Here is a 56,367-nt window from a genome sequence, read left to right as displayed (position 1 = left end):
TGGATCGGTTCGATGTAGGTCGCGTCCGCCATCTCCGGGTCGGTCATGATGGTGGCCGGATTGGAATTGACCAGCACGACCCGGTAGCCTTCCTCGCGCAGCGCCTTGCAGGCTTGCACGCCGGAATAGTCGAATTCGCACGCCTGGCCGATGACGATCGGCCCGGCCCCGATGATGAGGACCGACTGGATGTCAGTGCGTCGCGGCATCCCCGTCTTTCCTGTCCATCATGTCGACGAACCGATCGAACAGGTAGTCGACGTCGTGCGGGCCCGGGCTCGCCTCGGGGTGGCCCTGGAAGCAGAACGCCGGCCGGTCGGTGAAGGCGAAGCCTTGCAGGCTGCCATCGAACAGCGATACGTGCGTGACACGGGTGTTCGCGGGCAATGTATCGGACGCAACCTCGAAACCGTGATTCTGGCTCGTGATCAGCACCCGCTTGGTATCGACGTCGAGCACCGGATGGTTGGCGCCGTGATGGCCGAACTTCATCTTGCGCGTGCGCCCTCCGGCAGCCAATCCCATGAGCTGGTGCCCCAGGCAGATGCCGAATACCGGGATGCGCGTATCGAGCAGCTCGCGAATCGCCTCGATGGCGTAGCCGCACGGCTCGGGGTCGCCCGGCCCGCTGGAGAGGAAGACGCCGTCGGGATGAAGCGCCAGCACCTCCCTGGCGCTGGTCTGCGCCGGCACCAGCTTCACCTCGCAGTCGCGCGTGGCGAGCTTGCGCAGGATGTTGCGCTTGACGCCGAAATCGTAGGCCACCACCCGGCGCCTCGGCTGTCTCTGCCGCCCATAGCCCGACCCGAGCTGCCACTCGGTCTCGTCCCAGCAGCCTTGCTCGGAGCAAGTCACCACTTTTGCGAGATCCATGCCGGAGAGTCCCGGGAACGCGCGCGCGGTGGCGAGCGCTTCGGCTTCGTCGATCCGCCCGGCCATGACACAGCCCGCCTGCGCGCCCTGATCGCGCAACAGGCGCGTGAGCTTGCGCGTGTCGATGCCCGCGATGCCGACCACGCCGTATTGGCGCAGGTACTCGTCCAGGGCGAGGTTCTTGCGCCAACTGCTCGGCGCGAGCGCCAACTCGCGGATCACCAGTCCGGCGACCTGCGGGCGGCTCGCCTCCACGTCTTCGACATTGACGCCGGTATTGCCGATGTGCGGGTACGTGAGTGTGACGATCTGGTTGCAGTAGGAGGGATCAGTGAGGATTTCCTGATAACCGCTGATCGCGGTATTGAATACGACTTCGCCGCAGGCGATCCCATCGGCGCCTATGGATACGCCACGGAACACCGTTCCGTCGGCGAGGGCGAGGATGGCAGGTTTCGACACGCGAGCTCCGGAGGCAACAGACATGCGAAGCGGGATGCGCCATCGGCCCATCCCGCTCGAAGTCGGGAAATTATATCCGACGCCCCGCGAGGCGGGCAAACGACGACGCCTACCGAAACAACTACCCGACTACCGAAGGGGCTCAGCGCAGGCCGAGCACGTCCTGCATGTCGAACAGTCCCGACGGCTTCGATTGCAGCCAGCGCGCGGCACGTATGGCACCTTGCGCGTACGTCGCCCGGCTGGAGGCCTTGACGCTCACTTCGACCCGCTCGCCGCCGCCGGCAAAGAGCACCGTGTGGTCGCCGACGATGTCCCCGCCCCGGATCGCGGAGAAGCCGATGGATCTCGGATCGCGCTCTCCGGTGACGCCGTGGCGGCCGTGGACCGCGCACGCCGCGAGATCGCGGCCGAGCGTTGCGGCGATGATCTCACCCATCTTCAACGCTGTTCCCGAGGGGGCATCGACCTTGTGGCGGTGATGCGCTTCGATGATCTCGATGTCGTAGCCGTCGTTGAGCACCTGGGCGGCTTGCGCGATGAGCCGGAACGCGAGGTTGGTCCCCACGCTCATGTTCGGCGCCATGACGATCGCGATGTCGCCGGCACCCTTCGCGATCGAAGCGCCTTCGTCGGCGGAGAACCCGGTCGTGCCGATGACCATCTTCACCCCATGGCTACGGCAAGCGCTCAGGTGCGCCAGCGTGCCTTCGGGCCGGGTGAAATCGATCAGCACGTCGCTACCTGCGATGGCGGCGAGGTCGGCCTTGACCGGAACGCCGCAGGGCGAGCCGATCAGCTCCCCCGCGTCCTTCTCCACGGCCGGATGGCCGCGCGCTTCGAGCGCCGCATGCAAGTCGAGACCCGGTGCGTTCAAGACCGCTTCCAGCAATGCCCGGCCCATCCGTCCGCCGCTGCCCGCGATCGCAACTTTCATCGTGGCGCCCTTACAACCCGATCTTGTCCAGCAAGCGGCCGAAGAAGCCTTTTTCCTCGGCCGTTTCGGTGCCCGGCTTTTGCTCCGAGTCCGATTTCGAGTCGGACTTCTCGTGCGTCTGGCCCGCGAGTTTGCGCTCCGCATTGGCCATCGGGACCACGTCGCCTTCGATGCGCTTCAACGTATCGCCATCGAACAGCAGAACGAGGCGCCGATGCTCGACCACCTGGCCGCCCTTGTTGAGGTAGTAGACATAGTCCCAGCGGTTCTGGTGAAACGCATCGGCGATCGGCGGCGTGCCCATTACGAAGCGCACCTGCTGGCGCGTCATTCCGGGCTTCAATTTCGCTACCATCTCCTGCGTGACCACGTTGCCCTGCTGGATGTCCATCCGATACGGCTTCAGACCAGGCAGCATCGGCACCTTCTGGCAGGCGCCCAGCGTCAGGCAGATACCCGCCGCGACAGCGAGCAAGCGGCAGTAACGCGCAGCCGGCATGGGGTTCGTCTTGATTTGCAAGGGTGCGTAAACTCAATATGATAGCCTGAACCCATCCGGGACGCGGCGATGAACCCCAATCTCAAAAGTAGCGGCCTCAAGGCCACCCTGCCGAGGCTGCGCATCCTCAATCTGTTCGAGAATGCGAGCGTGCGTCACATGAGCGCCGACGATATCTATCGGCTGCTCATGCAGGAAGGGCTCGATATCGGACTGGCCACCGTGTATCGCGTGCTGACGCAGTTCGAGCAGGCCGGGCTGCTCATACGCCACCACTTCGAAAGCGGCAAGGCGGTATTCGAGCTCAACCAGGGCGGTCATCACGATCACCTGGTGTGTCTGCAATGCGGGCGCGTGGAAGAATTCTACGACGCGGAGATCGAGAAGCGTCAGGAGCGCATCGCGCACGAACGCGGTTTCAGCATCCATGAGCACTCGTTGTCGCTGTACGTCGATTGCACCAAGCCGGATTGTCCGCACAAGCCGGGCTCGCACGGCTAGACACTTTCCGGCGGTTTCGGTGGCCGACTCGCGCCTCAGGATGACGCCGCCCACCGGCTCGCTGCGCGCAACATCTCGGTGGCGTGCTCGCGTGTGGCGCGCGTGATCTCGAGCCCGCCCAGCATGCGCGCGAGCTCGTCGACCCGCAGCGACCCGTCCAGTCGCTGCACGCGGCTCGCGACCGCACCTCCGTGCTCGTCCTTGCTGACACGCCAATGGTGCTCGGCGCAGGCTGCGACCTGAGCCAGGTGGGTTACGCACATGACCTGGTGGCGCAGGGCCAGCCGCCGCAACATCCGGCCGACGATTTCGGCCACCCGCCCGCCGATGCCGGCATCGACCTCGTCGAAGATGAGCGTGGGCACCTGCGCGACCTGCATGAGCGCGCTCTGGATCGCGAGGCTCAGCCGCGACAGCTCGCCGCCGGACGCGACCTTCGCCAACGGACCGGGATCGACGCTCGCATGTGCGGCGACGCGAAACTCGATTCGCTCCATGCCGTGCGCCGTGGCTTCGGCCAGCGGCTCGATGGCGGCCTCGAAGCGCCCGCCGCTCAACGCAAGCTCTTGCATCGCGCTCGTCACCTCGCGGCCGAGCTTCGCCGCCGCCTTGCGCCGGGCGGCAGTCAACTTGGCCGCAAGTGGCCGATACGCCGCTTTGGCTTCCGCGATCTCGCGTTCGAGCCGGCTCAGATCGAGATCGTGCTCCAGTTCGGCCAGCCGCGCCTGCGCCGCCTGCAAGGCGCTTGGCAGCGCCTGCGGCGTAAGACGGAACTTGCGGCAGGCATCGTGCACGGCTTGCAGCCGGCTCTCGATCTGGGCGAGCCGCGCCGGATCGATGTCCAGGCGTGAGCGGTAACGCTCCAGCTCGTGCACCGATTCGCCGATCTGGATCTGCGCGCCCTCAATCATCTCGAGCACCGCGGCCAGCTCCGGATCGAGCTCGGCAGCCCGGCTCAAACGGCTTGCAACGGTAGCCATCAGGCGCGTCGCGGCAAGCTCGCCGTCCGCCAGCGTTTCGATCGCAGCCGACGCGGCTTCGATCAGGCTCGCCGCATTGGCTGCGCGCACGTGCTCGGCATTGAGCTCGGCCCACGGCTCCGGCTGAAAGTCCAGACGCTCCAGCTCGGCTGCCTGCCAGCGCAGCTCATCGCGCTCGAGCGCGAGGCGTGCGGCATCGCTGCGGGCGGCCGCGTAACGCGACTCGAGCTCGCTCGAGCGGCGGTAGAGCGCGCCCACTTCCCGGGCGAGATCGACACAGCCCGCGTAGGCATCGATCAATTCCCGCTGGGCTGCGGGGCGCGTAAGCGACTGGTGCGCGTGCTGGCCGTGGATGTCGACCAGCATCTCGCTCAGTTCGCGCAACTGCGCGACGGTGGTCGCGTGGCCGTTGACGAAGGCGCGCGAACGCCCGCCCGTCTCCACGCTCCGGCGCACGAGGCAGATGCCCGGATCGCCCTCCAGCCCCGCCTCGGCAAGCCAGGCGGCGAGCGTTTCGGCGTTTCGCTCGAGCTCGAATTCGGCGCTCACTTCGGCCTGCTTGGCGCCGGCCCGGATCATGCCCGCATCGGCGCGCTCGCCGAGCAGCAACGACAGGGCATCGATAAGGATCGACTTGCCGGCGCCTGTTTCCCCGGTGAGGACCGTGAAGCCGGCGTCGAACTCGAGCACCGAGTGCTCGACGATGACGAAGTCGCGGATGGCGATGCGCTTGAGCATTCGCGCTCAGGCGATACGCCTGTTGTGCCCGCAGCCCGCGGCGCGCGAGCCCAGCGGCACTAGTAGGTCTCGCTCCAATGCAGCTTCTCCCGCAGCATGTGGTAGTAGCTGTAACCGGGCGGATGCAGCAGGCGCGTGAAGTGATCGAAGCGCCGCACCAGCAGGCGATCGTCGTCGCGCAGGGCGAAGTGCGAGTGGTTGTCGAAGTGCGCGAGCGCATCCGGAGCCGAGCGCATCGTGATCTCCACTGTGGCATCGCTCGACACCGCGATCGGACGATTGGACAGCGTGTGCGGGCACACCGGCACGAGCGCCATCACCCGCACCGACGGGTGCAGGATCGGGCCGCCGGAAGACAAAGCGTACGCGGTCGAGCCCGTGGGCGAAGCGACGATGATGCCGTCGGAGCGCAGCGTGTAGACGAACTGGCCGTCGATGCGGACGTCGAACTCGATCATGCCGCCCTTGACGCCCTTGCTCACCACCACGTCGTTGAACGCCAGCACCTGGAAGCGGCGGGCGCCGTCCGAATAGACCTCGGCGGCGAGCAGCATGCGCTCTTCCACCGTGTAGGAACCGTCGAGGATCATGCCGATCGTCTCGCACATGGCATCGAGCGGGATGTCGGTGAGAAAGCCCAGCCGGCCGAGATTCACGCCCACCAGCGCGGTATCGAACGGCGCGAAGGTGCGCGCGATGTTGAGCATGGTGCCGTCGCCGCCGATCACGATCGCGAGCTCTGCCTGGCGGCCCACCTCGTCGAGCGGCAGCACGGCATAGCGTGTCTGCCCGACGTGACCCGCGGTGAGCCGGTCGAGCAACACGCGCACACCGCGCGCATCGAGGTAATTGGCGAGCTTGAGCAGCGGCTCGGCGATATCGGGACTGTTGTATTTGCCGATGAGACCGACGGTGGCGAACGAAGCGCTCATGCGGCCGATTGTAAGGGCAGGCCGCGCATCCTGTCCCGGACTTCAGGCCGTATGCCGCGGTTGCCGTCGCGCAACCCAAACGGTGCATACGGCTGCTGGCGAAACGTTCACCCCTTGGCCGTTCGCCCCTCCATGCGCGCGGCATGCTTGCCGGCGCCAAGACTTCCTTCGAGCCCGACAGCATAGAGGCGCGGCTACCCGGCGTCCATGTCGCAAAGGCAAAAAACGAGCATTGGCTTGCCGGACGAGCGCGAGACGGTAGAATGGTCTCATGCTGAACGACCGCGCGCAGACCTTGCTGAAGACCCTGGTCGAACGCTACATCGCCGAAGGCCAGCCGGTGGGCTCGCGCGCGCTTTCCCGCTACTCCGGACTGGAGTTGAGCCCGGCAAGCATCCGCAACATCATGGCCGACCTGGAGGACATGGGCTTCATCGCGAGCCCGCACACCTCCGCCGGACGCGTGCCGACCGCGCGCGGTTACCGCCTCTTCGTCGACACGCTGCTCAAGGTGCGCCCGCTGGCCGAGCTCGAGATCAGCCACCTCGAAGGCCAGATTCAGCCCGACAGCATCGAGCGCATGATGAGCTCGGCGTCGCAGTTGCTGTCGGATCTGACGCGTTTCGCCGGCGTGGTGCTGGCGCCGAAACGGCGCAGCATCGCCTTTCGCCACATCGAGTTTCTGAATCTCACCGACAAGCGCGTGCTGCTGATCATCGTCACGCCGGAGGGCGACGTTCAGAACCGCATCATTTTCACCGACCGCGCCTATTCACCGAGCGAGCTCACCGAAGCGACCAACTTCGTCAACCAGCATTACGCCGGATTGCAGTTCGAAGAGATCCGGGTTCGTATCCGCGGCGAGCTGCAGGAGCTGCACGCCGACATGTCGCGGCTGATGACGGCCGCACTGGAAGCGGGCAGCCAGGCGGTTTCCGATCCGGTCGACAACGTGGTGATCTCGGGCGAAGGCCATCTTCTGGAGGTCGATGACCTCTCGTCCAATCTCGCGCGCCTGCGCCAGCTGTTCGGCCTGTTCGAGAAGAAGACCGAGTTGCTGAAGCTGCTGGACTTGTCCAGCCGCGCAAACGGGGTGCAGCTTTTCATCGGCAACGAGTCGGGCCTGGTGCCGCTGGACGAGTGCAGCGTCGTGACCGCGCCCTACGAAGTCGACGGCCAGGTGGTCGGCACGGTGGGCGTGATCGGCCCTACCCGGATGGCGTACGAGCGCGTCATTCCGATCGTCGACATCACCGCGAAGCTGCTTTCGAGCGCCCTGTCCAACCGCGTGCGCGCCGAGGATTGAGCGTGGCTCGGGCGCGGCCGCAACAGAGCGTGCGGCTGCGGCCTGGTTGATGGCGCACTACCGACCCGAGCCGCCGTTTCGTCACGGCACGGCATCCAGCCCTGGAATTCTCCTGGTCAACCTGGGAAGCCCGCAAGCGCCGACCGCGCCGGCGCTCCGGCGCTATCTGCGCGAGTTCCTGTCCGACCCACGCGTGGTCGAATTGCCGCGCGTCCTGTGGCTTCCGTTGCTCCATACAACCGTCCTGACGACCCGCCCGCGCAAATCCGCCCGGCGCTACGCCGCGATCTGGAGCGGCGAAGGCTCTCCACTTCTGGTCCATACCGCCCGCCAGGCCGTCATGCTGCGCGGCTATCTGGGTGAGCGCCATCTGGGTGAGCGCCATCTGGGTGAGCGCCATCTGGGTGAGCGCCATCTGGGTGAGCGCCATCTGGGTGAGCGCCATCTGGGTGAGCGCCATCTGGGTGAGCGCCATGGCGGCCGCATCGAAATCGAATGGGCAATGCGCTATGGTTCGCCGTCGCTTGCGCAGGGATTGGATGCACTGCGCGCGCGCGGCTGCGATCGTATTCTGATCCTTCCCCTCTATCCGCAGTACGCGGGCAGCACGACCGGCTCGGTGATGGACGCCGTGCACGCAACGATCGCGAGGGTGCGAAACGTTCCGGCGCTTCGGTTCGTGAAGCACTTTCACGACCATTCCGGCTATATCGCCGCCCTGGCCCAGAGTGTGCGCGACTACTGGATGCAGACGGGGCGGCCCGACCTGCTGGTCATGAGCTTTCACGGCGTCCCGCGCTTCACGCTGGATCGCGGTGATCCTTACCACTGCGAATGCCAGGCGACGGCAAGACTCCTGGCCGAAGCGTTGGCGCTGCCTGGCGAGCGGTATCGGGTGGCATTCCAGTCGCGCTTCGGTCGCGCCCGCTGGCTGCAACCGTACACGGCGGACGTGCTGGCGGAGCTCGGACGCAGCCGAACCGCGCGGGTGGACGTGATCTGTCCCGGGTTCGTGTCCGACTGTCTGGAGACGCTGGAAGAGATCGCCCTGGAAGGCAAGTCGGCCTTCCTGCGTGCCGGCGGGCAGGCCTTTCATTACATCCCGTGCCTGAACGAGCGCGACGACTGGATCAAGGCGCTGACCGACATCGCGGCCGATAACCTGCACGGGTGGCTTGCTCCGGAGGACCCAGCCGCGCTCGCGGCCGGCCGCGCTCGTGCGCTGGCGCTCGGCGCCAAAGGCTGAGCGCGCTTCGGCTTCGGCTCGGCGGCTTGAAATTGCAAACCGGCGGCCCCATGTGGCCGCAGAAGGTCAGCGCATAAGCCAGGCAGGAATATTCTATGAATCAAGATGATGACAAGTTTTCGCAAGGTTACGGCGACGCTGCGGAAGGCGCCGGGACGGCGGCCGACAGCATGCCGGGGTTGGACGAGTTGCTGCGCAAGGCCGAATTGCAGGCGCAGGAGCACCACGACGCGTGGCTGCGCGCCAAGGCCGACGCTGAAAACGTACGCAAACGCGCGCAAATCGACGTTGCAAACGCCCACAAGTTCGGGGTCGAGAGCTTCGCCAATTCGCTCTTGCCCGTAAAGGACAGCCTGGAGGCAGCCCTTGCCGCGCAGAACGACACGGTCGAAAGCTTGCGCGGCGGCGTCGAGCTGACGCTCAAGCAGCTCGACGCCGTCTTCGACAAGTTCACCCTCACCGAGATCAACCCGGTGGGCGAGAAGTTCGATCCGCACCGGCACGAGGCGATGACGATGGTCGAAGCCGACGCCGAGCCGAACACCGTCGTTCAGGTGTTGCAGAAGGGTTACGCGCTGCACGATCGGGTGATACGGCCGGCCTTGGTCTCGGTCGCGGCGCCAAAGCGCAGCCTAGCTTGAAATTGCTCGCCAAACCCCAAATTCATTCACCACTTGCATGGGCATGGTGCGGCCGAGAATGGGCGCAGTTTTCATGCCGGTGACGAAATCATTCGCTGACAGTACAGTTAGGAAACGACCATGGCAAAGACTATAGGCATCGACCTCGGGACCACGAATTCGTGCGTCGCGATCATGGAGAACGGCCAGCCCAAGGTGATCGAGAACTCGGAAGGCGCGCGCACCACGCCTTCGATCGTGGCTTACGCCGAAGACGGCGAAGTGCTGGTGGGCGCGCCCGCCAAGCGCCAGGCCGTCACCAATCCGAAGAACACGCTGTTCGCCGTCAAGCGCCTGATCGGCCGCCGCTTCAAGGATGCCGAGGTGCAAAAGGCGATCAAGCAATCGCCGTTCGCCATCGTCGAGGCGTCCAACGGCGACGCCTGGGTGGAAGCACGCGGCAAGAAAATGTCGCCGCCCGAAGTGTCCGCCCAGGTCCTGATGAAGATGAAGAAAACCGCGGAGGATTACCTCGGCGAGCCGGTCACCGAAGCGGTCATTACCGTTCCGGCCTACTTCAACGACTCGCAGCGCCAGGCGACCAAGGATGCGGGACGCATCGCGGGCCTGGAAGTCAAGCGCATCATCAACGAGCCGACCGCGGCGGCGCTCGCATTCGGGCTGGACAAGAAGACGGGCGATCGCAAGATCGCGGTCTACGACCTGGGCGGCGGCACGTTCGACATCTCGATCATCGAGATCGCCGAAGTCGAGGGCGAGCACCAGTTCGAGGTGCTGTCGACCAACGGCGACACCTTCCTCGGCGGCGAGGACTTCGACCAGCGCCTGATCGAATATCTTTGCGACGAGTTCAGGAAGGAAAGCGGCATCGACCTGCGCAAGGACATCCTGGCGCTGCAGCGGCTCAAGGATTCGGCCGAGAAGGCGAAGATCGAGCTCTCCTCCTCGCAGCAGACCGAAGTGAACCTTCCATACATCACCGCGGACGCAAGCGGGCCGAAGCACCTGGCGGTCAAGATCACGCGCGCCAAATTCGAGAGCCTGGTCGAGGATCTGATCGATCGCACCATCGAACCGTGCCGCACGGCGATCAAGGACGCCGGCATCAAGCTTACCGACATCGAGGACGTGATCCTGGTGGGCGGCCAGAGCCGCATGCCGAAGGTGCAGGACAAGGTGAAGGAGTTCTTCGGCAAGGATGCGCGCAAGGACGTCAATCCGGACGAAGCCGTTGCGGTCGGCGCGGCAATCCAGGCCGGCGTGCTGCAAGGCGACGTGAAGGACGTGCTGCTTCTGGACGTGACCCCCCTCTCGCTCGGCATCGAGACCCTGGGCGGCGTCATGACCAAGCTCATCCAGAAGAACACCACCATTCCGACCAAGGCGAACCAGGTGTTCTCGACCGCGGACGACAACCAGACGGCGGTGACCATCCATGTGCTGCAGGGCGAGCGCGAGATGGCAACTCACAACAAGAGCCTCGGCCAGTTCAACCTGACCGACATTCCGACCGCGCCGCGCGGCATGCCGCAGATCGAAGTCACGTTCGACATCGACGCGAACGGGATCCTGCACGTCTCCGCCAAGGACAAGGCCACCGGCAAGGAGAACAAGATCAAGATCCAGGCGAGCTCGGGCCTGTCGGAGGAAGAGATCAAGCGCATGGTGAAGGACGCCGAAGCGCACGCCGAGGACGACCGCAAGGCGCGCGAGCTGATCGACGCCCGCAACCAGTGCGACAGCATGATCCATTCGGTGAAGAAGTCGCTGACCGAGTACGGCGAGAAGGTGCCGGCCGACGACAAGGCGCGCATCGAGCAAGCGCTGAAGGAAGCCGAAGAGGCGCTCAAGTCCGACGACAAGGCCGCGATCGAGGCGAAGACCGAGGCGCTCGCGCAGGCGGCGCACAAGCTGGCCGAGCAGATGTACAAGGAGAGCCAAGCGCAGCCTCAGCCCGGCGGCGAGCAGGGCCCGGCCGGCGGCGAATCGAAGCCCGATGACAATGTCGTCGATGCGGAGTTCGAGGAAGTGAAAGACAAAAAGTAGATCACGGCGAGGGAGACAGCGAAGAAGCGAATGGATGCAGGGTACGGCGGCCCGAGTCGCCGTACCCTTGTGCCGTTCGCGTGCCGCGTTCTGCTATAAGCAGTCCGGCGCGCTTTCTGCTTCATGTCGCAGCCTAGCCCAGATATTTCACCAGGTCGGCCCGAATGAGAACCAACGCTTTGCGTAATGAAGTGATTGAGCGAGTGGTCGCCAAGTACGATTTGAACGCCGGCCTGCACGGGCGCTGGCGGCCGATTTGCGGCCATTTTGGGCATGTCCGTCTTGCCAATAGGCTGGCAAACGACTACGCCGGGTCCGGCTTTGGCTGCGACGGCCGAGCCCAAACTGGCTCGCAACTCGACTCGCCGTTCGCCGGCGCGAACGTATACGTTCGCGAATTCCCGGCGAACTCCCGTGCCCCGATGAAATATCCGGGCTAGCCCGATCGATTGCCCCAAGAGACGATGGCCAAAAGAGACTACTACGAGATACTGGGCGTCAACCGCGATGCCTCGGACGACGACCTGAAGAAGGCGTATCGCCGCCTGGCGATGAAGTTTCATCCGGACCGCAATCCGGACAATCCGAAGTCCGAGGAGCATTTCAAGGAGGCCAAGGAAGCCTACGAGATCCTGAGCGACGGGCACAAGCGCTCGGCATACGACCAGTATGGCCATGCCGGAGTCGATTCGAGCGTGGGCGCGGGCGCAGGCGGCTTCAACAACTTCGCCGATGCGTTCGGCGACATCTTCGGCGACATCTTCGGCGGCGGGCGTCGCTCCAACGTCTATCGCGGCGCCGATCTTCGTTACAACCTCGAGATCAGCCTCGAGGAGGCCGCGCGCGGCACCGAAACCAAGATTCGCATCCCGGCGCTGGAGGAATGCGAAACCTGCCATGGCACCGGCGCCAAGCCCGGTACGCAGCCGGTGAGCTGCCCGACCTGCGGTGGCGTGGGCCAGGTGCGCATGCAGCAGGGCTTTTTCTCGATACAGCAGACCTGCCCCAAATGCCACGGCAGCGGTCGGGTCGTGCCCACGCCGTGCGGCACCTGTCATGGCGCCGGGCGCGTGAAGAAGCACAAGACCCTTTCGGTCAAGATTCCGAGCGGGGTCGACGAAGGCGACCGCATCCGGCTCTCCGGCGAAGGCGAGGCCGGCACCAACGGCGGTCCGCCGGGCGACCTCTACGTCGTGATGCATATCGCGCAACACGCCGTCTTTACGCGCGACCACAACGACCTGCACTGCGAGATGCCGATCAGCATCACGACCGCCGCGCTAGGCGGCGATATCGAGATTCCGACCCTCGACGGATCGGCCAAGATCCGTATCCCGTCCGAGACGCAGACCGGCAAGATCTTTCGCCTGCGCGGCAAGGGTATCAAGGGCGTGCGCTCGGCCCAGCACGGCGATCTGATGTGCCACGTGGTGGTGGAAACGCCGGTGAACCTGACGGCACGGCAGAAAGAGCTGCTGCAGGAGCTGGAAGAGATCAGCGCCTCGCACGATGGCGAGCACAACCCGCGTGCCCGCTCCTGGATGGATAAAGTGAAGGAGTTTTTTGGGACGTAGCCCCAAAAAAACGCTTCACTTTACGGCGAAGACTTACCTGGAAGCGCAGCACCATGATAATCGGAGGCACCCACCGACCGGCGCATTGACACTCTTCCGCCGAGCCAATACGCTCGATTGCTCCCTGATCACGCACACTGCGGCGGCACGATGATTTCGATTCGCATCGAATCAGCGACCGACGCCCGGAGGAGGAAATCATGCTTGGGCTCAAACACCGGGGCGCCAGCCTGGTCGGTCTATTCATTTTGCTTGCCGCCGCCGGCGCCATCCACGCACAACACTATCCCTCTCGATCGGTACGCATCATCGTGCCGTTTTCGGCGGGCGGGCCGACCGACATCCTCGCACGCCTGCTCGCGCAACGCCTGACGGAGTCCATGGGACAGCAGTTCATCGTCGACAACCGTGCCGGCGGCGGTGGAACCATCGGCGCGCAGGCCGCCGCGCGCTCGGCCCCCGACGGCTACACGCTCTACATCGGCGGCATCACCTCGCTTGCCATGGCGCCGCACACGCACAGCAAGCTGCCCTACGATCCGTTCAAGGATTTCGTGCCGATCACCAAGCTCACCCAGCAGCCGGTGATGCTGATGGTGCATCCGGTGCTGCCCGCGCGCTCGGTGAAGGAGTTCGTCGCGCTGGCGAAAGCGAAGCCGGGTGCGCTCGACTATGCCTCCTCGGGTATCGGCGGCTCGGGGCACCTTGCCGGCGAGCTGTTCAAGTCGGTTGCGGGAATCAACATGGTGCACGTGCCGTACAAGAGCGCAGCACCGGCGCTGACCGACCTCGTTGCCGGCCAGGTCCAGGTCATGTTCGGCACGCTGCTCGCCTCGGTGCCGCACATCAGGAACGAGAAAGTGCGCGGCGTCGCATTGACGGGCCCGCGGCGGGTCGAAGCGCTGCCGCAAGTCCCGACGTTCCTCGAAAGCGGTATCTCGAATTTCGACGCAAGCTCGTGGAATTGCATGATGGCCCCGGCGGGAACCCCGCAGCCGGTCGTCGCACGGCTCAATAGCGAGCTCGTGCGCATCGTCCGCGATCCCGCGGTCCTGCAGCGGCTCAAGGGTGACGGCGTGACCGGAACCGGCAGCACGCCGCAGGAACTCGCCGAGTACCTCGAATCCGAGTCAGCCAAGTGGGGCAAGGTCGCCCGTGATGTCGGGATCAAGGTCAACTGAGGAGGCCGCGCAACGCGCGCAGCTGGCAAGCGTTGTCTTTCGCCCCGACGCAATCGCACTGGTCGGTGCATCCGACGATCCATCCCGGCTGACCTCCCGCCCGCAACGGGTGCTGCGCCGCCACGGCTACAACGGCAGCATCGTCCCGATCCACCCGACGGGGGATCGCATCGCCGGCGAACGCGCCTACCAGTCGCTGGCCGCCGTACCCGAAGCACCCGATCACGCCTTCGTCATGCTGCCGTCCGTGGCGGTACCCCAGGCGATCGAGGATTGCGCCGCGGCCGGCGTGAAGGTCGCGACCATCCTGAGTGCCGGCTTCAGCGAAACCGGTGCACGCGGCCGGCGCCGCCAGGACGCAATCGTCGCCGTGGCCCGAGCCGCGGGGATGCGCCTGATCGGACCGAACTGCCTCGGCCTCATCAACGTCTGCGGCAACTTCGCGCTCTCCGCCAACGCCGTTTTCGAGCACGAGACCCTGCGGCCCGGGGCTTTGAGCGTGATATCGCAAAGCGGCTCGATGCTCGGCGCGATCGTCACGCGGGCGCAGGAGCGCGGACTCGGCTTCTCCAAGCTGATCTCGGTCGGCAATGAATGCGACCTCGCGGTCGGCGAGCTGACGCATCTGCTGGTCGACGACGCCGATACCCGCGCCATCCTGCTTTTCCTGGAGGCGCTGCGCGATGCGGATATCCTGGCAGCAGCCGCCCAGCGGGCATTCCAGGCAGACAAGCCGGTGATCGCGTTCATGCTGGGCCGATCCGCGGCCGGGCGGGAAGCTGCCGCCACGCACACCGGAACCCTGGCGGCCGATGCGCGCGTCGCGAAGGCTTTTTTTCATGCGAACGGCATCCTATGCGTGGACGTGTTCGAGGCACTGTTCGAAACGGCGCAGCTGGTGCTCGGCCATCGGCCGCCCGCCGGCCGCCGCGTCGGCACAGTGACCGTGAGCGGCGGCGCGGCCGCGATGGTGGTGGATCGGCTCGGGCTATCCGGCATCGCACTCGCGCCGCCGCCTGCGCACGTGGTCGAAAATCTCGCTGCCCGGCGTATTCGCACTACGGATGCTCGGGTGATCGATCTGCCGATGGGCCGTGCCGACGGCGGTGCTTATGCCGCCGTTTTGGACGAGCTGATCGCATCGGATCATTGCGATCTGGTGCTCGCCGTGCAGGGATCCAACGCGGCCTACGCGCCGGACTCGGTTCGCGAACGCGTACTGGCGGCAAAGCGGGGTGGGAAACCGCTCGCCGTTTTCGTCGGCCCGCGCGCCGAACGTGCGCTGTTGTTGCTCGAGGAGCACGGCGTGGCGGCCTTTCGTACGCCCGAAGCGTGCGCCAGCGCGATCCAGGCGTATCTCGATTGGCATGCGCCGCAGCCGCGCGCACGGGTGCCCGAAACCCTTGCGCGCGTCCTGCGTGCCGCGATCCGGGCAGCCGGCGGCGGGTGGTTGAACGAGTACGAAGCAGCGAAAGTGCTTGCTGCCGTCGGCATTCCGTTCGCGCCTGCGTGCGTGGTGCAAAGCGGCGCCGACCCGGTCGACCTGCCGTTCCCGGTCGCGGCGAAGCTCTTGTCGCGCGATATCGCCCACAAAACCGATCTGGGCGGCGTGCTGCTCGACATTGCGGATGCGGCCGCATTGGCTCGTTCGGTCGATGCGATCCTGGCCAGCGCGCGCTCGCTCCGTCCGCATGCACGGATCGACGGGGTGCTGGTGCAGGCGATGCAGCGTGGCCTGGGCGAGGCGATCGTCGGCTTTCGCCGCGACCCGCAGGTCGGCCCGATCGTGCTGGTCGGCGCCGGCGGAAGCATGGCCGAATTCTGCGGCGATCCCGCGATTCGCCTGGCGCCCGTCAGCATCGCCACCGCCGCTGCCATGATCGGCGAAGTGCCTGCGCTGGCGCCGCTGCGCGGCCTTCCGATGGCGCCGCTGCGCGGCCTTCGCAACCGGCCGCCCGGCGACCTGAGCGCGTTCGCGCAGACCATTCATCGCCTGTCGCTGCTCGCGTGCGACGCGACGGTATTGGAGGCGGAAATCAATCCGCTGATCGTGGCAGCCGAGGGCGTGGTTGCAGTCGACGCGCTGGTGCGCCTGGCCGATGCATGCACCGGCGAGCTGCGCTGACGAACGACGACTCGAAGCACCGGGCCGGGTCCGAGCCTGCGCGCAGCTCCGCGCTGCTTCCCTCTATGGAGTCGCAGGCATGAATCCTACGTCGATCACGCCTTGTGCCGGGCGACGAAGTCCCAATCGATCTCGACGCCGAAGCCGGGCTTGTCGTTCAGCTCGACGTAGCTCGCCTCGATGCGGGCGCGTTCCCGGTACATGCCCTCCCACACCGGGTTGCGCTTCGGGTTGCCGTTCACCTCGACGCCGAAGGACGCGCCCGGAAACGCAGCGCACAGATGCGCGTGCACCTCCGGCACCTGGTGTGGGGCGATGCGCGCGCCGAACTGCTCGGCCAGGTGCGCAATACGCACCGATTCGGTGAAGCCAGCTGCGCGGGTGGAATCGAACTGCACGTAGCGGAGCGCGCCGCAGGCAAGAAAGTCGCGCACCGTAAAACGGGTCAGCTCGCGCTCGCCGTGCGCGAGCGGTATCGGCGTGGCTTCGGCGAGCCGCTTGAAATCCGCCGGCTGCAGGTACCAGTGCAGCGGCTCCTCCAGCCAATGGATCGAGAACGGCTCCACCCGGCCGGCGAATTCGATGCAGCGCGCCAGATCGTAGGGCGCGTTCATGTCGAGCATGAAGAGCGTATCGCGGCCGATCGCTTCACGGGTGGCGCGAATGCGCTCGACTTCGGTATCCATGGCAAGCCCGCAGCACTTGAGCTTGACGCCCTTGAAGCCGCGCGCGACGAAGCCGGCAAGCTCATCGGCACAGGCGTTCGGCTCGGCGCTCGCCCGGTAGTAACCGCCCGTGGCATAGACGAAGACCGGGCGCTTCTCCCCGCCCAGCAGCTTGTAGACCGGCTGGCCTGCGGCCTTGCCCTTGATGTCCCAGAGCGCGATGTCGATGCCGCCGATCGCCGCCATGATCTGCGGCCGTGCGCTGCGCGGCAACGGCGCGATGACGCCCGGCCGCGCAGGCATCGCTCCGGGCCGGGGCGAAGTCAACGCGAACAGCGCATCCCAAATCTCCGTATGCGCCCGCGGGTCCATGCCGCGCGCCACTTCGCCCAGGCGCTCGACCCACTTGCATACCTCGGCCATGGGGCCGGCGTGGATCTGCCCGACGCCGCAAAGACTCTCGTCCGTGCGCACCTCGACCAGGATGTTGGTCGCGTGATCGTGCGCCTCGTGCGCCGTCCACGATGCTTCGTCCAGCGGGATGGAAATCGGGTGGGTCTTGATCGCGGTGATCTTCATACGCCTTCGAGCCGGAATAGTACGACGATCAGTATATAGCCCACCGCCGCAACCAAAATCCCGCGATACTGGATCAGCCAACAAAGTGAGCTGATACAAGCGGATTTCGGTGCAGGCTCATGTCGCGAACGAAGGCGACGTGATGCCGGAACCAAAAAAAACCCCGCTTTCGCGGGGCAAGGGGGATCGGTCTGCTTGTCGGCTAACGCCGCCGGCGTACCCATCGCAATGCCAGCAGGCCGGCCGCGAGCGTGCCCAGCGTGCCGGGTTCCGGCACTCGTGCCGGGAGATCGTCCTGGACCTCGAGCACGTCGTTGTTGCAGCTCGGCGCCCAGTAGATGTCCAGTTCGCTTGCGCCGACGAAGATGCCGCGATCGATCGACAGCTCGATCACCGAGTGCTGCGTGGTCGGATCGGCGTTGCGCGTATACGCAAAATCCGCCATGCCGACCTGAGTGCCGCCGGCGTTTGCCATCTGCACTTCGGCCTCGGAGGCAATGGGGTCGAGCAACCAGGTCGGGTCTTTCCAGATCGATCCCACCGTGCGCAGGCTGTCGGCGTAACCGATGGTGAAGCCGTTGCCATTCAGGCTGTAGGTGGAGCCCGCCGCGCCGCCGCCTTCGGTGAGGAGCCCGCCCGCGACCCCGCCCGCGCCGCCGCCTACCTCGATGCCATATACGGCTCCGTTGTTGGCAACGATCCGGATGTCCCCGGGACTGAAGCGAGCGAAGCCATTGTCCGGACGCTGGCCGGTGACGACGGCGATGTACAGGCGTGAACTGTCGATCGCGACGCCCATGAATTCGACGTCGTAGTTCTGGCCGCCGAAATGGGGCCCCAGAGCGCCCGAATCGCCGGCCAAATCGTTGTTGTCCTCGAGCGCGGTGTAGAGCTTGATGACGTTCGCCACCGCGGGGCTGGAGAAGTCGCTGCTGTTGCCGTCACCGACTGTGATGCCCCAGTCGGCCACGCTTCCGTCTACGATCGGGCCCGCAAAAGCTGGGCCGCAAAGTGCGAGCGCCGTCAGGCTGCCCGCGATGATGCTGCGCATGTCGTTCTCCGCGGTCCGTTCGAGCGGACCGTTCGTGGTTGCTCCGGGATACGTCGCCCGCTCCAGAAGCAGGCAGATCCATGAGGATCTCTAGGTGTTGCGTCGCAGGCAGACTTCGATGAAGCTGCCCAGCTCGTTGGCGAACTCGATGTAACCGTCATCGACCGCATTGAGCGCGATCCGCTCCCACGGCTCCTGCCGATCGATCGCCCGCGCGGTTGCGCTTTCTTCCGGCAGCATGCGCCGGAACTGTCCGATCACCTGCTCCAAGCTTGCCATCTGCCCCGCCATCATCCCTTTCCTTTCGGATCGCATCGATCTCTGCTGGCCTCTATCGCAAGTCGCGTGCCGCGGCGATAGCGGCCGGCCCGTCCACGTTACGGCTGCGCCCGGCGTGATCTGAATCACACTCGTGCTATTTGCCGCCGTAAATCGTGCCGTAAGACCATGTCGGGATCGGGTCAGCCTCGTGTCGAAGCGGCGACAGATCGGGGCGCGTTTCGGCACCGCGGACGGATCGAGCCGGACGCGTGTTTACACCCCCTGACCCTTCGGGCTAGCATACGTTCGCGGTCGACCTTCGAGCCAAACACAACAATCCGGCCGCGCCACCGGCTGCCCCTTGGCAGCCGAACACGATGGACTGCCCCTGGGCAGTCGAGCACGATGGGCTGCCCCTGGGCAGCCCATCACCGATGCTGCCGCAGGAGGATGCATGGCAATTTCCCTCTCCCTCAATGTCAACGGCAAGCCCGTGTCGACCGAGGTCGAGCCGCGCATGCTGCTGGTGCAGCTGCTGCGCGAGCACCTGCACCTCACGGGCACTCACGTCGGCTGCGACACCGGGCAATGCGGCGCCTGCACCGTGCACCTGAACGGCCGGGCCGTAAAAAGTTGCACACTGCTCGCGCTGCAGGCGCAGGGCGCGGAGGTGACGACGATCGAAGGCGTTGCGCCCGGCGGCGGCGACCTGCATCCCATGCAAGCCGCATTTCGGCAGCACCATGGCCTGCAGTGCGGGTTTTGCACGCCAGGGATGGTAATGAACGCGATCGACCTGGTCCGCTCGCAGCCGAACCTCACGGAAGCCGACGTGCGCAACGGCCTGGACGGCAATCTGTGCCGGTGCACCGGCTATCACAACATCGTGAAGGCGGTATTGAGCGGCGCCAGCGCGATGAAAGGCAAACCATGACCAGCACCATCGGCCAAGCCATCCCGCGCAAGGAAGACTATCGCTTCCTCACCGGAGCGGGGTTGTTCACCGACGACGTGCAGCTGCTCAGCCAGCTGCACGCGTATTTCCTGCGCTCGCCGCACGCGCACGCGCGCATCCGTGCCATCGACGTGGCGGCTGCAAAGACGGCGGCGGGCGTCGCGGCGGTAATCACCGGCGCCGACCTGGACGGCAAGGTAAACGGACTGCCCTGCGGCTGGCTCATCACCGACGTGAACGGCCAGCCGATGAAGGAGCCGCCGCATCCGCCGCTCGCCACGGGCAAGGCACGCTACGTCGGCGATGCGGTCGCGGTCGTGATCGCCGAAACCCTGAACGAGGCCAAGGACGCGGCCGAGAAGATCGTGGTGGACTACGAGGTGCTGCCCGCGGTAGTCGATCCGGCCAAGGCACGCTCGGCCGGTGCGCCGCCGGTCCACGACGAGGCGCCCGACAACACCTGCTTCGTTTGGTCGATCGGCGACAAGCAGGCGGTCGACGCCGCGTTCGCCCAGGCAGCGCACGTCACCCGGCTCGAGCTCGTGAACAATCGCCTGATACCGAATGCCATAGAGCCGCGGGCCGCGGTCGCCGCCTACAACCGGGGCGAGGACAGCTACACGCTGCACGTGACCTCGCAGAATCCGCACGTCGAGCGCCTGCTGATGAGCGCTTTCGTGCTCAACTTGCCCGAGCACAAGCTGCGCGTCATCTCGCCCGATGTCGGCGGCGGCTTCGGCTCGAAGATCTTCCTCTACCCGGAAGAGACGGTGCTCACCTGGGCCTCGCGCCAGGTCGAGCGGCCGATCAAGTGGACCGCGGAGCGCAGCGAAGCCTTCCTCGCCGACGCCCACGGCCGCGATCACGTCACCCAGGCCGAGCTCGCGCTCGATCGCGAGGGCAAGTTCCTGGCCATGCGCGTGCATACCACGGCCGCGATGGGCGCTTACCTCTCGACTTTCGCCCCCTGCATCCCGACCATTCTTTACGCCACCCTGCTCTCCGGCCAGTACGCCACGCCGCAGATCTATTGCGAGGTGGCCGCGGTTTTCACCAACACCGCGCCGGTCGATGCCTATCGCGGCGCGGGCAGGCCGGAAGCGACCTACGTGGTGGAACGGCTGGTCGAGACCGCGGCGCGCGAAATGAAGATCGCGCCGGCGGAGCTGCGGCGGCGCAATTTCATCACGAGCTTTCCGCACCAGACGCCGGTCGCGTTGTGCTACGACACCGGCAACTACGAGGCGACGCTGGCCGAGGCGATGCGGATCGCCGACGCGGCCGGATTCGAGGAGCGGCGCAAGGAAGCCCAGACGCGCGGCAAGCTGCGCGGCCTCGGCTACTCGGCCTACATCGAGGCTTGCGGGCTCGCGCCGTCCAATGTCGCGGGCTCGCTGGGCGCGCGCGCGGGCCTGTTCGAAGCCGGCGAAGTGCGCGTGCACCCGACCGGGAAAGTGACCGTGTTCACCGGCTCGCACAGCCATGGCCAGGGGCACGAGACGACGTTCGCGCAAGTGGTCGCGGATCGGCTCGGCATCGAGCTGGGCGACGTCGATATCGTGCATGGCGATACCGGCCGCATCGCCTTCGGCATGGGAACGTATGGCTCGCGCTCGATCGCGGTGGGCGGCACGGCCATCGTGCGCGCGGCTGACAAAGTGATCGCCAAGGCCAAGAAGATCGCCGCGCACCTGCTGGAGGCCGCCGACACCGACATCGAGTTCGTCGACGGCAAATTCACCATCGCGGGCACGGACCGCAGCGTGCCGTTCGCGCAGGTCGCACTCACCGCCTACGTCCCGCACAACTACCCGCTGGACAAGCTCGAACCAGGGCTCGACGAAACCGCGTTCTACGACCCGGCCAATTTCACCTTCCCCGCCGGCACGCACATCTGCGAAGTCGAGATCGATCCGGCGACCGGCGAGACTCGCATCGAGCGCTTCACCGCGGTCGACGACTTCGGCAAGGTGATCAATCCCATGATCGTCGAGGGCCAGGTGCACGGCGGGCTCGCACAGGGCATCGGCCAGGCGCTGCTCGAAGGCTGCGTGTACGATGCCGAGAGCGGACAGCTGCTGACCGGATCGCTCATGGACTACGCCTTGCCGCGCAGCGACGACCTGCCGAGCTTCGACGTGGCGCTCAAGGAAACCCCGTGCACGCACAATCCGCTGGGCGTGAAAGGCTGCGGCGAAGCGGGCGCCATCGGCGCACCGGCCGCGGTCATGAACGCGATCACCGATGCGGTGTGGTCGCTCGGGATTCGCGATCTGCCCATGCCCGCGACGCCGCAGACCGTGTGGCGTGCGATCCGATCCGCGCCCCAGGGCCGGGCGGCGAAAACCTAGCGAGCTTCCGCAAATGCCTCACAGCTCGCTCCCTCACCCCCAGCCCCTCTCCCAAAGGGAGAGGGGAGCGTCCTGCGGAAAGCGGCATGTCAGCCCCTTTCCGGATACTCAATAGGGAGCGCACCGTGTATGCCTTCGACTACGCCCGGCCGGAATCGCTGAAAGACGCAGCCGCGGCGCTGCGCCGCAATGCCGAAGCGCGCCTGCTGGCGGGCGGCCAGACCCTGGTGCCCGCACTGCGGATGCGGCTGGCGCAGACGCCGTTCCTGGTCGACCTTTCCGGCATCGCGGAGCTCGCCGGCATCCGCGCCGGCAACAATGTCGTGTCGATCGGCGCCATGACGCGCCATGCGGAAGTAGCCGCATCGCGCGAGGTGCAGCGCGCGATCCCGGCGCTTGCCCGTCTGGCGGCCGGCATCGGCGATCGGCAGGTGCGCAACCAGGGCACCCTGGGCGGTTCGCTCGCCAACAGCGACCCCGGCGCGGACTACCCGGCCGCCGTGCTGGGCCTCGGCGCCACCGTAGTCACCAACAAGCGCGAGATCGCGGCCGACAAGTTCTTCCTGGGATTGTTCGAGACCGCGCTCAAGCCGGGCGAGATCATCCTGCGGGTCGATTTCCCGCAGCCCCTGCGCGCCGGATATGCCAAGTTCCGCCAGCCCGCCTCGCGCTTCGCGCTGGTCGGCGTGTTCGTCTGCGATACCGCCAGCGGCGTGCGCGTGGCCGTGACGGGCGCCGGCCCGTGCGCTTTCCGTGCCAAGCGCATGGAGAAGGTGCTGGCCAAGGACTTCACGCCCAAGGCGATCGAGAAGATCGTGCTGCCCGCCGAAGGCCTCAACGCCGACATGCACGCGGCGGCCGACTATCGCGCGCACCTGGTCACGGTGATGGCGCAGCGCGCCGTCGAGCAGGCGGCCAAGATCTAAGCGAGATCTGTCTCGCTTCCGCGCCGAGGCGCCCGGCGCTGAATGCTATGATCGTCGGCTACCCGTTGCGACCCCATGTTGCCCGATTCCGTCGATACCACGCTCGAACTGCTCGCGCGCGCCGACTACGTCGCCGACCGCAGCCTGGCGACCGTGGTGTACCTCGCCCTGCGCATGGGCCGGCCGCTGTTCCTGGAGGGCGAAGCCGGTGTCGGCAAGACCGAGGTGGCGAAGGTCCTGGCGCAGGGTCTCGATACGCGGCTGGTGCGGCTGCAGTGCTACGAGGGTCTGGATGTTTCCTCGGCGCTCTACGAGTGGGATTACTCGCGCCAGATGCTGGAGATCCGCCTGGCGGAAGCATCCGGCGTGAAGTCGCGCCAGGCGATCGCCAACGAGCTTTTCAGCGAGCGCTTCCTGCTGCGCCGCCCGCTCATGCAGGCCATCGATTTCGGCGACTTGCCCGCACCGGTGTTGCTGATCGACGAGCTCGACCGCGCCGATGAGCCGTTCGAGGCCTTCCTGCTGGAGGTTCTGTCGGACTTCCAGGTGAGCGTGCCGGAGCTCGGGGTGTTCAAGGCGCCGACGCCACCGATCGTCGTGCTTACGTCGAACCGTACGCGCGAGATCCACGATGCCGTCAAGCGCCGCTGCCTCTATCACTGGATCGACTACCCGGAAGCGGAGCGCGAGCTGGAGATCCTGCGGCGCAAGGCGCCGGCCGCGGCGCAGACGCTGGCGCGCCAGGTGGTCGCGTTCGTGCAGCGGTTGCGCACGCTGGAACTGTTCAAGAATCCCGGCATTGCCGAAAGCATCGAATGGTGCAATGCGATCGTGGCGCTGGACCGTTCGGAGCTGGATGCGCCCACGGCCGATGCCACGCTGGGGGCGCTGCTCAAATACCAGGACGACATGGCCCGCGTTCGCGGCGCCGAAGCCGCTCGCATCCTGGCCGAGCTGCCCGCCGCCATGGCATAGCATGAACGCACCCGAGCAATCCAGCCGGCTTGCGGCCAACGTGGTTCATTTCGCCCGCCTGCTGCGCCGTGCCGGACTGCCGGTCGGCGTGGACAAGACGCTGGCCGCGGTGGAAGCGGCCGCCTGGGTGGGTCCGGAGCGCCGGGCCGACCTGCGTTCAGCGCTTGCCGCCACCCTGATCGATCGCGCCGAGCAGCGCGAGCTGTTCGACCAAGCATTCCGGCTCTTCTGGCAACCGCACCCGGCCACGAATCCCGCTGCGCGCCTGCCCAGAGTTGCCGGGCCGCTTGCCCGAGGCCAGCCGGAGCAGCGCATGAGCAACCGCCTGGCCGATGCACTGCGCAGCGCCCATGCTTCCCAGCAGCCGCCTCGGGGCGAGGAGATCACGCTCGACGCCGCCCTGACATCGTCGCGGCGGGAAGTGCTGCGGCAGCGGGATTTCGAATCCATGTCGGCCGACGAGGCTCGGTGCGCGAAGCGGGTTCTGCGCGAGCTCAATCTGCCGCTGCCCTTGCGCACCAGCCGCCGTTACCGGCCGCACACGAGCGGCGCTGCCCTCGATCTGCGCGCAACGCTGCGGCATAACCTCAAGCACGGCGGTGAATGGATCGTGCGCCGGCGCCGCATTCAGCGCAGCCAGCCGCGCGACCTGGTGGTCCTGTGCGACATCTCGGGCTCGATGGCCCGTTATGCCCGCATGCTGCTGCACTTCCTGCACGGGCTCGGCAGCCTCCGGCGCGGCATGCACACCTTCGTTTTCGGCACGCGCCTCACCAATGTCTCGCGGGCGTTGCGTGAGCGCGACGTCGACCAGGCGCTGGCCGCGGTCGGCCGGGCCGTGCCCGACTGGTCGGGCGGAACCCGCATCGGCGCCTGCCTGCGCGAATTCAACCAGCGCTGGTCGCGCCGGGTGCTGAGCCGCGGCGGTGTCGTTCTGCTCATCAGCGACGGCCTGGACGCAGGCGTTGGCAGCGACCTCGATGCCCAGATGCGCCGCTTGCGCGCTTCCTGCGCCTCGCTCCTGTGGCTCAATCCGCTGTTGCGATTCCCCGGTTTCGAGCCGCGCGCGGCAGGTATCCTCAGCATGCTCCCTTACGTGGATTACTTTCTGCCGGCGCACAATCTGTCGAGCCTTGCCGATCTCGGGCGCGTATTTCGCGCACTGCCCGGGCGCAGCTCCAGAGCCATGACGTAGAACAACGGAGGCCCCACGATGGAAATGACCGGCGAGCAGCAAATCCCGGTGTCGCAGCAAAAAACCTGGCAAGCGCTGAACGACCTGGAGGTGCTGAAGGCGTGCATCCCCGGCTGCGAATCGATCGTGCCGAGCGGCGAGAACGAATACGACGTTGTCCTGACTGCCAAGGTCGGCCCCGTAAGTGCCAGATTCAAGGGTAAGCTCAAGCTGGCCGACATGAACCCGCCGGAATCCTACAACCTCGCCTTCGAGGGTCAGGGCGGGGTGGCCGGATTTGCGCGCGGCAGCGCCCAGGTGAATCTGACGCCCGAAGGCGACGAAAAGACTCGCCTGGGATACGCGGTCAAGGCGAATGTCGGCGGCAAGCTCGCCCAGATCGGCTCGCGCCTGATCGATGGCGCGGCAAGGAAGCTCGCCGAGCAGTTCTTCAGCGCCTTCAACAAGCACGTAACCGCTTCCGGCGAGGCTTGACCGGGGGCCGGCGTGGCCGGCCGGCAACGAGCCGTCGCTGTTTCGCCCGCACCCCCGCGATCACGGGGGTGTTTCTTTCGACAATCCGGCTATACTGGCCGCACCATACCGCGCGGGGAACCGGCATGCTGAGAATCTGGGGGCGCAGAAACTCGATCAACGTGCAGAAGGTGTTGTGGTGCTGCGGCGAGCTGAACGTCCAGTTCGAGCGCATCGATGCCGGGATGGAGTTCGGCATCAACAATACCCCGGAATATCTCGCCAAGAATCCCAACGCTCGCGTGCCCACGATCGAGGAAGGCGACTGGGTTCTGTGGGAATCGCACGCCATCGTGCGTTATCTGTGCGGCGTGCACGGGCTGGGCACGCTGTGGCCCGGAAGCCCGCGAGCCTTCGCCGACGTCGACAAGTGGATGGACTGGTACCACACCAGCTTCGAGCCGGACTTGCGTGTCGTGTTCTGGCAACTGATCCGGACCGCGCCGGAGAAGCGCGACATGGCCGCGGTCGAGGCCGCGCGTCTTCGCTGCATCAAGGCCCTGGCGCTGCTCGACGCTCAGCTCACGGGCAAGAAGTTCCTCGGCGGTACGACCTTCACCATGGGCGATATTCCACTCGGAGTCGCGGCCTATCGCTGGTTCGCCCTGAACGTCGAGCGGCCCGCGCTGCGCAATGTCGAAGCCTGGTACCTGCGCCTGACCGAGCGTCCGGCATACCAGCAGCATGTCATGCTGCCACTGACCTGAGCGCGGACGCCAATGCCTGCATGCTGCTGAAGCGATTGTTCGAGGCGACGCAGCGAGCCCGCGTCGCCCGGGCCGGACCTGCAACGCCGCGAGTGGAGCTTCCGCGAGTGGAGCTGCCCCTTGAGGAGGAGCGCCGCCTGTACGAAGCGCATGGGCGGGCTCCGGTCGAACGGCACCTGGATATCCTGTTCGGCGACTACCGGATCGGTGACGAGCGGTTCATCGACATGTACCGCGAGGCCATGCGCGTGACCGGCACGGTGCTCACGCCCTTCAACGTCTTCCAGCGCTTCGATACGCGCGCGCAGCTGTGCCGCTATCTGCTGGCTACGCTCGACGTGCCCGGCCGCAGGGCCGAGTGCGGGGCCTATCGCGGCGCCACCGCGTTGCTGCTCTGCCGCGCCATGCGCAGCCGCCAGCCGTCCTTCGACGGCCAGGCGATGCACCTGATCGACAGCTTCTCCGGCACCAGCCACAACGTGGCGCAGGATCTCATCGCGGTGCGCGATACCGATCGAAATGGCGATGTGCGCATGGCGGAGTTCTTCGAGGCGGGCAAGACGGACGCCTCCGAGGAAGCCGTGCGCGCCGCGTTCGCCTCGGAGTTTCCGGCCGTGGCGGTGCACGCAGGCTGGATACCGGCCGTGCTGTCGTCGTTGCCCGAGTCCTCCTGGGCCTTCGTGCACCTGGACGTAACACTGTACGAGCCCACGCTCGCAGCGCTCGCATATTTCCATCCGCGCTTGAGCAGCGGGGGTGTCATCCTGTGCGACGGGTCGATCTTCTGCCCGGGCGCCGAAGCGGCATTCCGGAGTTATTGCGAGCGCAACGCCTTGGGCTACGCCGTCCTCGGCCATCGCGAGTACGTGCTGACAAACGAGGCGCGCTAGCCCAACCTCTGAAAGTCGGGTTGGCAACCTTCGAGCAGCGCGTCCACCTTCTGCGTGAGATCGGCGTGCATCGCGCGCGCCAGAACGTGCCCCGTTTCGTCGTCCACGGGCAGGTCATAGTGGGCCATGAGGTGCTCGGACTTGATCGCCGCGGCCCACACGGCGCGCTCCAGCTCGCTCGCATCGCCGTGCGGATAATCCGCGATCGCCGCCGCCGGCAGCGTGACGACGCGCTGCAGCTCGCCCGCGCGCAGCGCGAGCACGTCGCTGCAGCCTGGATCGAGAAAATACTCGTCGAAGAGATAGATCAGCTTGCGGCTTGCGCCGTTCGAAGCGTTGATCGCGACCATGGCTCCCTGGGGCGCAAGCGGCGTGTTGCCCAGCGCGATCGAGTGCATGACCATGCGCGAAAGCTGGTCCAGCCGTGCCAGCCGCACATGGTCCACTTGTGCGCCCGGATCGGGTATCCGGTCTGCGAACTGCCACAGCGCCCGTCCCCAATGCAGCGCCGAGTCGGCATCGCTAAAGTCCAGGCAGAATGGATTGAGCAGCGTCTCGGCGTGTGTCGAGTAGCCATGGCATTGCGCCACCCATCGATCCACCTCGGATTCGTCCTGCCCGTAGGCACTGGCGACCAGAGGCACGCCTGCGGCCACCAAGGCGGCGAGGCTGGCGTCGTGCAACCATCCCCGGTGCTTCTGGAAACCCGGATGAAACAGGAAAACCAGATCGTGCGCTCCTGCGCTATGCGCGGCCAGATAGCTTGCGAGCGAGCCGGCGTGCAAGCGTGCCGCCGGCGACGGAGCCAAGGCGCGCACAGGCGAACGGGCGCCGGCATCGAGGCGATCGCCCACCAGCGTAACACGCACGTCGAGATCGGCGCCCAGCAGCGCGGGCAACAACCGATACCAGCGGCCCTGGTCGACCGCGTCCAGCTTCTCGGCCCCCACGACCAGGATATGCAGTGCGGACTTCGCGGCAAGCTGCGGCGCGCGTTCGGCGATCCAGCGCGCTACCGCGACCGGCGCCGCCAGCACTGCCCGCAAGAGCGGCAGCGGCGCTGTGGCGAGCGCGGCGCCGCCGGGTCGCGCCTGCAACGACGCAAGCAGCGCTTGCCAATCGCTGCAGGCTGCAACCGGGGACTGCATCAGCCGCGACATCGACGCTACCCACTCCTTGCCGGCGTACTTATTGCCGGCGTACTTATTGCCGGCGCGCTCATTGCCGGCGCCAGACGGTGCCCTGTGCGGTGTCTTCGAGCGTCACGCCTGCGTCCGCCAGCTCCTTGCGGATGCGATCGGCCGCGGCGAAATCGCGCGCCTTGCGGTCGGCCGCGCGCTGCCCGATCTTCGCTTCGATGTCCTCGGCCGAGAGGGCAGCATCGGCCGGCGCCGATTGCAGATATTGCACCGGGTCGCGCTGCAGGAATCCCAGGACGCCGCCCAGCGCCCGGAGCAAGCCGGCATGTTCGGCCGAGTGCAGTCGATTGGCTTCGTTCGCCAACTCGAACAGGGTTGCGACCGCTTCGGGCGTATTGAAGTCGTCGTCCATCGCGTCGCGGAAGCGCGCCGCGTGCGGCTCGCTCCAGTCGATCGCAGTCTGCGCCGGCGCTGTGCCCTTGAGCGCGGTATAGAGCCGCGTCAAGGCCGAGCGCGCGTCGTCCAGGTGCTGGTCGGAATAGTTGAGCGGGCTGCGATAGTGCGCGCGCAGGATGAAGAAGCGCACGACCTCGGCGTCGTATTTCGCCAGCACCTCGCGCACGGTGAAGAAGTTGCCCAGCGACTTCGACATCTTCTCGTCGTCGACGCGCACGAAGCCGTTGTGCATCCAGTAGTTCACGAAAGTATGGCCGTGCGCGCCCTCCGACTGGGCGATCTCGTTCTCGTGGTGCGGGAACTGCAGATCCTGGCCACCACCGTGGATGTCGAAGTGACTGCCGAGGTGGTACTCGCTCATGACCGAGCACTCGATATGCCAGCCCGGCCGCCCCTTTCCCCAGGGCGAGTCCCAGGCGGGCTCGCCCGGCTTGGCCGCCTTCCACAGCACGAAGTCGAGCGGATCGCGCTTGTCGGCCACCACGTCGACCCGCTCGCCGGCGCGCAGATCCTCCAGCGACTTGCCGGAAAGCTTGCCGTAACCGGGAAAGTCGCGCACCGAGAAATACACGTCGCCGCCGGGAATCGCGTACGCCATGCCGCGCTCGACCAGCGTTCCCATCATGGCGAGCATGCCCGCGACGTGCTGCGTGGCGCGCGGCTCGTAGTTTGGCTTCATCACGCCGAGCGCTTGTGCGTCCTCGTCCATCGCGACGATGAAACGCTCGGTGAGCGCCTCGATCGACTCGTTGTTCTGCAGCGCCCGGTTGATGATCTTGTCGTCGATGTCGGTGATGTTGCGTACATACGTTACGTCGAACCCGCTGACGCGCAGCCAGCGCACCACCGCGTCGAACACCACCATGACGCGCGCATGGCCCAGGTGGCAGTAGTCGTAGACCGTCATCCCGCACACGTACATGGCGACCTTGGGCGGCGCGATCGGTACGAACGGCTGCTTGCTGCGGGTGAGCGTGTTGTGGATTCGGAGCATTGCGCCGGTGCCTCCCAGCATCGAAGGGGAATCGACGAACGCGGCCGTCGTCTCGAGTTGCGGCGCGGCTGACCCATTCGCTGGCGCGCGCTTTCGGGTTCTTGCTAGAATCCGCCGGGTCCAACGTCGTAAACGCGTACAAGTTTACGGCGTAAACGCTCTGGGTTCACGGCGTAAACGCCGGTCGCGGATCGAAAAAAAGTATAGCACGATGCCTCTCTTTCGCCTTGCGCTGCTCGCTCTGGCGGCCGCGCTGCCGCTCTCGGCAGCGTGGGCGGACGGCGTCGACGACGCGCGGGCGATGCTGCGCCAGGGGCAACCCGCCGCGGCGCTGGCTCGCGTCGACGCCTATCTGAAGGACAATCCCAAGGACGCGCGCGGGCGCTTCCTGCGCGGCGTGATCCTCACCGAGCAGCAGAAGCCGGACGAGGCGATCGCGGTCTTCCGCGCGCTCAACGAAGACATGCCCGAGTTGCCGGAGCCCTACAACAACCTGGCCGTGCTGTACGCGGCCAAAGGCCGCTACGACGACGCACGGCGCGTGCTCGAAACGGCCGTGCTGGCGCATCCCGGCTACGCGCTCGCGCATGAGAATCTGGGCGATGTCTATGCCCAACTGGCGGCCCGGGCCTACGCGCAGGCCGCAAAGCTCGACCCCAAGGCAACCAGCACGCGCGAAAAACTGAAACTCGCCGAACAACTTCTGGCCCGTTAGCGGGCAGGCCAGCGGCGAGTCCAGGTCACGCCGCCCCATGTCGCGGCTCGAGCGCGCACCCGGAATGGAAACCAATCCACATTCAAGGCAACTAAACCCCATGATCCCTGCACACAATTGGCTTCGGACGCTCTACCCGCGAATCTGCCCGCTTGGCGGGCACACGAAGCTCCCCTCTCCCCTGCTTTCCCGCTGCGGGCTCGGCCTCGTACTTCTGCTTCTGGCTGCAGTTCCGGCCTGGGCCGCCAATCCGGTGGTCGAATTGTCGACCAACCTAGGTACCATCCGCATCGAGCTGTACGCGGATAAGGCAGCCAAGACGGTGGAGAACTTTCTCCAATACGCCAAGGAACGGTTCTACGACGGCACCATCTTCCATCGCGTGATCCCGGGGTTCATGGTCCAGGGCGGCGGATTCACCCCCGACATGACGCAGAAGAAGACCCGCGAGCCGATCGCCAACGAAGCGCAGAACGGGCTCAAGAACACCACCGGAACGGTCGCGATGGCGCGAACGCCCAATCCCCACTCGGCCACCGCGCAGTTCTTCATCAACGTGGCCGACAACGAATTCCTCAATTTCACCGGGCCGACCCAGCAGGGGTTCGGCTATTGCGTGTTCGGCCGCGTCACCCAGGGGATGGACGTGATCAACAAGATCGTCGCCGCGCGCACCGGCAATCGCGGCGGCCACCAGAACGTGCCGCTCGAACCGATCGTCATCAAGAGCGTGCGCATCGTTTCAACCAGCTAGAGGCGGAGCCTGCCATGGTCAAACTGCACACCAATTTCGGCGTCATCACCCTCGCGCTGGACGCCGAAAAGGCGCCGGACACGGTGGCGAACTTCGAGCAGTACGTTGCCGACCAGCACTTCGACAACACCGTCTTCCATCGGGTGATCGACGGCTTCATGATCCAGGGCGGCGGCTTCGAGCCCGGGATGAAGCAGAAGCGCACGCGCGCAGCGGTCAAGAACGAAGCCGACAACGGGCTGAAGAACGAGGCCTACACCGTCGCCATGGCGCGCACGTCCGATGCGCATTCGGCCACTGCGCAGTTCTTCATCAACCTGGCGGACAACGACTTCCTGAACCATAGCGCGCCCACCGCGCAAGGCTGGGGCTATTGCGTATTCGGGCGGGTGACCGAGGGGCAGGACGTGGTCGATCGCATCAGAAAGGTTCGCACCGGCTCGCGTGCCGGCCACCAGGACGTGCCGCAGGACGACGTAGTCATCGAGCGCGCCGAGCTGGCCGACTGAAAACCGGAAGCGCGGCTGGCGCCGAAACGCGGTATCGAGCCGACTTGCCGGAAGGCGTGCTTGCTAGCCCTGTTCGTTTCCGACCTGCACCTGACGCCGCAGCGCCCGGCCATGGCGGGCGCGTTCATCCGGTTGCTGCGTGCCGATGCGCGGCGTGCGCAGCGCTTCTACGTCCTGGGCGACATGTTCGACTACTGGATCGGCGACGACGATCTGGCCGATCCGTTTCACGCCGAGATCGCCGCCGAGCTGGCGGGACTCGCCACTTCGAGCTGCCAGGTGTTCTTCATGCCGGGCAACCGCGATTTTTTGCTGGGGGAGCGCTTTGCCGGCGCGGCCGGCTTCGAAATTCTGCCCGACCCGAGCATCGTGGCGCTCGCAGCCACGCCTACCCTGCTGCTTCACGGCGACACGCTGTGTCTGGACGATGCGGACTATCAGGCCTTCCGCGCCAAGGTGCATGCGCCGCAGTGGCAGCAGCAGTTTCTGCGCCAGCCGATCGAGGAGCGGCGACGAATCGCTCTGGGGCTTCGCGCCGACAGCGAATCGAGCCAGAAGCAGAAGAGCGACGAGATCATGGACGTGGCGCCGCGCGCGGTGGAGCAGGCTTTCCGAGACTGCGGCTGCACCCGCATGATCCACGGCCACACCCATCGCCCCGCGCGTCACGAATACCGCATCGACGGCCGGCTGTGCGAGCGCTGGGTGCTGGCCGACTGGTACCGGGCCGGATCGTATCTGCGCTGCGATGCGAGCGGCTGTACGGCCGAACCCTGGACCTGAGCGCCGCTTGGCAGCTACGGTTTTTCCTGCATGAGGCCGCGCACGGCCCGCTCGGCTTCGGGTCCGGCCCAATCGAGCTCGCCCAGCACCCTGTAGCGCAGCCCTCCGTCGCGCCCGATCAGAAAGCTCGCCGGCAGCAATCCCGGCTTCCACGCCCGCCACACCTCGCTGAACGGATCGAGCAGCACCGGAAAATCGAGCGGCTGCTGTTGCAGGAACGTGCCGATGCGTATCTCGTTTTCGGCGTAGTTGACGGCGAGCACGACAAAGGCGTCCTTGCGAATGCCGTCCATGCGTTGCTTGAGCACGTTCATGGACGGCATCTCGTCGCGGCACGGCTCGCACCAGCTCGCCCAGAAGTTCACCAGCACGACCTTGCCGCGATAGTCGGACAGGCGATGCAGCTTTCCCGCCATGTCGCGCAGTTCCAGTGGCGCGACCGCTGCAGTGGCCGGCACGACGAGCTTCCCGGTCACGGGCGCGGCGGCGTGCGACGCGCCCGCAAACCCCAACACGACGATCAAGCCCAGGCGAGCCCAGCAGCGACCCGCCCGCGCGGCGAGCCCGGCCATCGCTACACGACGCGCGCGCTGATCGTGTACTTGAAGTTGGCGGGATCGAGGCTGTCGAGGCGCTCTTTCTCGGTCTCGGCGTTCGGATACATCAGGAAGCCGATCTTCGGCCCTTTGGCGCCAGGCAGCGCGACATCGTGCGCGACGTTGTAGGCAAGCCAGTTGCCCTCCCATGCCCCGAACAGCGCCTGCTTCACCGGCGCGACCAGCGCGTGCGAGGGCGACTTGATCCATTCCGACGTTTCCTCGCGCATGACCTTGGTTACGTCCGCCGGATCCATCGCCACCCAGCCGTAGTCGGCGAGGTGAACTTCGGCGCGGCAGTGCTGCGCGCGCGTGATGTTCGCGCTGTTGCCGCTCAAGGTCTTGTAACCGAAAGCCGACGGCGCAAGCCGTACGCCGTAGACGTCGCGCGCCGGGATGCCGACCGAGCGCGCCAGGCCCACGAACAAGGCATTGATGTCCGCGCACTTGCCGCCCAGGTTGCCGCTTTCCAGCATGGCCTTGATGTCGCCGACCCCGCAGCCGCGCGTCTTGGGTTCGCGGTGGCTGTTGATCACCACCCAGTCGTACAGTGCCTGCGCCTTGTCGCGATCGCCCTGCTTGCCGCGAACGGCGGCCTCGGCCGTCTTGCGCACGATGCCGTCGGTCGGTATCAGCTCGGTGGGCTGCAGCCAGCGCTTGAGGGCCGCTGGATCCTCCTTGGCGCCAGCACCTTTCTTCGACCAATCCACCGCCCGATCCTGGGTGGAGACGCGGCTCACGACCTGCACGGCCGGCTTGGCCGTGCCGGCCGGAAACTCGACCACGAGCATCTTGGCACCGTATTTTCCGTCCTCGGTCACGCGCGTCTGCGCGCCGGTCGCATTCCACTTGTTGTCGAGCGACTTCTGGTAGTCGGAATTGACCGAAGGCAGCGGCAGCCAGATGCGGGTCGCGCCTACCGGGAAGAGGATCTCGACCTGGGTCGTCACCTCGAAAGTGCGCCATTTCCCGGGGCGCGGCGTATACGTTCTCTGTTGAGCCCATGCATCGCGCACGAACCCCGCAAGGGAAGCGGCGGTGACTGTGAGCGGAACTGCGGTTGCGAGCTTTACGAAACGGCGTCGGTTCATGTGTGAGTCCTCGGTGACGGTGGTGGACAAAGGGCTCGCCACGTGCACGACGTGACCGCGTTCAGCCCGAGGAGGGAGGCCGAGGCGGGCAGCCCGCTCGCCGGCGCAGCCAACCGCTGCGGGCAGCGGCGCGAACACTTGCATGCGGCGTGAGGCGAATCATGGTCCTGCCTGGAAGAATCCGCGAGGGGAGGCAGGATAACCGCTGGGCGCGATTTGCTCAAGATTTCGGCTTGCCGCCGGTCATCGGCACGAACATCACCGGCAGCACCGCGCGCTGGCTGATGCTGCCGTCCATCGCTTTCTCGACCAGGGTGAACTGCTGGCCGCCGAGCCGGGAGTCGATCGGGATCGCCATGCGCCCGCCCGGCTTCAATTGCGCGACCAGTGCCGGCGGCACATGGCTCGCCGCTGCGGTGACGACGATGCCGTCATACGGTGCATGCTCGGGCCAGCCCGCATGGCCGTCGCCGATGCGCACCGAAACGTTGCCATAGCCCAGCGCTGCGAGTCGCCGCTGCGCCACGTGCCCCAGGGTTTCGATGATCTCCACCGTGTACACGTGCTGCACGAGCTCACACAGCACCGCGGCCTGGTAGCCCGAGCCGGTCCCGATCTCCAGCACCCGGTGATGCTTCTGTGGCATCACCAGATGGGTGGTGAGCGCGACGATGTAAGGCTGCGAGATGGTCTGGCCGCGGCCGATCGGCAGTGGATGATTGCGGTAGGCCGAGCGCTCCTGGCTCGGATCGACGAAGCGGTGGCGCGCAACCGTGCGCATTGCGTTCATCACCGCGTCGGAGAAGCGGCCGTGTCCGGTTTCGGTAGCGGTCTCCTGCGCCATCCGGGCGATCTCGCCGACCATGCGGTCGCGCTCGGCGGCAAGGGCCGCTTGCGTGGCTGCGGCTGCGGCTTCGTCCGGCGGCAGTGTCGACATGACAGCAACTCCCAGCATTGCGAGGATCAACCGTCGCCGCAAGCCCGGGTCAGCGCAGCCCGCGCGCGAGATCGGCCTTGATGTCCTCGATCGCTTCGAGCCCGACGGCGACGCGCAGGAGGCCTTCGCCGATACCGGCTGCAGCCCGGGCTTCCGCGCTGATGCGTCCATGGGTGGTCGAAGCCGGATGCGTGATGGTGCTCTTCGTGTCGCCCAGGTTGGCCGTGATCGACAGCATGCGGGTCGCGTCCACGACGCGCCAGGCCCCTTCGCGGCCGCCCCGGACATCGAACGACACGATGCCGCCGCCGCTGCGCTGCTGGCGCATGGCCAGCTCGTGCTGCGGATGCGACGGCAGCCCCGGATAGTAGACCCGCTCGATCGCGCTCTGGTTCTCCAACCAGCGCGCCAGCTCGGCCGCATTTGCGGCATGCGCTTCCATACGCACGCGCAGCGTCTCCAGCCCCTTGAGGATCACCCAGGCGTTGAAGGCGCTCAGGGTCGGGCCGGCCGTGCGCATGAAGGGATAGACCGAGCCCATGATGAAGTCGCGCCGCCCGAGCACGGCCCCGCCGACGATGCGGCCCTGACCGTCGAGGTACTTGGTCGCCGAGTGGATCACGATATCCGCTCCGAGCGCGATTGGACGCTGCAGCGCGGGCGTACAAAAGCAGTTGTCGACCGCAAGCGCCGCGCCGGCGCGATGGGCGAGCCGAGCCAGCGCCGCAACATCGGCGATCTCGGTCAGCGGATTGGATGGCGTTTCCACGAACAGCAGCTTGGTCTGCGCAGTGAGCGCTTTCTCCCACGCCCCGACATCGGTCGGGGACACGAACGTGGTGGCAATACCGAAGCGCTTGAGGATGCCCCCGAACAGCTGCACCGTGGAACCGAAAATGCTGTGCGATGCGATGACGTGATCCCCGCTTTGCAGCAGGCTCATGGCGCAGGCGAGGATGGCCGACATGCCTGAGGCCGTCGCGATGCAGGCTTCCGCGCCTTCGAGCGCCGCAAGCCGCTCCTGCAGGGTGGTGACGGTGGGATTGGTGAAGCGCGAATAGATGTAGCCCGCTTCCTTCTCTGCGAAGCGCGCTGCAGCCTGTGCCGCGCTCTCGTATACGAAGCTCGACGTGAGGTACATCGCTTCGCTGTGCTCGGCGAACTGGCTGCGATGGATGCCGGCGCGCACGGCCAGCGTTTCGAACTGGTAGTCTTCGCTCATGACCGTCACGTGAATGCCGGCAGGCCGCGGCCGGCCCGGCACTCGTCTCGTCCTCCGCCAGAAATGCAAAAGCCCGCTTGGGCACAATGCCAAAGCGGGCTTACGACCCTCGCTTTAGCGGAATTTATTACGCGCCCGCAAGCTGAAGCATCAAATCGGCGCGAACTGAGAGCCTACGTAAGCCGGACCGGGCTGTCAACCGCCGCGTTGACACGGCTGCTGCTTTGCTGCCGCGATCCGATTTCGCTGCGATGCACCCCCGCTACTCCGTCAGCACCAGGTTGAGATCCAGCTGGCCGCTGCCGCTGTCTTCAGTGCGCGGCGCGGAATGCCGGCGCTGCGCCTCCACGCCCGCGAGGTAGGCCGGGGTAACGTCGCCGGTCACATAGCGGCCCGAAAAACAGGAGGCTTCGAAATCCGGCACGCGCGGGTTGACCTGCCGCACATCCTCGACCAGGGCCTCCAGGTCCTGATAAATGAGCTCGTCGGCGCAGATCTCGCGCGCGATCTGCTCGTTCGAGCGCCCGGTGGCAATCAGCTCCTCGCGCGTGGGCATGTCGATGCCATAGACGTTGGGATAGCGCACCGGCGGCGCAGCCGAGGCGAAGAACACGCGCCGGGCGCCCGATTCGCGCGCCATCTGCACGATCTCGCGGCTGGTCGTCCCGCGCACGATCGAATCGTCCACCAGCAGCACGTTCTTGCCCTTGAATTCCTGCGCGATGGCGTTCAACTTCTGGCGCACGGACTTCTTGCGCACCGCCTTCCCCGGCATGATGAAGGTACGGCCGATGTAGCGATTCTTGATGAAGCCCTCGCGATACGGCAGCCCCAGCCCTTTGGCGAGCTGCATGGCGGCCGGGCGGCTCGAGTCCGGGATCGGAATGACGACGTCGATGTCCAACCGGCGGTAGGCGCGCTTGATCTTCTGCGCCAGGCTCTCGCCCATGTTGAGCCGCGTCTGGTACACCGAGATACCGTCGATCTGCGAATCCGGCCGGGCGAGATATACGTACTCGAAGATGCACGGGTTGAGCGAGTGCTGCGACGCGCACTGCTGGCTGTAGAAGTTGCCATCGGCATCGATCAGGATCGCCTCGCCCGGATCGACGTCGCGAACGAGCTCGAAGCCGAGCGTATCGAGCGCCACGCTTTCCGAAGCGACCAGGTATTCCATGCCGCGCTCGGTTTCCGCGCGCCCGAACACGATCGGCCGGATTCCATACGGATCGCGAAAAGCGATCAGGCCGAAGCCCGCGATCATCGCCACCACGGCGTATGCGCCGCGGCAGCGGCGATGCACGCCCGCCACCGCCTGGAACACGGTTGCCGGATCGATGGCCCGGCCCGACACCGCCATCTGCAGCTCGTGCGCGAACACGTTCAGCAGCACCTCGGAGTCCGAGTTGGTATTGACGTGGCGCAGGTCGTCGCGGAACAGCTCGTTCTTCAGCTGTTCGGTGTTGGTGAGGTTGCCGTTGTGCGCCAGCACGATGCCGAACGGCGAATTGACGTACAAAGGCTGGGCTTCGGCGGCGGCCCAGGCCGAGCCCGCCGTCGGATAGCGCGCATGCGCGATGCCCATGTTCCCAAGCAGCGAGCGCATGTCGCGGGTACGAAAGACGTCGCGTACGAAGCCCGAGCCCTTGTGCATGTGGAACGAGGCCCCTTCGCAAGTCACGATGCCGGCCGCGTCCTGGCCGCGGTGCTGCAGCACCAGCAGCGCATCGTAGAGCAGCTGGTTCACGGCCCCTTTGGCGACGACCCCGACGATTCCGCACATGTCAGATACCGGAGGCTTTCAATCGAAACTGATTCGCCGCGCCAGCTCGTCGGGCAAAAGCGGCATGACCGAGGCCGCAGCAGCCTCCAGCGGGGCGCTCAGCATCGCGTCGCGCCACGCAGGCGTGCGCGGAAAGGCCGTAAGCCCGCACAGCAGCACGAGAATAATGACGACGAGCATACCACGCGCCAAGCCGAAAATCGCCCCGAGCCCGCGATCCACGGGGCCCAGCCCGGCGCTGCGCAACAAGCTGGAGATGGCGACGGCAACGAGCGTCGTCAAGAGCAGGACCAGCACGAAAACGGCCGCGAAACCGGCCAGCAGACGCAAGCCCGGACTCTCGATCGAAGCCGGCAGATACGCGGCAACCGGGGCGGCATAGGCCTGAGCGGTCAGGAAGGCCAGTATCCAGGCGCCGAGCGCGAGGATTTCGCGCACCGCCCCCCGCCACACGCTGATCAGCACCGACAGCGCCACGATGGCGAGCACGGCGTAGTCGACGATGGTCATTCAGCGCTTCGCGAGCCGCGCTCAGCGCGGGGTGACATTGCCCTCGAAGCCGAGCGCCTGCAAGCGCGTGCGCTCTTTCTCCGCGGCCTCGCGGCTGGGAAAGGGACCGACTCGAACGCGCGTCATGTCGCCATTGGCCGACTTGATTTTTTCGGTGTACGCCTCGAGCCCCTTGGCCGCGAGCGCCTGCTGGATGTCGCGCGCCTTGTCGGCATCGGCGAGTGCGGCGATCTGCACCACGAACGACTGCTTCGCCGCAGCCGATTCGCGTGAATCGGCCGCCTTCTTCTTCGGCTCGGCCGCTGCCGTCTCCGGCTTGTCCTCGGCGCTCGGCTTTTCGGGCGGGGCGAGAATCCTATCCTGCTCGGCGCGCAACGCGTCGTCCCGGCCGGCGCCGGCAGGCTCGCCCGTGCCAGCCGGATTCGGCGCGGAATCCTTGCCCGCCGAGCGCGCATCGAAGCTGCCGGCGTCGGGCGAGGGAATCTGGATCGCGATTTCTTCTTCGCTCGGACGCGGCTCGTGTTCGAGCACCCAGGGCAACACCACGGCGATGACGGTCACGAGCGCGATGGCGCCGATCAGGCGACGCCTGGCACGTCTACGCAGTTGGACTTGCTCGTCGCTCGGCGCTGCTCTTGCCATCCGCTGGGTTCAGTGACCTTGCGCGTTCGAATTCAGGGGGGCAGCTCAGGGCTGCTGCGATTACGGCGCGGCGAGCGCGCTCATGATATCGGACACCGTGTAGAACGATCCGAACACGACGATTCTATCATCGTCGCCCGCGCATCGCCGCGCTGCGTGGAACGCCGCCAGCGGCGAATCGAAGCTGCTTACGGGCTTGCCGGGATCGCGTGCAGCGAGCAACGCGGCGAGCGTGCCCGCCTCGGTGCCGCGGCTGCCGTGCAGCGACGCGACATGCCAGCAATCGATCGCGTCCTTGACGGCGTCGATCACCGCGCCGATATCCTTGTCCACGAGCATTGCAAACACCGCGAACGTGCGCGCATGGCGTCCGTGGCTGCGCAGCGTTCGCGCCAGCGCGTGCGCCGCATGTGCGTTATGGGCCACATCGAGGATCACCGCGGGCCGGCCGGGCAGCACCTGGAAGCGCCCCGGCAAGGCCACGGCTACGAGCCCGGTGCGAATCGATTGCATGGGCACCGGCAGTCGCTGATGCAGTTGATCCAGCGCGGTCATGGCAGCGGCCGCGTTGGCCAGCTGATGCACCCCGCGCAATGCGGGATACGGCAACCCCGAGCGCTTGCCGCCGGGGCCCCAATAGCGCCATTGCATGTGTCCCTCGACGTAACCGAAATCCTGCCCGATACGCAGCAGCCGGGCGCCGCGGCCGCGTGCCTGCGCGACGACGCTGGCCGGCGGATCGGGATCGGCGCAGATCGCCGGCTGGTCCGGACGAAAGATGCCGGCCTTTTCGTATCCGATCGCCTCCCGGGTCGAGCCGAGGTACTGCGTGTGGTCGAGGTCGACGCTGGTCAGCAGCGCGCAATCGGCATCGAACACGTTCACCGCATCGAGCCTCCCGCCCAGGCCGACCTCCAGCACCGCGCAATCGAGCGCAGCCTCGGCGAACAGCAGCGCCGCCGCCAGCGTACCGAACTCGAAATACGTGAGCGAGATATCGCCGCGGGCTCGATCCACGCGCTCGAACGCGCCGACCAGCGCGGCATCGCTCGCCTCGGCGCCGTCGATGCGCACCCGCTCGTTGTAACGCAAGAGGTGAGGCGACGTATAGAGCCCGCTGCGGTAGCCGGCCGAGCGCAACATCGCATCGAGCAGCGCGCACACCGAGCCCTTGCCGTTGGTGCCGCCGACCACGAACAACGGCATGGCGAGGACGAGTCCCAGACGCGCGCGCACCGCCTCCGCCCGCTCGAGCCCCAGGTCGATCGACCGCGGATGCAGCCGCTCCAGCCGATCGAGCCATTGCGCGAGCGAGTCCATCCGAGCTCAAATCCACGCTCGCGTGGCGAGCCGTCTCATTGCGCCACGGGCACCGGCCGATGGGTGAGAAGCGCGAGCGTGCGCGCCAGCGTCGTTCGTAGCTCACGCCGGTCGACGATCATGTCGATCGCGCCGTGCTCGAGCAGGAACTCGGCGCGCTGAAAGCCCTCGGGCAAGGTCTCGCGCACGGTCTGCTCGATGACGCGCGGACCGGCGAATCCGATCAGCGCGCGCGGCTCGGCCACCACAACGTCGCCGATCATCGCAAAGCTCGCCGACACCCCGCCCATGGTCGGATCGGTCAGCACCGAGATGAACGGCTGCCCGGCCGCCGCCAGGCGTGTAAGCGCGGTGCAGGTCTTGGCCATCTGCATGAGCGAGAAGAGCCCTTCTTGCATGCGCGCGCCGCCGCTTGCCGCCACGCACACGAACGCGATGCGGCTCTCCACGCAGCAGTCGATTGCGCGCACCATGCGCTCGCCCACCACCGAGCCCATCGAGCCGCCGAGGAAGCGAAATTCGAACGCGGCCACGACCGCCGGCACGGTGAGGATGCTGCCCTGGACGACCACCAGCGCATCGGTTTCTCCGGTTTCGGCCTGGGCTTCCTGCAGCCGGTCGGGATAGCGGCGGCTGTCCTTGAACTTGAGCGGATCGAGCGGCGTGACCTCGGCGCCGATCTCGTCGCGTCCTTCCGGGTCGAGCAGCATATCGATGCGTGCGCGTGCGCCGATACGGCCATGATGGCCGCATTTCGGGCATACCCACAGGTTCTTTTCCAGCTCGGTGCGGTAGAGAACGGACTCGCACGCTTCGCACTTCGACCACAATCCTTCCGGCACGGCCTTGCGCGGCGAACCGTCCTCGCGCTTGATCCTCGGCGGAAGCAGCTTTTGCAGCCAGCTCATTGCAGCTCCTCAGCGAGCTTTCGCAGCATGGCTGAATCCACGCAGGGCTGCACACTCCCTTCTCCCTCCGAAAGAGGAGTTGGGGGTGAGGGAGCGCGGCGTCGGCGCACCGGCACTATGCCCGGCTCGTTACCGCGCATCCATCGCCTGGCGGATGCCCGTCACGAATTCGGCGGCACATGCGGGCGCGCCCGCCGCATCGGCAGTGGCCAGCCGCTGCACCAGCGCGCTGCCGATGACAACCGCATCGGCAACGCGCGCCACGGCGCGAGCCGTCGCTCCGTCGCGGATGCCGAAGCCGACACCGATCGGAAGGTTCGTCGCCTGGCGCAGCCGCTCGAGTTTTTGCTCGACCGGGGCGAGGTCGAAATGCGAGGCGCCGGTCACTCCCGTGAGCGAGACATAATAGATATAGCCGCGCGCGGCCGCTGCCAGCTCGCGCATGCGGGCATCGGTCGTGGTCGGCGCCACCAGGAAAATCGAGTCGATCCCGCGCGGTTCCAGCAAGCCGGCAAACTCCTGCGCTTCTTCCGGGGGATAGTCGACCACCAGGACGCCGTCCACGCCGCTCGCCGCTGCCCGCTCGGCGAAGCGCTCGCAGCCCATCGCCTCGATCGGGTTCGCATAGCCCATCAGGACGACCGGCGTGCGCGGGTCGCGGCGGCGAAACTCGCTCACCTGCTCGAGGATGCGGGCGAGCGTCATGCCCTTGCCCAGCGCGCGCTCGGACGAGCGCTGAATGACCGGGCCATCGGCCATCGGGTCCGAAAACGGCACGCCCAGCTCGATCACGTCCGCGCCTGCCTGCGCGAGCGCGTGCATGATCGCGACGGTTGCGCCCGGATCGGGGTCGCCGGCGGTGAAATACGGAATCAGCGCCTTGCGGCCTTCAGCGCGCAGGCGCTCGAAAGTTGCGGCTATGCGGGACACGTCGTTCGGGCCTTCGGCCGTGGAAGCTTCACTACAACGTCATGCCGGAACGGGCGGCAACCGTGTGCATATCCTTGTCGCCACGCCCGGAGAGATTCACCAGCATGATGGCATCCTTCGGCAGCGTCGGCGCGAGCCTGGCCGCGTGCGCCAGCGCATGGCTCGATTCGAGCGCCGGAATGATACCTTCGAGCCGGCACAGCGCATGGAAGGCGGCGAGCGCCTCGACGTCGGTCGCGGCGACGTATTCGGCGCGCTGGCTGTCGCGCAGCCATGCGTGCTCGGGGCCGACGCCGGGGTAATCCAGCCCGGCCGAGATCGAATGCGTTTCCTGGATCTGGCCGTCGGCATCCTGCAATAGATACGTGCGGTTGCCGTGCAGAACCCCGGGCGTGCCGGCGCACAAGGTCGCCGCGTGCTTGCCGGTCTCGATGCCTTCGCCGGCGGCCTCGACTCCGATCAGCCGCACCGATGCTTCCGGGATATACGCGTGGAAGATGCCCATCGCATTGGAGCCGCCGCCGACGCAGGCGATCACCGCGTCCGGATGGCGGCCCGCGAGCGCCATCATCTGTGCCTTGCACTCGCGTCCGATGATGGCCTGGAAGTCGCGCACCATCATGGGATAGGGATGCGGACCCGCCACCGTGCCGATGATGTAGAACGTGGAGCTCACGTTGGTGACCCAGTCGCGCATCGCCTCGTTGAGCGCATCCTTCAGGGTCTTCGATCCGGACTCGACCGGGACCACCTCGGCGCCGAGCATCTTCATGCGCGCGACGTTGGCCGCCTGACGCTTCACGTCCTCGGAGCCCATGTAGACGATGCACTCCAGCCCGAAACGCGCCGCGACCGTGGCCGCGGCCACGCCGTGCATGCCGGCGCCGGTTTCGGCGATCACGCGCTTTTTCCCCATGCGACGGGCGAGCAGCGCCTGCCCGAGCACGTTGTTGATCTTGTGCGCGCCGGTATGGTTCAAGTCCTCGCGCTTCAGATAGAGCTGGGCGCCGCCATGATGATCGGACCAGCGGCGGGCGTGGTAGATGGGGCTTGGGCGACCGACGTAATGCTCGAGATCGTATTCGATCTCGGCCTGGAATTCGGGATCGGCAGCGCAACGGAAATACGCGTCCTTCAGCTCTTCCAGCGCCGCCATCAAGGTCTCGGCGACGAACACGCCGCCGTAGCGCCCGAAATGGCCCTTCTCGTCGGGAAGGTCATGCATCCGCACGTCGTACTCCTGCTATGAAGTCGCGGATCCGCTGCGGATCCTTGATGCCCTTGGCGGCCTCGACACCGCTGCTCACGTCCACCGCCCACGGCCTTAAGGCCCGCACTGCTGCGCCGACGTTCTGCGCAGTGAGCCCGCCGGAAAGCACGATCGGCAGGGGCAGGTTTGGCGGAACGAGACGCCAGTCGAAACGCGTTCCCGTGCCGCCATGCGTGCCGCTGACATAGGCATCGAGCAGCAGACCGCGCGCGCGCCCGAACCGGCGCGCGTATTCTAGCAAATCGACCTCGGGGCGCATGCGAACGGCCTTGAAGTACGGCCGGCCGAAGCGCCCGCAGAGCTCGGGCGCTTCGTCGCCGTGGAACTGCAGCAGGTCGAGCGGCACGCGCGCGAGCACGCGCTCGACTTCGGCAGCCGCGCGATCGACGAACAGGCCCACCGTGCTCACGAACGGCGGCAGCCTGGCGATGATCTCGCGCGCGCTGTCCGGGGCGATGTTGCGCGGGCTGGGCGCATGGAAGACGAACCCCAGCGCATCGGCGCCGGCCGCGCAGGCGGCAAGCGCATCCTCGGCGCGGGTGATGCCGCAAATCTTGATTCGGGTCGGCATTGCGATCAGGCCATGATCAGGGGCTCGCGCGCGCATGGCAGAGCCAGCCCCCAGGCACTATCGTACTCCACCGCGGTGAGATACAGCCCGTCGGGCGCGAAGGTGGGCGCCGCGGCCGAGCGCTCGCGACCCGCGAGCAGCTCGCCCAGCCATTGCGGCGAATGGCGGCCGTTGCCGACGTAGACGAGGCTGCCCACGATATTGCGCACCATGCGCTGCAGAAACGCATTGGCGGCGAAGCGCATGACGATCAGCTCGCCGCGGCGCTCGATATCCAGCCTGCGCAGCTCGCGCGAGGGCGATTGCGCCTGGCATTCGGCGGCGCGAAAGGCGCTGAAGTCGTGCACCCCGAGCAGCAGGCGGCTCGCTTCCTGCATGCGGCCGACATCGAGCGTGCGATGGAACCAGCCGACACGGCCGGCCGCAAGCCCCGGCCGCGAGGCGCGATCGAGCAGGAGGTAGGTATAGCCGCGGCCGGTGGCGGAGAAACGCGCATGGAATTGCGGCGCAACCGGCTGCGCCCACAGCACCGCGGCGCCGTCGTCGAGCGAGCTGTTGACGCCGCGCACCCATGCGCTGAGCGGGCGCTCGACCGGCGCGTCGAAGTGCACGACCTGCGCGGTCGCATGGACGCCGCTGTCGGTGCGTCCTGCCGCGGCAACACGCACGAACTGCCCGCAGATTTGAGCCAGCGAGCGCTCGAGCGCGTCCTGCACCCCGCAGCCGTCGGGCTGGCTTTGCCAGCCGCAGAAGCAGCGTCCGTCGTATTCGATTCCCAGGGCGACGCGCATGTGGGGAGAAGAAAATGCCCCCGTCGCAGGGGGCATCGTGTAGTGGCGAGCGGCGCCGAAAGATTCCGCCGGCCGATCTCAATCCAGCTTCGACAGCAGCTCGTTGGCTTCGGCCTGCTGCTGCGCGTCGCCTTCCTTGATCACCTCGGCCAGAATTTCGCGTGCGCCTTCCTTGTCGCCCATTTCCTGATACGCCTTGGCCAGGTCGAACTTGGTCTGGACGTCGTACCAGTGATCGTCGTGCGCGGGCGCGCCGGCAGCTTCGGACTTCTCGGCGCCGCCCAGATCGAGTGACACGGTGTCGAGCGCGAAATCGATGGTGGTGGTATCCGCCGGCTTGAACTCCGGCACGTCGAGCTTGATGTCGGTCGGCGGCACTACCATATCGGCCGTCGGCGGCGATTGGGCCGGAAGCTCGAAATCGAACGAGATGTCCGCGGTCGTATCGGCTGCCGTCACCGGCGGCATGGCGCTGCCCTGCGGAATGGTCGGCGCCGGAGCATCCAGCGAACCCAGGTCGATCTCGACGCCGAGATCGCGCGCCTGCGCCTGGTTCTCCGGCGAGATGATGACCGTCTGATCGAAAGCCGCCGCGGCGGCCGGTTCGATCTTCATGGTCTTACCGGGGTCGAACTCGAAGTCGATGACGTTCGAGTCGGTGGCGGTCTTCGGCAGGTCCAGGTTCAGATCGGTGATCGGGCCCGAACGCGCCGCCGGATCGAGCGTGATGTCGGTCTTGGGCGCGGTATGGGGGTCGGTCAGATCGATGTCGGGCACGATCGGATGCGTATCCGTGGCCGGTCTTGTGCTCACCGCACCTTCGGTGCGCAGCGCCTCCATGCGCTCGGGAGAGAGCGCCATGGTCTTCACCGTCGGGTCTTCGCCGGCGTCGAGCGGCAGGTCGGTGACGGTGGTCGGCGCGCCGGCCGCAGTGACCATGTCGAGGTCGAAATCGAGGTTGACATCGGTGGCCACCCCGACCGGCGAGGCGATGGTGCTGTCCTTGCCCGCCGCGTACAGAACATTGTCCGGATCGAGCGCGAAGCCCATGGTCGCGGCCTTGAGCCACGTATCGCCGCGGCCACGGCTCGACTTGTGCAGGTCCTCCGCCAAGGCGTTGAAATCATTCTTGCTCTTGCGCGCGGCGTAGATCTCCAGCAGCTTCAGCCTGATCTCCTGCCGGGTCGGATCCTTGGCGAGCGCCTCCTTCAGGATCTCCTCGGCCTGGGCGTCGCGACCGTACGCAATGTAGACGTCGGCTTCCTGGATGGGGTCGACGTCGTCCCCCGCCACGGCGGCTGCAGCCGCCGGCGCCGCCGGCATTTCTGTGGTCGCGTCCGCAATCGGCATGGCGGCTTCGGACGCCGCCGTCGGGCCCAAGGGCGCCGCGACCGGCGCGGTGCGCAAGCTCGGCTCTGCCGTCAGCCGATCGTCGCTGCGCCGGCGCCGCGCCATGACGTAGGCGAGCCCGCCCAGCAGACCGAGCCCCAGCAGCGCGCCGCCCAGCAGCGTCGGATCCTCGTACCATGCCTCGACCGGCGGGGGTGGCGGGGGCGGGGGCGGGGGCGGTTCGGCTTTCTTCGCCTCCGCCTTCGGTTGGGGCGCGGGCGGTGCGGCTTCAGGCTTCGCTTCGGTCAGCGGCGGTACGGCCGGTGCGGGCGCATCCGGCTTGGCGGCCTCGACTGGCGGCTGCGCGGGCTCGGGCTTCTCAGCGGGCGGCGCGACAGTGACCGGCGGCGGCACCGGGATGCTCTTCATCTCCAGCAGCCGCTGCATGTCCTTCAGCGTCTTTTCCAGCGAGGCGATGCGCTCGTTCGAATCCTTGAGCGTCTTCTCGCGCGCAGTGGCCTCTTCTTCCAGGACGCGGATGCGGTCCTGCAGGTCCTTGTCGGCCGCGCCGGGAGCCGCCTCCGGCGCGCCCTTGGAAACCTTGACGACCTCCTTGCCCGGCGGCGCGGCCGGCGCCGTCTCTTCCACCTTGGTCGTCACCTTGCCGGCTGCGGCGCGCGTGCCGGCCACCGGAGTCTCGGGAACAGCGCCGGCGACGCGCTGCCGGTACGCCTTCCAATCCGCGGTCTGGACACGGATCTCGTTGCCCGCTTCGGCGCTCGATACCTTGCCCAGCTCGGCCGCATCCGGAATGCGCAGGATGCGCCCCGTGCGCAGCAGGTTCATGTTGTTGCTGATGAACGCGTCCGGATTGCTGCGAAAGATACCCACCAGAACTTGATCCAGGCTCACGCCTTCGGGCTTCGCCCCGGTCGCGATCTTGCGCAGCGTATCGCCCGGCTGCACCGGCCCATAGGTACGCTCGCCGCTATCGACCGGACTCGCCGCTGCCCGAGCCGACGGGGCAGCCACGGGCGCTGCCAGCGCGGGCCGGTCAGCGGGAACCGCGCTCGGCGTCGCGACCTGGGTGCTGCCAAAACCGGGCGGGTCGACCAGTGCCGTGTACTCGCGCACCAGCCGGCCGGTACTCCAGGTGAGCTCGATCAGCAGATCGATGAACGGCTCTTCGATCGGGCGGCCGGACGTCACCCGGATGTATGCGCCGCCGCCGGGACGGCGTTCGACCGTTGCACGCGCGCCCACGAGCGCCGAGTTGTAGTTGATATTGGCGTTGCGATAGGCGTCGGGCGAAGCGACCCGCGCCGTCAGGGTTGAAAACTCATCGGGGCGCACCGAGACCAGCTCGACGTCCGCCCGCAGGGGCTGACCGATGGCCGAATGGAGCGTCAGTCTGCCGAGACCGGCGGCGTATCCGGCGGCGGGCGAAAGCCCCAAGGCCAGCGTGACCAACGAAGCAATTAACGATTTCTTGCCCACTCCCGCCACCCTGATCGTTTTTTGGCACATTTAAGCTAACATCATGGGGTTATCGATGCAAGCTAAGAGGCCCATTAAAGAATCGCCGCAAGCCCCGTAACGCATCGGAAGAATGATGCGCGTGGCGTAAACGCCACAGCTTGCCGGGCTTCGCCCGTTTCTCCCCTCTATTCCGCGTTTATGGCATCGGACCGGACCCGGTCCTTTTGCCCGCACCGGCCCCGGTCTTTTTGCTCGGACCGGCCTCGGTCCTTGCGCCGGAGCCGGGTTCCGGTCCGTGCCGCAACCGCACCTCATCGGGTGTGAAGCACCTCGAGCATGCGCCGCAGCGGCTCAGCCGCTCCCCAAAGCAATTGGTCGCCGACGGTGAACGCCGTCAGGTACTCCCCGCCCATCGGCAACTTGCGCAAGCGCCCCACCGGGATATCGAGCGAACCGCTGACGGCCGCGGGCGTGAGCTCATTGAGTGTCGCTGCCTTTTCGTTGGGCACGACCTTCACCCACTCGTTGCCGCCTGCAATGAGGCTTTCGATCTCCGGCAGCGGCAAATCGCGCCTGAGCTTGATGGTGAGCGCCTGGCTGTGGCAGCGCATGGTGCCGATACGGACGCAAATACCGTCCAGAATGACTTCGGAACCGTTGCGCTTGCCCAGGATCTTGTTCGCTTCCGCCTGCGCCTTCCACTCCTCGCGGCTCTGGCCGTTGCCGAGATCCTTGTCGATCCAGGGGAGCACGCTGCCCGCGAGCGGGTGCTCGAAATGCTGGCGCGGAAAGTCGGCACGGCGCATCGCGGCGTGCACCGTCTTGTCGATATCGAGAATACGGGCTGCCGGGTCGCCGAGCGCAGGCCGCGCAGCCTCGTGCAGCTCGCCCATCTGGTCGAGCAGTTCATGCATGTGCTGCGCGCCGGCTCCGGAAGCCGCCTGATAGGTCATGGCCGTAGCCCATTCCACCAGGTCTTCCTTGAACAGCCCCGCCAGACCCATCAGCATGAGGCTCACCGTGCAGTTGCCGCCGATGTAGTCGCGCCCGCCGGCGGCGAGCGCCTGGTCGATCACCGGCCGGTTGACCGGATCGAGCACGATCGTCGCATCGTCTTTCATCCGTAGCGGCGATGCGGCATCGATCCAGTAGCCCTTCCACCCGGCCGCTCGCAACCTGGGGTGGACTTCGCTGGTGTAATCGCCGCCCTGGCAGGAGACCAGCACCGGCAGCGCTTTGAGGCGCTCGATATCGTGAGCGTCGGCAACCGGGGCGACTGCGCGGTCGATGTCCGGTGGCTTCGGCAGGGGCCTGGACGTGCTGAAGAACACGGGCTCGATACGCCCGAAGTCGCCCGTCTCGCGCATGCGCTGCATCAGCACCGAGCCGACCATGCCGCGCCAGCCGATGAATCCCACGTCCGTTTTCATTGCCGTTCCATCTCTCGTCTCGCACCGGGCGCCGCTCAGGCGCGCAGCGCGGCGACCACCGCGTCGCCCATCTCCGCCGTGCCGACTTGACGCGCCTCGGCTTCATGGATATCGGCGGTGCGATAGCCTTGCTGCAACACCGTGCGCACCGCGCGCTCGATGCGCTCGGCGGCGTCCGTCCGATCGAACGTATAGCGTAGCATCATCGCCGCCGAAAGTATGGTGGCGAGCGGGTTGGCGGCGTTCTTGCCGGCGAGGTCGGGCGCCGAGCCGTGGATCGGTTCGTACAACCCTTTTCCGGCTGCATCCAGCGATGCCGAAGGCAGCATGCCGATCGAGCCGGTGAGCATCGACGCCTCGTCCGAGAGGATGTCGCCGAAGAGATTGCCGGTGACGATCACGTCGAACTGCTTCGGGTTGCGCACGAGCTGCATGGCGGCGTTGTCGACGTACATGTGGCTCAAGGCGACATCCGGGTAGCGCTTGGCCGTATCGGTCACGATATCGCGCCAGAACTGGCTGGTCTCGAGCACGTTCGCCTTGTCCACCGAGCAGAGCTTGCGGGCGCGCTTGCGCGCGAGCTCGAAGCCGAGCTCCGCGACGCGCCGGATCTCGCCCTCGGTATAGGTCATGGTATCGAAGCCTTCGCGCTCGCCACTGGGCAGCCGCCGCACCCCCCGCGGCTTGCCGAAATAGATGTCGCCGGTGAGCTCGCGCAAGATCAGGATGTCCAGCCCGGACACCACTTCCGGCCGCAGCGACGAAGCGCCCGCCAATTCCGGATACAGCAGCGCCGGGCGCAGGTTGGCGAACAGCTCCAGCTCGCGCCGCAGGCCGAGGATCGCCTGCTCGGGTCGTTTCTCGCGCGGCAGGCTGTCGTACTTCCAGTCTCCGACTGCGCCGAACAGGATCGCATCGGCCTTGCGCGCGAGCGCCAGCGTGGCGGCCGGCAGCGGCTCGCCGCTCGCGTCGTAGGCCGCACCGCCGACCGGCGCCTGCTCGAGCTCCAGCGGCAGACCGTCGAGCGCTTTCAGCACCTTGACCGCCTGGGCGACGATTTCGGGCCCGATTCCGTCGCCGGGAAGCAGCGCGATCTTCATCGCCTTGCCTGGATCGGCGTCACGCGAACAGCCACGGCTGCGCAGCCTCGTGCCTCGCTTCGAACGCGCGGATCTCGTCCGCGCGCTCGAGGGTGAGGCCGATTTCGTCCAGGCCGTTCAGCAGGCAGTGCTTGCGGAACGGATCGACGTCGAAACGCAGCTCCTGGCGCCCGGGGGTGGTGATGGTCTGGCTATCGAGGTCGACGGCAAGCCGATAGTTGGGTGTGGCCTGCGCCTCCTTGATGATCTGGTCGACCACTCTTGCGTCCAGGACGATCGCGAGCAGCCCGTTCTTGAAGCAATTGTTGAAGAAGATATCGGCGAAGCTCGGCGCGATGATGGTGGTGAAGCCGTAATCCTGCAGCGCCCACGGCGCGTGCTCGCGCGAGGAGCCGCAGCCGAAGTTCTCGCGCGCGACCAGCACCTGGGCGCCGCGATAGCGCGGCTGGTTCAGCACGAAATCGGGATTCAGCGGCCGCTTGCCGTTGTCCATGCCGGGCTCGCCGTGGTCCAGGTAGCGCCACTCGTCGAACAGGTTGGGGCCGAAGCCGCTGCGCCCGATCGCTTTCAGGAACTGCTTCGGAATGATGGCGTCGGTGTCGACGTTGGCGCGGTCGAGCGGTACGACCAGTCCTTCGCGCGATTGGTACTTGTCCATGCGATGTCCTCTATTGCAGCGTGCGCACGTCGACGAAGCGCCCGGCGACCGCAGCCGCCGCAGCCATGGCGGGGCTCACCAGATGGGTGCGCCCGCCCGCGCCCTGACGGCCCTCGAAGTTGCGATTCGAGGTGGACGCACAGCGCTCGCCGGACCCGATCTGGTCTTCGTTCATGCCCAGGCACATCGAGCAGCCCGGTTCGCGCCATTCGAATCCGGCTTCGACGAAAATCTTGTCCAGGCCCTCGGCCTCGGCCTGGCGCTTGACCAGCCCCGAGCCCGGCACCACCAGGGCGAGCTTCACCGAGCTTGCCACCTTGCGGCCACGCGCCACGGCCGCGGCCGCGCGCAGATCCTCGATGCGCGAATTGGTGCACGACCCGATGAAGACCTTGTCGATGGCGATCTCGGCGATCGGCGTGTTCGGCGCAAGGCCCATGTACTTGAGCGCGCGCTGCATCCACTCGCGCTGGGTCGGATCGGGCTCCTGCATAGGATCCGGCACCCGGCCGTCGATCGGCGCCACCATCTGCGGATTGGTGCCCCACGTCACCTGCGGCTGGATCGCGCCAGCATCGATCTCGACCACCTTGTCGAACTTCGCATCCGGGTCGCTCGTGAGCGTGCGCCAGTACGCGGCTGCCTTTTCCCACTGCTCGCCCTTGGGCGCGAACGGCCGCCCGCGCACGTATTCGATGGTCTTGTCGTCGACCGCAACCATGCCGGCGCGCGCGCCCGCCTCGATCGACATGTTGCACACGGTCATGCGCCCCTCCATGCTGAGCGCGCGGATCGCCGAGCCGCCGAACTCGATGGAATAGCCCGAGCCGCCCGCACTGCCGATCTTGCCGATGACGGCGAGGACGATGTCCTTGGCGGTGACGCCCGGGCCGGTCTCGCCTTCGACTTTGACGAGCATGATCTTGGTCTTCTTGGCCACCAGGCACTGGGTCGCGAGCACGTGCTCGACCTCGCTCGTGCCGATGCCGAATGCGAGACAGCCCAGCGCCCCGTGCGTGCTCGTGTGCGAGTCGCCGCAGACGATGGTCATGCCGGGCAGCGACGCCCCCAACTCGGGCCCGATCACGTGCACGATGCCCTGGCGCTGATCCAGAAAGGGGTAGTACGCCTTCGCGCCGTGCTCCTTGATGTTCTTGTCCAGGGTCACGACCTGCAGCTTGGCGATCTGATCGCGCATCCCGTCGAGCCCCTGGTCCCAGTCGCGCGTCGGGGTGTTGTGGTCGGCGGTGGCCACGACCGACTCGGTGCGCCAGACCTTGCGCCCGGCGAGCTTCAGCCCCTCGTAGGCCTGCGGGCTCGTCACCTCGTGCACGAGGTGACGGTCGATATAGATGAGAGCCGTGCCGTTGGCGTCCTGGCGGACGAGGTGGCTCTCCCAAAGCTTGTCGTAGAGTGTCTTGGCGCTCATGGCGATGACGGATGCGGGTGAAAGCAGGAAATTATGTCACAACTCATCCGGAGCCTGAACGTATCACCCCCTCCGCGGCCGCACGGCAGCGAGCAGCACCAGCCCTAGCAGCGCGCACAGCGCCGCGGCGCTGAAGGTCCAGCCGGCGCCCACGCGCTCCCAGGCCACGCCGCTGCCCAGGCCGCCGAGGGTCCCGCCCAGGCCGAAAGAGAGGCTGGAGTAAACGGCCTGGCCGCGCGAGGCGTTGGGTCCGCGAAAGAATTCCTGCACGCGCGCCAGCGCGGCGGAATGGAATACGCCGAAGGTGGCGGCGTGCAGCAGTTGCGCGAAAAAGAGCACGAGGGCCACGTCCGCGAACCAGGCGATCAGGACGAAGCGCAGCACCGCCAGCACGAAGCTCGCGGCCAGCAGGCGCTGCGCGCTGAAACTGCGGTACAGCCAGGGCAACGCGGCGAACACCGCGATCTCGGCGATCACGCCCACGCCCCACAACCAGCCGATCGCGGTTTTGCTGTAACCGTGAGCGACCAGGTGCAGGGAGAAGAAGGTGTAGTAAGGCCCGTGCGCCACGGCCATCATGAAGCAGGCGGCGATGAGCGCGATGACGTCGGCTCGCCGCAGCACGTTGCGGATCGGCTCGGCCGCGTGCTTCTCCTCCTCGTGCAAGCCGGGCTCGGGCACGGTCCAGGTCGAAATCAGGATGCCGACCATGGTCGCGCCCAGTATCCACAGCAGCACGACGATGGGGCTGCGATCGAGCAGCCAGCCCACGCCGATCACCGCGACGATGAAGCCGATCGAGCCCCATAGCCGGATGCGGCCATAGTAGCCGCTGCGCCCCGCCAGGTGGTCGAGCGTGGTCGTCTCCATGAGCGGCAGCGCCGCGCTCCAGAAGAAGCTCCACAGCGCCAGGCAGAGCGCGAGCCACGCGACCTGGGTGCCGGCGAACACGCCGGCAAACGTGATCGTGCCCACGAGGCCGGCGAGGCAGGTCACGCGCACGCGGCTGCGATAGCGATCGGCGAGATAGGCCCAGAGATGGGCGGCAACAATGCGCATGGCCTGCGGCAAGGCCAGCAGCAGACCGATCAGCGCCGCGCCGTAGCCCAGCGCATCGAGGTAGAGCGAGAAGTAAGGCGCGAACGCGCCAATGTAGGCGAAGTAGAAAAAGTAGAAGCCCGCCAGCCGCCAATACAGACTGCGGCTCACGGCACGGCGGCGCGCGAGCGCATCAGGCTTCGTCGGGCTCCGGGTTCTCCACCCGCTCGGCCGCGCGCAGTTGCGCGATCACCGCTTCCGGCGCGAGGCTCGCGATGCGCGGCGTGGCGCATTCGACGTCGGCGTTCTGCGCGCGGTGGCGCAGCGCGTGGTCCATGAGCGTGAGCGCGAGCATCGCTTCGGCGATCGGCGTGGCGCGGATGCCGACGCACGGATCGTGACGGCCGTGCGTTTCGATGCTCCCCGCCTGGCCCTGCTTGTCGATGGTCCGGCGCTCCAGGCGGATGCTCGAGGTCGGCTTGATCGCGATGCTGACCACGACATCCTGCCCGGTCGAAATGCCGCCGAGAATGCCGCCCGCATTGTTGGAGAGAAAACCCTCGGGCGACATCTCGTCCGAGTGCTCGGTGCCCTTCTGCGTCACCGCAGTGAAGCCGGCACCGATCTCCACGCCCTTGACCGCGTTGATGCTCATCATGTTGTAGGCGATGTCGGCATCGAGCTTGTCGTACACCGGCTCGCCCCAGCCGACCGGCACGTTGTGCGCGACCACGTTCACGCGCGCGCCGCACGAATCCCCCGATTTGCGCAGCCGGTCCATGAAGGCTTCGAGCTCGGCAACGACGGCTTCGTCGGCGACGAAGAACGGATTGCGATGCACCGTCTCCCAGTCCTTGAACGCGACCACGTTGGGCCCCAGCGCGGCGAGGTAGCCGCGTACGACGATGCCATAACGCTCGTTGAGCCACTTCTTCGCGATCGCGCCGGCGGCCACCCGCACCGCGGTCTCGCGCGCCGATTGCCGGCCGCCGCCGCGATAGTCGCGGATGCCGTACTTCTGCCAGTAGGTGTAGTCGGCGTGCCCGGGACGGAACAGATCCGCGATCTTGCTGTAGTCGCGACTGCGCGCATCGACGTTGCGGATGATGAGCCCGATCGGCGTGCCGGTGGTGCGGCCTTCGAACACGCCCGAGAGGATCTCGACGATGTCGTCCTCACGCCGCTGCGTGACGTGGCGCGAGGTGCCGGGTTTGCGCCGGTCCAGCTCTTTCTGGATGTCTTCGGGGCCGAGCGCCAGGCCGGGCGGACAGCCGTCGACCACGCATCCGATGGCCGGACCGTGGCTCTCGCCGAAGGAGGTCACGCAGAAGAGCCGACCGAGGGTATTGCCGGACATGCTAGAGGCCACTCGATGGAATCGGCGGAGCAGTTTAACATAGCGTCGAACCCCTGGAACCGACCGCATGCGCGAATATCTCGACCTGATGCGCCACGTGCTGGAGCACGGCAGCCGCAAGAGCGACCGCACCGGGACCGGCACCTTGAGCGTGTTCGGCCCGCAGCTGCGCTTCGATCTCGAGCGCGGCTTTCCGCTGCTCACGACCAAGCGCGTGCACCTGAAGTCCATCGTGCACGAGCTGCTCTGGTTCCTCGCCGGCGACACCAATATCGCTTATCTCAAGCAGCACGGCGTCACCATCTGGGACGAATGGGCCGACGGGCGCGGCGACCTGGGTCCGATCTACGGCCATCAATGGCGCTCCTGGCCCGCGCCCGACGGCCGCCACATCGACCAGATCGCACAGGTGCTGGCGGAGCTGAAGACCAACCCGGATTCGCGCCGCATGCTCGTCTCGGCCTGGAACGTGGCCGACCTGCCGCGGATGGCGCTGATGCCGTGCCATGCGCTGTTCCAGTTCTACGTGGCGGACGGGCGCCTTTCCTGCCAGCTCTATCAGCGCAGCGCCGATCTGTTCCTGGGCGTGCCGTTCAACATCGCCTCCTACGCATTGCTCACGTTGATGATCGCGCAGGTGTGCCGCTTGCGGCCGGGCGAATTCATCCATACCTGCGGCGACACCCATCTTTATCTGAACCATCTCGAGCAGGCGCGCGAACAGCTTGTACGCACGCCGCGCGCGCTGCCGCGCATGCGGCTCAATCCCGCAATCGACGATCTGTTCGCGTTCCGCTACCAGGATTTCGAGCTCGTCGGCTACGATCCGCATCCGGCCATCAAGGCGCCGGTCGCCGTCTAGCGAACGCGGACGATGGCAGCCGGGCAGCCGCGCATCTCGCTGATTGTGGCGATGAGCCGCAACCGCGTCATCGGCCGCAACAATGCTATTCCGTGGCGCATCCCGGCGGAGCTCGCTCGCTTCAAGCAGCTCACGATGGGCCATCACATCGTCATGGGGCGCAAGAGCTGGGAATCGATCGGGCGGCTGCTTCCCGGGCGCACCACGGTCATCGTCACGCGCAATCCGGACTTGCGCGTGCAGGGCGCGTTGATCGCCGCCTCGCTGCCGCAGGCGCTTGGCCTGGCTGCCCAGGACGAGGAAATCTTCGTCATCGGCGGCGCGGAGATTTTCCGCCTGGCACTGCCGCTGGCGCAGCGCATCTATCTCACCACGGTCGAGATCGACATCGAGGGCGACACCTTCATGCCGCACGTCGATCCGGCCGCGTGGCGCTGCGTGAGCAGCGAGTCGCATCCGCCGGACGCAACCAATCCGCTTGCGTGGGTGCTCGAAATCTACCACCGCGTAGCCGGCACGGAGCACGTCGTGTGAGACGCTTCCTGGCCGCTGTCCTGCTGGCTGCCGTCGCCATGCACTGCCCCGCGCCGGCGGCGCAGCAGACGATCGGTGCCGAGGTGCTGCGCGAACGCGATGAAGGGCTGCGCGAACGCGC

The 56,367-nt window shown here is 66.7% G+C and carries 54 protein-coding genes (1 of these 54 only partly in view); 23 read left to right on the top strand and 31 right to left on the bottom strand.

The features are described from left to right. From carB to bamE, 4 genes are all read right to left on the bottom strand, one after another. Positions 1-209 carry the 5' end (the start) of a carbamoyl-phosphate synthase large subunit gene (gene carB, locus GEV05_09115; GenBank protein ID MPZ43548.1) on the bottom strand. 3,037 nt of this gene lie to the left of the window's left edge, so only the first 209 of its 3,246 coding nucleotides appear in the window; its start codon is at positions 207-209; the stop codon falls past the left edge of the window. Continuing rightward, on the bottom strand, positions 193-1,359 hold the full coding sequence (gene carA, locus GEV05_09110) for a glutamine-hydrolyzing carbamoyl-phosphate synthase small subunit (protein ID MPZ43547.1): 1,167 nt from the start codon (positions 1,357-1,359) through the stop codon (positions 193-195). The genes carB and carA overlap by 17 nt, the downstream gene beginning before the upstream one ends. 118 nt (positions 1,360-1,477) lie before the next feature. Then, complete coding sequence (dapB, locus tag GEV05_09105; protein MPZ43546.1) at positions 1,478-2,272, bottom strand: 4-hydroxy-tetrahydrodipicolinate reductase; 795 nt, start codon at positions 2,270-2,272, stop codon at positions 1,478-1,480. A 10-nt stretch (positions 2,273-2,282) separates the two neighbouring features. Further along, a complete protein-coding gene (gene bamE / locus GEV05_09100; protein ID MPZ43545.1) occupies positions 2,283-2,690 on the bottom strand; it encodes an outer membrane protein assembly factor BamE in 408 nt (135 codons plus the stop codon). 150 nt (positions 2,691-2,840) lie between these two features. On the opposite strand from bamE, the gene fur reads away from it, so the two are divergent. Then, positions 2,841-3,272, top strand: coding sequence for a ferric iron uptake transcriptional regulator (gene fur / locus GEV05_09095; protein MPZ43544.1), 432 nt, complete (start codon positions 2,841-2,843; stop codon positions 3,270-3,272). A gap of 35 nt (positions 3,273-3,307) precedes the next feature. Here the strand turns inward: fur and recN are convergent, their stop codons facing one another. Together recN and GEV05_09085 are read right to left on the bottom strand one after the other, a co-directional pair. Further along, on the bottom strand, positions 3,308-4,990 hold the full coding sequence (gene recN / locus GEV05_09090) for a DNA repair protein RecN (GenBank protein ID MPZ43543.1): 1,683 nt from the start codon (positions 4,988-4,990) through the stop codon (positions 3,308-3,310). A gap of 59 nt (positions 4,991-5,049) precedes the next feature. Further along, positions 5,050-5,922 (bottom strand): NAD kinase, encoded by an 873-nt coding sequence (locus GEV05_09085; GenBank protein MPZ43542.1) that lies wholly within the window; start codon positions 5,920-5,922, stop codon positions 5,050-5,052. A 271-nt stretch (positions 5,923-6,193) separates the two neighbouring features. Between GEV05_09085 and hrcA the strand changes: the two genes are divergently transcribed. The 8 genes from hrcA to GEV05_09045 all read left to right on the top strand — a co-directional run bounded on the left by hrcA (position 6,194) and on the right by GEV05_09045 (position 16,041). Beyond that, positions 6,194-7,228: a heat-inducible transcriptional repressor HrcA gene (gene hrcA, locus GEV05_09080; protein MPZ43541.1), complete on the top strand. Its 1,035-nt coding sequence runs from the start codon at positions 6,194-6,196 to the stop codon at positions 7,226-7,228. Between the two features lie 49 nt (positions 7,229-7,277). After that, positions 7,278-8,474 (top strand): ferrochelatase, encoded by a 1,197-nt coding sequence (gene hemH / locus GEV05_09075; protein ID MPZ43540.1) that lies wholly within the window; start codon positions 7,278-7,280, stop codon positions 8,472-8,474. A 95-nt stretch (positions 8,475-8,569) separates the two neighbouring features. Further along, on the top strand, positions 8,570-9,115 hold the full coding sequence (gene grpE, locus GEV05_09070) for a nucleotide exchange factor GrpE (GenBank protein MPZ43539.1): 546 nt from the start codon (positions 8,570-8,572) through the stop codon (positions 9,113-9,115). Between the two features lie 120 nt (positions 9,116-9,235). Beyond that, complete coding sequence (gene dnaK, locus GEV05_09065) at positions 9,236-11,161, top strand: molecular chaperone DnaK (GenBank protein ID MPZ43538.1); 1,926 nt, start codon at positions 9,236-9,238, stop codon at positions 11,159-11,161. A gap of 164 nt (positions 11,162-11,325) precedes the next feature. Next, positions 11,326-11,601, top strand: a complete 276-nt coding sequence (locus GEV05_09060) for a hypothetical protein (protein MPZ43537.1) — start codon at positions 11,326-11,328, stop codon at positions 11,599-11,601. Positions 11,602-11,625: 24 nt separating this feature from the next. Then, positions 11,626-12,735, top strand: a complete 1,110-nt coding sequence (gene dnaJ, locus GEV05_09055) for a molecular chaperone DnaJ (GenBank protein MPZ43536.1) — start codon at positions 11,626-11,628, stop codon at positions 12,733-12,735. 200 nt (positions 12,736-12,935) lie between these two features. Further along, positions 12,936-13,916, top strand: coding sequence for a tripartite tricarboxylate transporter substrate binding protein (locus GEV05_09050; protein MPZ43535.1), 981 nt, complete (start codon positions 12,936-12,938; stop codon positions 13,914-13,916). Continuing rightward, the gene (locus GEV05_09045) at positions 13,894-16,041 is read left to right on the top strand and encodes a CoA-binding protein (protein ID MPZ43534.1); all 2,148 of its coding nucleotides are present in this window, start codon (positions 13,894-13,896) and stop codon (positions 16,039-16,041) included. The genes GEV05_09050 and GEV05_09045 overlap by 23 nt, the downstream gene beginning before the upstream one ends. A 95-nt stretch (positions 16,042-16,136) precedes the next feature. Here GEV05_09045 and GEV05_09040 read toward each other — a convergent pair whose 3' ends face one another. The 3 genes from GEV05_09040 to GEV05_09030 form a co-directional block, all read right to left on the bottom strand. After that, positions 16,137-17,285, bottom strand: a complete 1,149-nt coding sequence (locus GEV05_09040) for a hypothetical protein (protein MPZ43533.1) — start codon at positions 17,283-17,285, stop codon at positions 16,137-16,139. A 202-nt stretch (positions 17,286-17,487) separates the two neighbouring features. Further along, positions 17,488-18,336: a PEP-CTERM sorting domain-containing protein gene (locus GEV05_09035; GenBank protein MPZ43532.1), complete on the bottom strand. Its 849-nt coding sequence runs from the start codon at positions 18,334-18,336 to the stop codon at positions 17,488-17,490. Between the two features lie 90 nt (positions 18,337-18,426). Beyond that, entirely contained in the window at positions 18,427-18,651 is a 225-nt protein-coding gene (locus GEV05_09030; protein ID MPZ43531.1) for a hypothetical protein, read from the bottom strand. A gap of 400 nt (positions 18,652-19,051) precedes the next feature. Here GEV05_09030 and GEV05_09025 point away from each other — a divergent pair, with 400 nt between their 5' ends. From GEV05_09025 to GEV05_08990, 8 genes are all read left to right on the top strand, one after another. Next, positions 19,052-19,531 (top strand): 2Fe-2S iron-sulfur cluster binding domain-containing protein, encoded by a 480-nt coding sequence (locus GEV05_09025; GenBank protein MPZ43530.1) that lies wholly within the window; start codon positions 19,052-19,054, stop codon positions 19,529-19,531. Continuing rightward, entirely contained in the window at positions 19,528-21,903 is a 2,376-nt protein-coding gene (locus GEV05_09020) for a molybdopterin-dependent oxidoreductase (protein MPZ43529.1), read from the top strand. Before GEV05_09025 ends, GEV05_09020 begins: the two co-directional genes overlap by 4 nt. Before the next feature lie 125 nt (positions 21,904-22,028). Beyond that, positions 22,029-22,829: a carbon monoxide dehydrogenase gene (locus GEV05_09015; GenBank protein MPZ43528.1), complete on the top strand. Its 801-nt coding sequence runs from the start codon at positions 22,029-22,031 to the stop codon at positions 22,827-22,829. A gap of 75 nt (positions 22,830-22,904) precedes the next feature. Further along, positions 22,905-23,804: an AAA family ATPase gene (locus tag GEV05_09010; protein ID MPZ43527.1), complete on the top strand. Its 900-nt coding sequence runs from the start codon at positions 22,905-22,907 to the stop codon at positions 23,802-23,804. 1 nt (position 23,805) lies between these two features. Continuing rightward, positions 23,806-24,999: a VWA domain-containing protein gene (locus GEV05_09005; protein ID MPZ43526.1), complete on the top strand. Its 1,194-nt coding sequence runs from the start codon at positions 23,806-23,808 to the stop codon at positions 24,997-24,999. Positions 25,000-25,017: 18 nt separating this feature from the next. Beyond that, positions 25,018-25,473 (top strand): carbon monoxide dehydrogenase, encoded by a 456-nt coding sequence (locus GEV05_09000; GenBank protein ID MPZ43525.1) that lies wholly within the window; start codon positions 25,018-25,020, stop codon positions 25,471-25,473. Positions 25,474-25,598: 125 nt separating this feature from the next. After that, positions 25,599-26,219: a glutathione S-transferase gene (locus GEV05_08995; GenBank protein MPZ43524.1), complete on the top strand. Its 621-nt coding sequence runs from the start codon at positions 25,599-25,601 to the stop codon at positions 26,217-26,219. A gap of 20 nt (positions 26,220-26,239) precedes the next feature. Further along, a complete protein-coding gene (locus GEV05_08990) occupies positions 26,240-27,109 on the top strand; it encodes a hypothetical protein (GenBank protein MPZ43523.1) in 870 nt (289 codons plus the stop codon). Here the strand turns inward: GEV05_08990 and GEV05_08985 are convergent. Together GEV05_08985 and GEV05_08980 are read right to left on the bottom strand one after the other, a co-directional pair. After that, entirely contained in the window at positions 27,106-28,269 is a 1,164-nt protein-coding gene (locus GEV05_08985) for a hypothetical protein (GenBank protein MPZ43522.1), read from the bottom strand. The genes GEV05_08990 and GEV05_08985 overlap by 4 nt on opposite strands. A gap of 58 nt (positions 28,270-28,327) precedes the next feature. Continuing rightward, entirely contained in the window at positions 28,328-29,698 is a 1,371-nt protein-coding gene (locus tag GEV05_08980; GenBank protein ID MPZ43521.1) for a cysteine--tRNA ligase, read from the bottom strand. Between the two features lie 211 nt (positions 29,699-29,909). On the opposite strand from GEV05_08980, the gene GEV05_08975 reads away from it, so the two are divergent. From GEV05_08975 to GEV05_08960, 4 genes are all read left to right on the top strand, one after another. Next, positions 29,910-30,413: a tetratricopeptide repeat protein gene (locus GEV05_08975; GenBank protein ID MPZ43520.1), complete on the top strand. Its 504-nt coding sequence runs from the start codon at positions 29,910-29,912 to the stop codon at positions 30,411-30,413. A gap of 100 nt (positions 30,414-30,513) precedes the next feature. Further along, on the top strand, positions 30,514-31,167 hold the full coding sequence (locus GEV05_08970; GenBank protein MPZ43519.1) for a peptidyl-prolyl cis-trans isomerase: 654 nt from the start codon (positions 30,514-30,516) through the stop codon (positions 31,165-31,167). A gap of 14 nt (positions 31,168-31,181) precedes the next feature. Beyond that, on the top strand, positions 31,182-31,676 hold the full coding sequence (locus GEV05_08965; GenBank protein ID MPZ43518.1) for a peptidyl-prolyl cis-trans isomerase: 495 nt from the start codon (positions 31,182-31,184) through the stop codon (positions 31,674-31,676). Positions 31,677-31,736: 60 nt separating this feature from the next. Then, the gene (locus GEV05_08960; GenBank protein MPZ43517.1) at positions 31,737-32,459 is read left to right on the top strand and encodes a UDP-2,3-diacylglucosamine diphosphatase; all 723 of its coding nucleotides are present in this window, start codon (positions 31,737-31,739) and stop codon (positions 32,457-32,459) included. A 14-nt stretch (positions 32,460-32,473) separates the two neighbouring features. Here GEV05_08960 and GEV05_08955 read toward each other — a convergent pair whose 3' ends face one another. The 20 genes from GEV05_08955 to aroC form a co-directional block, all read right to left on the bottom strand. Beyond that, positions 32,474-33,031: a redoxin domain-containing protein gene (locus GEV05_08955; protein MPZ43516.1), complete on the bottom strand. Its 558-nt coding sequence runs from the start codon at positions 33,029-33,031 to the stop codon at positions 32,474-32,476. A 2-nt stretch (positions 33,032-33,033) separates the two neighbouring features. Next, positions 33,034-34,146 carry a transglutaminase gene (locus GEV05_08950; GenBank protein MPZ43515.1) on the bottom strand — a complete coding sequence of 371 codons (1,113 nt, stop codon included), beginning with the start codon at positions 34,144-34,146 and terminating at the stop codon, positions 33,034-33,036. A gap of 220 nt (positions 34,147-34,366) precedes the next feature. Beyond that, positions 34,367-35,011: a protein-L-isoaspartate(D-aspartate) O-methyltransferase gene (locus GEV05_08945; GenBank protein ID MPZ43514.1), complete on the bottom strand. Its 645-nt coding sequence runs from the start codon at positions 35,009-35,011 to the stop codon at positions 34,367-34,369. Between the two features lie 121 nt (positions 35,012-35,132). Then, positions 35,133-36,305, bottom strand: coding sequence for an O-succinylhomoserine sulfhydrylase (locus GEV05_08940; GenBank protein MPZ43513.1), 1,173 nt, complete (start codon positions 36,303-36,305; stop codon positions 35,133-35,135). Between the two features lie 262 nt (positions 36,306-36,567). Then, positions 36,568-38,088 carry an amidophosphoribosyltransferase gene (gene purF / locus GEV05_08935; GenBank protein MPZ43512.1) on the bottom strand — a complete coding sequence of 507 codons (1,521 nt, stop codon included), beginning with the start codon at positions 38,086-38,088 and terminating at the stop codon, positions 36,568-36,570. Between the two features lie 18 nt (positions 38,089-38,106). Further along, positions 38,107-38,598, bottom strand: a complete 492-nt coding sequence (locus tag GEV05_08930; protein MPZ43511.1) for a CvpA family protein — start codon at positions 38,596-38,598, stop codon at positions 38,107-38,109. Between the two features lie 21 nt (positions 38,599-38,619). Then, entirely contained in the window at positions 38,620-39,240 is a 621-nt protein-coding gene (locus tag GEV05_08925) for a hypothetical protein (protein ID MPZ43510.1), read from the bottom strand. Positions 39,241-39,300: 60 nt separating this feature from the next. Beyond that, entirely contained in the window at positions 39,301-40,560 is a 1,260-nt protein-coding gene (folC, locus tag GEV05_08920; GenBank protein MPZ43509.1) for a bifunctional tetrahydrofolate synthase/dihydrofolate synthase, read from the bottom strand. A 35-nt stretch (positions 40,561-40,595) separates the two neighbouring features. Then, positions 40,596-41,468 (bottom strand): acetyl-CoA carboxylase carboxyltransferase subunit beta, encoded by an 873-nt coding sequence (locus GEV05_08915; GenBank protein ID MPZ43508.1) that lies wholly within the window; start codon positions 41,466-41,468, stop codon positions 40,596-40,598. Positions 41,469-41,597: 129 nt separating this feature from the next. Next, positions 41,598-42,398 carry a tryptophan synthase subunit alpha gene (locus GEV05_08910; GenBank protein MPZ43507.1) on the bottom strand — a complete coding sequence of 267 codons (801 nt, stop codon included), beginning with the start codon at positions 42,396-42,398 and terminating at the stop codon, positions 41,598-41,600. 31 nt (positions 42,399-42,429) lie between these two features. After that, positions 42,430-43,623, bottom strand: coding sequence for a tryptophan synthase subunit beta (trpB, locus tag GEV05_08905; protein MPZ43506.1), 1,194 nt, complete (start codon positions 43,621-43,623; stop codon positions 42,430-42,432). Further along, positions 43,616-44,239 carry a phosphoribosylanthranilate isomerase gene (locus GEV05_08900; GenBank protein ID MPZ43505.1) on the bottom strand — a complete coding sequence of 208 codons (624 nt, stop codon included), beginning with the start codon at positions 44,237-44,239 and terminating at the stop codon, positions 43,616-43,618. The genes trpB and GEV05_08900 overlap by 8 nt, the downstream gene beginning before the upstream one ends. Before the next feature lie 5 nt (positions 44,240-44,244). After that, positions 44,245-45,030 carry a tRNA pseudouridine(38-40) synthase TruA gene (gene truA / locus GEV05_08895; GenBank protein ID MPZ43504.1) on the bottom strand — a complete coding sequence of 262 codons (786 nt, stop codon included), beginning with the start codon at positions 45,028-45,030 and terminating at the stop codon, positions 44,245-44,247. A 78-nt stretch (positions 45,031-45,108) separates the two neighbouring features. Then, positions 45,109-47,886 (bottom strand): hypothetical protein, encoded by a 2,778-nt coding sequence (locus GEV05_08890; GenBank protein MPZ43503.1) that lies wholly within the window; start codon positions 47,884-47,886, stop codon positions 45,109-45,111. Between the two features lie 263 nt (positions 47,887-48,149). After that, positions 48,150-49,268, bottom strand: a complete 1,119-nt coding sequence (gene asd / locus GEV05_08885; protein MPZ43502.1) for an aspartate-semialdehyde dehydrogenase — start codon at positions 49,266-49,268, stop codon at positions 48,150-48,152. Positions 49,269-49,303: 35 nt separating this feature from the next. Continuing rightward, positions 49,304-50,368 carry a 3-isopropylmalate dehydrogenase gene (gene leuB / locus GEV05_08880; protein ID MPZ43501.1) on the bottom strand — a complete coding sequence of 355 codons (1,065 nt, stop codon included), beginning with the start codon at positions 50,366-50,368 and terminating at the stop codon, positions 49,304-49,306. A 19-nt stretch (positions 50,369-50,387) separates the two neighbouring features. Beyond that, the gene (gene leuD / locus GEV05_08875; GenBank protein MPZ43500.1) at positions 50,388-51,026 is read right to left on the bottom strand and encodes a 3-isopropylmalate dehydratase small subunit; all 639 of its coding nucleotides are present in this window, start codon (positions 51,024-51,026) and stop codon (positions 50,388-50,390) included. 10 nt (positions 51,027-51,036) lie between these two features. Beyond that, complete coding sequence (gene leuC, locus GEV05_08870) at positions 51,037-52,455, bottom strand: 3-isopropylmalate dehydratase large subunit (GenBank protein MPZ43499.1); 1,419 nt, start codon at positions 52,453-52,455, stop codon at positions 51,037-51,039. Between the two features lie 63 nt (positions 52,456-52,518). After that, positions 52,519-53,664, bottom strand: coding sequence for an MFS transporter (locus GEV05_08865; protein MPZ43498.1), 1,146 nt, complete (start codon positions 53,662-53,664; stop codon positions 52,519-52,521). 22 nt (positions 53,665-53,686) lie between these two features. After that, positions 53,687-54,850 (bottom strand): chorismate synthase, encoded by a 1,164-nt coding sequence (aroC, locus tag GEV05_08860; protein ID MPZ43497.1) that lies wholly within the window; start codon positions 54,848-54,850, stop codon positions 53,687-53,689. Positions 54,851-54,917: 67 nt separating this feature from the next. Between aroC and GEV05_08855 the strand changes: the two genes are divergently transcribed. After that, positions 54,918-55,712: a thymidylate synthase gene (locus tag GEV05_08855; GenBank protein MPZ43496.1), complete on the top strand. Its 795-nt coding sequence runs from the start codon at positions 54,918-54,920 to the stop codon at positions 55,710-55,712. Between the two features lie 12 nt (positions 55,713-55,724). Further along, entirely contained in the window at positions 55,725-56,246 is a 522-nt protein-coding gene (locus tag GEV05_08850) for a dihydrofolate reductase (protein ID MPZ43495.1), read from the top strand. Positions 56,247-56,367: the final 121 nt, after the last annotated feature.

This window comes from Betaproteobacteria bacterium (assembly GCA_009377585.1).
Taxonomy (GTDB): Bacteria; Pseudomonadota; Gammaproteobacteria; order Burkholderiales; family WYBJ01; genus WYBJ01.
This window is presented reverse-complemented; position numbering and strand designations above follow the sequence as displayed.

Excerpts from the sequence above, each read along its gene's own strand:
- GEV05_08975 (MPZ43520.1), top strand. The coding sequence starts at position 29,910 with ATGCCTCTCTTTCGCCTTGCGCTGCTCGCTCTGGCGGCCGCGCTGCCG.
- GEV05_08965 (MPZ43518.1), top strand. The coding sequence starts at position 31,182 with ATGGTCAAACTGCACACCAATTTCGGCGTCATCACCCTCGCGCTGGAC.
- GEV05_09030 (MPZ43531.1), bottom strand. The coding sequence starts at position 18,651 with ATGCGATCCGAAAGGAAAGGGATGATGGCGGGGCAGATGGCAAGCTTG.
- GEV05_08980 (MPZ43521.1), bottom strand. The coding sequence starts at position 29,698 with ATGCTCCGAATCCACAACACGCTCACCCGCAGCAAGCAGCCGTTCGTA.
- dapB (MPZ43546.1), bottom strand. The coding sequence starts at position 2,272 with ATGAAAGTTGCGATCGCGGGCAGCGGCGGACGGATGGGCCGGGCATTG.
- truA (MPZ43504.1), bottom strand. The coding sequence starts at position 45,030 with ATGCGCGTCGCCCTGGGAATCGAATACGACGGACGCTGCTTCTGCGGC.
- recN (MPZ43543.1), bottom strand. The coding sequence starts at position 4,990 with ATGCTCAAGCGCATCGCCATCCGCGACTTCGTCATCGTCGAGCACTCG.
- GEV05_09010 (MPZ43527.1), top strand. The coding sequence starts at position 22,905 with ATGTTGCCCGATTCCGTCGATACCACGCTCGAACTGCTCGCGCGCGCC.
- trpB (MPZ43506.1), bottom strand. The coding sequence starts at position 43,623 with ATGCATGACCTTCCCGACGAGAAGGGCCATTTCGGGCGCTACGGCGGC.
- bamE (MPZ43545.1), bottom strand. The coding sequence starts at position 2,690 with ATGCTGCCTGGTCTGAAGCCGTATCGGATGGACATCCAGCAGGGCAAC.
- asd (MPZ43502.1), bottom strand. The coding sequence starts at position 49,268 with ATGAAAACGGACGTGGGATTCATCGGCTGGCGCGGCATGGTCGGCTCG.
- GEV05_08890 (MPZ43503.1), bottom strand. The coding sequence starts at position 47,886 with ATGTGCCAAAAAACGATCAGGGTGGCGGGAGTGGGCAAGAAATCGTTA.
- GEV05_08925 (MPZ43510.1), bottom strand. The coding sequence starts at position 39,240 with ATGGCAAGAGCAGCGCCGAGCGACGAGCAAGTCCAACTGCGTAGACGT.
- GEV05_08945 (MPZ43514.1), bottom strand. The coding sequence starts at position 35,011 with ATGGTCGGCGAGATCGCCCGGATGGCGCAGGAGACCGCTACCGAAACC.
- leuD (MPZ43500.1), bottom strand. The coding sequence starts at position 51,026 with ATGGACAAGTACCAATCGCGCGAAGGACTGGTCGTACCGCTCGACCGC.
- GEV05_09020 (MPZ43529.1), top strand. The coding sequence starts at position 19,528 with ATGACCAGCACCATCGGCCAAGCCATCCCGCGCAAGGAAGACTATCGC.
- GEV05_09000 (MPZ43525.1), top strand. The coding sequence starts at position 25,018 with ATGGAAATGACCGGCGAGCAGCAAATCCCGGTGTCGCAGCAAAAAACC.
- grpE (MPZ43539.1), top strand. The coding sequence starts at position 8,570 with ATGAATCAAGATGATGACAAGTTTTCGCAAGGTTACGGCGACGCTGCG.
- GEV05_09005 (MPZ43526.1), top strand. The coding sequence starts at position 23,806 with ATGAACGCACCCGAGCAATCCAGCCGGCTTGCGGCCAACGTGGTTCAT.
- fur (MPZ43544.1), top strand. The coding sequence starts at position 2,841 with ATGAACCCCAATCTCAAAAGTAGCGGCCTCAAGGCCACCCTGCCGAGG.
- GEV05_09045 (MPZ43534.1), top strand. The coding sequence starts at position 13,894 with ATGTCGGGATCAAGGTCAACTGAGGAGGCCGCGCAACGCGCGCAGCTG.
- folC (MPZ43509.1), bottom strand. The coding sequence starts at position 40,560 with ATGGACTCGCTCGCGCAATGGCTCGATCGGCTGGAGCGGCTGCATCCG.
- GEV05_08950 (MPZ43515.1), bottom strand. The coding sequence starts at position 34,146 with ATGAACCGACGCCGTTTCGTAAAGCTCGCAACCGCAGTTCCGCTCACA.
- GEV05_09035 (MPZ43532.1), bottom strand. The coding sequence starts at position 18,336 with ATGCGCAGCATCATCGCGGGCAGCCTGACGGCGCTCGCACTTTGCGGC.
- hrcA (MPZ43541.1), top strand. The coding sequence starts at position 6,194 with ATGCTGAACGACCGCGCGCAGACCTTGCTGAAGACCCTGGTCGAACGC.
- GEV05_08900 (MPZ43505.1), bottom strand. The coding sequence starts at position 44,239 with ATGCCGACCCGAATCAAGATTTGCGGCATCACCCGCGCCGAGGATGCG.
- GEV05_08985 (MPZ43522.1), bottom strand. The coding sequence starts at position 28,269 with ATGTCGCGGCTGATGCAGTCCCCGGTTGCAGCCTGCAGCGATTGGCAA.
- GEV05_08955 (MPZ43516.1), bottom strand. The coding sequence starts at position 33,031 with ATGGCCGGGCTCGCCGCGCGGGCGGGTCGCTGCTGGGCTCGCCTGGGC.
- GEV05_08995 (MPZ43524.1), top strand. The coding sequence starts at position 25,599 with ATGCTGAGAATCTGGGGGCGCAGAAACTCGATCAACGTGCAGAAGGTG.
- GEV05_08990 (MPZ43523.1), top strand. The coding sequence starts at position 26,240 with ATGCTGCTGAAGCGATTGTTCGAGGCGACGCAGCGAGCCCGCGTCGCC.
- leuC (MPZ43499.1), bottom strand. The coding sequence starts at position 52,455 with ATGAGCGCCAAGACACTCTACGACAAGCTTTGGGAGAGCCACCTCGTC.
- GEV05_08855 (MPZ43496.1), top strand. The coding sequence starts at position 54,918 with ATGCGCGAATATCTCGACCTGATGCGCCACGTGCTGGAGCACGGCAGC.
- dnaJ (MPZ43536.1), top strand. The coding sequence starts at position 11,626 with ATGGCCAAAAGAGACTACTACGAGATACTGGGCGTCAACCGCGATGCC.
- carA (MPZ43547.1), bottom strand. The coding sequence starts at position 1,359 with ATGTCTGTTGCCTCCGGAGCTCGCGTGTCGAAACCTGCCATCCTCGCC.
- GEV05_08970 (MPZ43519.1), top strand. The coding sequence starts at position 30,514 with ATGATCCCTGCACACAATTGGCTTCGGACGCTCTACCCGCGAATCTGC.
- aroC (MPZ43497.1), bottom strand. The coding sequence starts at position 54,850 with ATGTCCGGCAATACCCTCGGTCGGCTCTTCTGCGTGACCTCCTTCGGC.
- leuB (MPZ43501.1), bottom strand. The coding sequence starts at position 50,368 with ATGAAGATCGCGCTGCTTCCCGGCGACGGAATCGGGCCCGAAATCGTC.
- dnaK (MPZ43538.1), top strand. The coding sequence starts at position 9,236 with ATGGCAAAGACTATAGGCATCGACCTCGGGACCACGAATTCGTGCGTC.
- purF (MPZ43512.1), bottom strand. The coding sequence starts at position 38,088 with ATGTGCGGAATCGTCGGGGTCGTCGCCAAAGGGGCCGTGAACCAGCTG.
- GEV05_08850 (MPZ43495.1), top strand. The coding sequence starts at position 55,725 with ATGGCAGCCGGGCAGCCGCGCATCTCGCTGATTGTGGCGATGAGCCGC.
- GEV05_08940 (MPZ43513.1), bottom strand. The coding sequence starts at position 36,305 with ATGAGCGAAGACTACCAGTTCGAAACGCTGGCCGTGCGCGCCGGCATC.
- GEV05_09040 (MPZ43533.1), bottom strand. The coding sequence starts at position 17,285 with ATGAAGATCACCGCGATCAAGACCCACCCGATTTCCATCCCGCTGGAC.
- GEV05_09050 (MPZ43535.1), top strand. The coding sequence starts at position 12,936 with ATGCTTGGGCTCAAACACCGGGGCGCCAGCCTGGTCGGTCTATTCATT.
- hemH (MPZ43540.1), top strand. The coding sequence starts at position 7,278 with ATGGCGCACTACCGACCCGAGCCGCCGTTTCGTCACGGCACGGCATCC.
- GEV05_09085 (MPZ43542.1), bottom strand. The coding sequence starts at position 5,922 with ATGAGCGCTTCGTTCGCCACCGTCGGTCTCATCGGCAAATACAACAGT.
- GEV05_09025 (MPZ43530.1), top strand. The coding sequence starts at position 19,052 with ATGGCAATTTCCCTCTCCCTCAATGTCAACGGCAAGCCCGTGTCGACC.
- GEV05_08930 (MPZ43511.1), bottom strand. The coding sequence starts at position 38,598 with ATGACCATCGTCGACTACGCCGTGCTCGCCATCGTGGCGCTGTCGGTG.
- GEV05_08915 (MPZ43508.1), bottom strand. The coding sequence starts at position 41,468 with ATGAGCTGGCTGCAAAAGCTGCTTCCGCCGAGGATCAAGCGCGAGGAC.
- GEV05_09060 (MPZ43537.1), top strand. The coding sequence starts at position 11,326 with ATGAGAACCAACGCTTTGCGTAATGAAGTGATTGAGCGAGTGGTCGCC.